Annotated in this window: 46 protein-coding genes and 1 riboswitch; of the genes, 25 read left to right on the plus strand and 21 right to left on the minus strand. The window is 65.3% G+C overall.

What is annotated here, in order from left to right:
• From E8E91_RS09275 to E8E91_RS09285, 3 genes are all read left to right on the plus strand, one after another.
• Nucleotides 1-5,910, plus strand: a 5,910-nt coding sequence (locus E8E91_RS09275; RefSeq protein WP_280375501.1) for an Hpt domain-containing protein, incomplete at its 5' end; no start/stop codon positions are given.
• Complete coding sequence (locus E8E91_RS09280; protein ID WP_280375502.1) at nt 5,907-6,926, plus strand: chemotaxis protein CheB; 1,020 nt, start codon at nt 5,907-5,909, stop codon at nt 6,924-6,926. The genes E8E91_RS09275 and E8E91_RS09280, both read left to right, overlap by 4 nt.
• Before the next feature lie 13 nt (nt 6,927-6,939).
• A complete protein-coding gene (locus E8E91_RS09285; RefSeq protein WP_280375503.1) occupies nt 6,940-7,410 on the plus strand; it encodes a chemotaxis protein CheW in 471 nt (156 codons plus the stop codon).
• A 93-nt stretch (nt 7,411-7,503) separates the two neighbouring features.
• Here E8E91_RS09285 and E8E91_RS09290 read toward each other — a convergent pair whose 3' ends face one another.
• Both E8E91_RS09290 and E8E91_RS09295 read right to left on the minus strand, forming a co-directional pair.
• Nucleotides 7,504-8,223, minus strand: a complete 720-nt coding sequence (locus tag E8E91_RS09290) for a 16S rRNA (uracil(1498)-N(3))-methyltransferase (RefSeq protein WP_280375504.1) — start codon at nt 8,221-8,223, stop codon at nt 7,504-7,506.
• A gap of 65 nt (nt 8,224-8,288) precedes the next feature.
• Complete coding sequence (locus E8E91_RS09295; RefSeq protein ID WP_280375505.1) at nt 8,289-9,695, minus strand: adenosylmethionine--8-amino-7-oxononanoate transaminase; 1,407 nt, start codon at nt 9,693-9,695, stop codon at nt 8,289-8,291.
• Nucleotides 9,696-9,857: 162 nt separating this feature from the next.
• Here E8E91_RS09295 and E8E91_RS09300 point away from each other — a divergent pair, with 162 nt between their 5' ends.
• The 3 genes from E8E91_RS09300 (at nt 9,858) to E8E91_RS09310 (ending at nt 12,728) form a co-directional block, all read left to right on the plus strand.
• Nucleotides 9,858-11,333: a flavin monoamine oxidase family protein gene (locus E8E91_RS09300; protein ID WP_280375506.1), complete on the plus strand. Its 1,476-nt coding sequence runs from the start codon at nt 9,858-9,860 to the stop codon at nt 11,331-11,333.
• A gap of 233 nt (nt 11,334-11,566) precedes the next feature.
• The gene (locus tag E8E91_RS09305; RefSeq protein WP_280370861.1) at nt 11,567-12,121 is read left to right on the plus strand and encodes a cytochrome b; all 555 of its coding nucleotides are present in this window, start codon (nt 11,567-11,569) and stop codon (nt 12,119-12,121) included.
• 31 nt (nt 12,122-12,152) lie between these two features.
• Nucleotides 12,153-12,728, plus strand: coding sequence for a YceI family protein (locus E8E91_RS09310; RefSeq protein WP_280375507.1), 576 nt, complete (start codon nt 12,153-12,155; stop codon nt 12,726-12,728).
• A gap of 235 nt (nt 12,729-12,963) precedes the next feature.
• Here the strand turns inward: E8E91_RS09310 and E8E91_RS09315 are convergent, their stop codons facing one another.
• The 4 genes from E8E91_RS09315 to ahcY form a co-directional block, all read right to left on the minus strand.
• Nucleotides 12,964-14,949, minus strand: a complete 1,986-nt coding sequence (locus E8E91_RS09315) for a DEAD/DEAH box helicase (RefSeq protein WP_280375508.1) — start codon at nt 14,947-14,949, stop codon at nt 12,964-12,966.
• 191 nt (nt 14,950-15,140) lie between these two features.
• Nucleotides 15,141-15,896: a transporter substrate-binding domain-containing protein gene (locus E8E91_RS09320; RefSeq protein WP_280375509.1), complete on the minus strand. Its 756-nt coding sequence runs from the start codon at nt 15,894-15,896 to the stop codon at nt 15,141-15,143.
• Between the two features lie 196 nt (nt 15,897-16,092).
• Complete coding sequence (gene metF / locus E8E91_RS09325) at nt 16,093-16,938, minus strand: methylenetetrahydrofolate reductase [NAD(P)H] (protein WP_178119259.1); 846 nt, start codon at nt 16,936-16,938, stop codon at nt 16,093-16,095.
• 94 nt (nt 16,939-17,032) lie between these two features.
• Nucleotides 17,033-18,442 (minus strand): adenosylhomocysteinase, encoded by a 1,410-nt coding sequence (gene ahcY / locus E8E91_RS09330; protein WP_280375510.1) that lies wholly within the window; start codon nt 18,440-18,442, stop codon nt 17,033-17,035.
• A 22-nt stretch (nt 18,443-18,464) separates the two neighbouring features.
• A riboswitch (S-adenosyl-L-homocysteine riboswitch) is annotated at nt 18,465-18,568 on the minus strand.
• A 185-nt stretch (nt 18,569-18,753) separates the two neighbouring features.
• Here ahcY and E8E91_RS09335 point away from each other — a divergent pair.
• The 3 genes from E8E91_RS09335 to E8E91_RS09345 all read left to right on the plus strand — a co-directional run bounded on the left by E8E91_RS09335 (nt 18,754) and on the right by E8E91_RS09345 (nt 21,435).
• Entirely contained in the window at nt 18,754-19,158 is a 405-nt protein-coding gene (locus E8E91_RS09335) for a hotdog domain-containing protein (RefSeq protein ID WP_280370871.1), read from the plus strand.
• Nucleotides 19,159-19,313: 155 nt separating this feature from the next.
• Nucleotides 19,314-20,888, plus strand: coding sequence for a methyl-accepting chemotaxis protein (locus E8E91_RS09340; RefSeq protein WP_280375511.1), 1,575 nt, complete (start codon nt 19,314-19,316; stop codon nt 20,886-20,888).
• Between the two features lie 94 nt (nt 20,889-20,982).
• The gene (locus tag E8E91_RS09345; protein WP_190833329.1) at nt 20,983-21,435 is read left to right on the plus strand and encodes a cytochrome c; all 453 of its coding nucleotides are present in this window, start codon (nt 20,983-20,985) and stop codon (nt 21,433-21,435) included.
• Here the strand turns inward: E8E91_RS09345 and ligB are convergent.
• The 4 genes from ligB to E8E91_RS09365 all read right to left on the minus strand — a co-directional run bounded on the left by ligB (nt 21,429) and on the right by E8E91_RS09365 (nt 26,593).
• The gene (ligB, locus tag E8E91_RS09350) at nt 21,429-23,093 is read right to left on the minus strand and encodes an NAD-dependent DNA ligase LigB (protein WP_280375512.1); all 1,665 of its coding nucleotides are present in this window, start codon (nt 23,091-23,093) and stop codon (nt 21,429-21,431) included. The genes E8E91_RS09345 and ligB overlap by 7 nt on opposite strands.
• A 329-nt stretch (nt 23,094-23,422) precedes the next feature.
• A complete protein-coding gene (metK, locus tag E8E91_RS09355; protein ID WP_280375513.1) occupies nt 23,423-24,613 on the minus strand; it encodes a methionine adenosyltransferase in 1,191 nt (396 codons plus the stop codon).
• A 19-nt stretch (nt 24,614-24,632) separates the two neighbouring features.
• Nucleotides 24,633-25,634, minus strand: a complete 1,002-nt coding sequence (locus E8E91_RS09360) for a metalloregulator ArsR/SmtB family transcription factor (RefSeq protein ID WP_280375514.1) — start codon at nt 25,632-25,634, stop codon at nt 24,633-24,635.
• 77 nt (nt 25,635-25,711) lie between these two features.
• Nucleotides 25,712-26,593, minus strand: a complete 882-nt coding sequence (locus tag E8E91_RS09365; RefSeq protein WP_280375515.1) for a LysR family transcriptional regulator — start codon at nt 26,591-26,593, stop codon at nt 25,712-25,714.
• A gap of 108 nt (nt 26,594-26,701) precedes the next feature.
• Here E8E91_RS09365 and E8E91_RS09370 point away from each other — a divergent pair, with 108 nt between their 5' ends.
• The 8 genes from E8E91_RS09370 to E8E91_RS09405 all read left to right on the plus strand — a co-directional run bounded on the left by E8E91_RS09370 (nt 26,702) and on the right by E8E91_RS09405 (nt 34,760).
• Nucleotides 26,702-27,835: a TDT family transporter gene (locus E8E91_RS09370; protein WP_280375516.1), complete on the plus strand. Its 1,134-nt coding sequence runs from the start codon at nt 26,702-26,704 to the stop codon at nt 27,833-27,835.
• 105 nt (nt 27,836-27,940) lie between these two features.
• Nucleotides 27,941-29,941, plus strand: coding sequence for a transketolase (tkt, locus tag E8E91_RS09375; protein ID WP_280375517.1), 2,001 nt, complete (start codon nt 27,941-27,943; stop codon nt 29,939-29,941).
• A gap of 96 nt (nt 29,942-30,037) precedes the next feature.
• Nucleotides 30,038-31,087, plus strand: a complete 1,050-nt coding sequence (epd, locus tag E8E91_RS09380; RefSeq protein WP_280370889.1) for an erythrose-4-phosphate dehydrogenase — start codon at nt 30,038-30,040, stop codon at nt 31,085-31,087.
• Nucleotides 31,088-31,115: 28 nt separating this feature from the next.
• Nucleotides 31,116-32,279, plus strand: coding sequence for a phosphoglycerate kinase (locus E8E91_RS09385; RefSeq protein ID WP_280375518.1), 1,164 nt, complete (start codon nt 31,116-31,118; stop codon nt 32,277-32,279).
• A 206-nt stretch (nt 32,280-32,485) separates the two neighbouring features.
• Complete coding sequence (locus E8E91_RS09390; protein WP_280375519.1) at nt 32,486-32,680, plus strand: hypothetical protein; 195 nt, start codon at nt 32,486-32,488, stop codon at nt 32,678-32,680.
• Between the two features lie 46 nt (nt 32,681-32,726).
• The gene (locus tag E8E91_RS09395; RefSeq protein ID WP_280375520.1) at nt 32,727-33,044 is read left to right on the plus strand and encodes an MliC family protein; all 318 of its coding nucleotides are present in this window, start codon (nt 32,727-32,729) and stop codon (nt 33,042-33,044) included.
• Nucleotides 33,045-33,166: 122 nt separating this feature from the next.
• Entirely contained in the window at nt 33,167-34,231 is a 1,065-nt protein-coding gene (gene fba, locus E8E91_RS09400) for a class II fructose-bisphosphate aldolase (RefSeq protein WP_280370897.1), read from the plus strand.
• A gap of 67 nt (nt 34,232-34,298) precedes the next feature.
• Nucleotides 34,299-34,760, plus strand: a complete 462-nt coding sequence (locus tag E8E91_RS09405; RefSeq protein ID WP_280375522.1) for a hypothetical protein — start codon at nt 34,299-34,301, stop codon at nt 34,758-34,760.
• 132 nt (nt 34,761-34,892) lie between these two features.
• Here E8E91_RS09405 and E8E91_RS09410 read toward each other — a convergent pair whose 3' ends face one another.
• Nucleotides 34,893-35,564, minus strand: coding sequence for a polysaccharide lyase family 7 protein (locus tag E8E91_RS09410; RefSeq protein WP_280375523.1), 672 nt, complete (start codon nt 35,562-35,564; stop codon nt 34,893-34,895).
• A gap of 528 nt (nt 35,565-36,092) precedes the next feature.
• On the opposite strand from E8E91_RS09410, the gene E8E91_RS09415 reads away from it, so the two are divergent.
• The 4 genes from E8E91_RS09415 to E8E91_RS09430 are packed head-to-tail and all read left to right on the plus strand — an operon-like array spanning nt 36,093 to nt 39,276.
• Complete coding sequence (locus E8E91_RS09415; RefSeq protein WP_280370903.1) at nt 36,093-36,587, plus strand: M48 family metallopeptidase; 495 nt, start codon at nt 36,093-36,095, stop codon at nt 36,585-36,587.
• Nucleotides 36,588-36,640: 53 nt separating this feature from the next.
• Complete coding sequence (locus E8E91_RS09420) at nt 36,641-37,396, plus strand: transporter substrate-binding domain-containing protein (protein WP_280375524.1); 756 nt, start codon at nt 36,641-36,643, stop codon at nt 37,394-37,396.
• A 47-nt stretch (nt 37,397-37,443) separates the two neighbouring features.
• Nucleotides 37,444-38,340 carry an HDOD domain-containing protein gene (locus tag E8E91_RS09425; protein WP_280375526.1) on the plus strand — a complete coding sequence of 299 codons (897 nt, stop codon included), beginning with the start codon at nt 37,444-37,446 and terminating at the stop codon, nt 38,338-38,340.
• 45 nt (nt 38,341-38,385) lie between these two features.
• Complete coding sequence (locus tag E8E91_RS09430) at nt 38,386-39,276, plus strand: hypothetical protein (protein WP_280375527.1); 891 nt, start codon at nt 38,386-38,388, stop codon at nt 39,274-39,276.
• Here E8E91_RS09430 and E8E91_RS09435 read toward each other — a convergent pair.
• Nucleotides 39,273-39,506 carry a DUF1127 domain-containing protein gene (locus tag E8E91_RS09435; protein ID WP_280375528.1) on the minus strand — a complete coding sequence of 78 codons (234 nt, stop codon included), beginning with the start codon at nt 39,504-39,506 and terminating at the stop codon, nt 39,273-39,275. The two genes, E8E91_RS09430 and E8E91_RS09435, sit on opposite strands and share 4 nt — an antisense overlap.
• A gap of 186 nt (nt 39,507-39,692) precedes the next feature.
• Here E8E91_RS09435 and E8E91_RS09440 point away from each other — a divergent pair, with 186 nt between their 5' ends.
• Nucleotides 39,693-41,108 (plus strand): PLP-dependent aminotransferase family protein, encoded by a 1,416-nt coding sequence (locus E8E91_RS09440; RefSeq protein ID WP_280375529.1) that lies wholly within the window; start codon nt 39,693-39,695, stop codon nt 41,106-41,108.
• Between the two features lie 127 nt (nt 41,109-41,235).
• Here the strand turns inward: E8E91_RS09440 and E8E91_RS09445 are convergent, their stop codons facing one another.
• Both E8E91_RS09445 and yccS read right to left on the minus strand, forming a co-directional pair.
• Nucleotides 41,236-41,685, minus strand: coding sequence for a transposase (locus E8E91_RS09445; protein WP_178119260.1), 450 nt, complete (start codon nt 41,683-41,685; stop codon nt 41,236-41,238).
• A 180-nt stretch (nt 41,686-41,865) separates the two neighbouring features.
• A complete protein-coding gene (yccS, locus tag E8E91_RS09450) occupies nt 41,866-44,043 on the minus strand; it encodes a YccS family putative transporter (RefSeq protein WP_280375530.1) in 2,178 nt (725 codons plus the stop codon).
• Nucleotides 44,044-44,274: 231 nt separating this feature from the next.
• Between yccS and E8E91_RS09455 the strand changes: the two genes are divergently transcribed.
• Nucleotides 44,275-45,042, plus strand: a complete 768-nt coding sequence (locus E8E91_RS09455; protein WP_280375531.1) for a transporter substrate-binding domain-containing protein — start codon at nt 44,275-44,277, stop codon at nt 45,040-45,042.
• A 29-nt stretch (nt 45,043-45,071) separates the two neighbouring features.
• Here the strand turns inward: E8E91_RS09455 and dbpA are convergent, their stop codons facing one another.
• Together dbpA and mdtD are read right to left on the minus strand one after the other, a co-directional pair.
• The gene (dbpA, locus tag E8E91_RS09460) at nt 45,072-46,451 is read right to left on the minus strand and encodes an ATP-dependent RNA helicase DbpA (RefSeq protein WP_280375532.1); all 1,380 of its coding nucleotides are present in this window, start codon (nt 46,449-46,451) and stop codon (nt 45,072-45,074) included.
• Nucleotides 46,452-46,511: 60 nt separating this feature from the next.
• Nucleotides 46,512-47,927 carry a multidrug transporter subunit MdtD gene (gene mdtD / locus E8E91_RS09465; protein ID WP_280375533.1) on the minus strand — a complete coding sequence of 472 codons (1,416 nt, stop codon included), beginning with the start codon at nt 47,925-47,927 and terminating at the stop codon, nt 46,512-46,514.
• 151 nt (nt 47,928-48,078) lie between these two features.
• Between mdtD and torT the strand changes: the two genes are divergently transcribed.
• Entirely contained in the window at nt 48,079-49,110 is a 1,032-nt protein-coding gene (gene torT / locus E8E91_RS09470; protein WP_280375534.1) for a TMAO reductase system periplasmic protein TorT, read from the plus strand.
• Nucleotides 49,111-49,327: 217 nt separating this feature from the next.
• Here torT and betA read toward each other — a convergent pair whose 3' ends face one another.
• From betA to betI (E8E91_RS09485), 3 genes are all read right to left on the minus strand, one after another.
• The gene (gene betA / locus E8E91_RS09475) at nt 49,328-51,016 is read right to left on the minus strand and encodes a choline dehydrogenase (RefSeq protein ID WP_280375535.1); all 1,689 of its coding nucleotides are present in this window, start codon (nt 51,014-51,016) and stop codon (nt 49,328-49,330) included.
• A 101-nt stretch (nt 51,017-51,117) separates the two neighbouring features.
• Nucleotides 51,118-52,590 carry a betaine-aldehyde dehydrogenase gene (betB, locus tag E8E91_RS09480; RefSeq protein ID WP_271471706.1) on the minus strand — a complete coding sequence of 491 codons (1,473 nt, stop codon included), beginning with the start codon at nt 52,588-52,590 and terminating at the stop codon, nt 51,118-51,120.
• 47 nt (nt 52,591-52,637) lie between these two features.
• Nucleotides 52,638-53,231 carry a transcriptional regulator BetI gene (gene betI, locus E8E91_RS09485; protein ID WP_280375536.1) on the minus strand — a complete coding sequence of 198 codons (594 nt, stop codon included), beginning with the start codon at nt 53,229-53,231 and terminating at the stop codon, nt 52,638-52,640.
• A 284-nt stretch (nt 53,232-53,515) separates the two neighbouring features.
• Here betI (E8E91_RS09485) and E8E91_RS09490 point away from each other — a divergent pair, with 284 nt between their 5' ends.
• Nucleotides 53,516-55,060 carry a BCCT family transporter gene (locus E8E91_RS09490; RefSeq protein ID WP_280375537.1) on the plus strand — a complete coding sequence of 515 codons (1,545 nt, stop codon included), beginning with the start codon at nt 53,516-53,518 and terminating at the stop codon, nt 55,058-55,060.
• A gap of 105 nt (nt 55,061-55,165) precedes the next feature.
• Here E8E91_RS09490 and betI (E8E91_RS09495) read toward each other — a convergent pair whose 3' ends face one another.
• Both betI (E8E91_RS09495) and E8E91_RS09500 read right to left on the minus strand, forming a co-directional pair.
• Nucleotides 55,166-55,759, minus strand: a complete 594-nt coding sequence (gene betI, locus E8E91_RS09495; RefSeq protein ID WP_280375538.1) for a transcriptional regulator BetI — start codon at nt 55,757-55,759, stop codon at nt 55,166-55,168.
• A gap of 262 nt (nt 55,760-56,021) precedes the next feature.
• Nucleotides 56,022-56,879, minus strand: coding sequence for a glycine betaine ABC transporter substrate-binding protein (locus tag E8E91_RS09500; protein WP_280375539.1), 858 nt, complete (start codon nt 56,877-56,879; stop codon nt 56,022-56,024).
• Nucleotides 56,880-56,977 lie beyond the last annotated feature (98 nt).

Below are 56,977 nucleotides of genomic sequence, written 5' to 3' on the forward strand. Positions count from 1 at the left end.
CCGGCTGCCGAGAGCATCGATCTCAGCCTGGATGCGCCGCTGGAGCTGGCCGAAGCCACTGTAGCCCCGGCCGCCGAAGGCGAGCTGCTGGTCTCCGACGACAATTGGAGCCTGGGTGAGCTGGAAGCCGAACCGGCTGCCGAGAGCATCGATCTCAGCCTGGATGCGCCGCTGGAGCTGGCCGAAGCCACCGTTGCCCCGGCCGCCGAAGGCGATCTGCTGGTCTCCGACGACAACTGGAGCTTGGGCGAGCTGGAAGCCGAGCCGGCTGCCGGAAGCATCGATCTCAGCCTGGACATGCCACTGGAGTTGACCGCAGCGGCTGCTCCCCTGGCTGACGACAACACCTGGAGTCTGGAGGACCTGACCGCCGACGCGGCGGACCTCGTTATCGTGCCCGCCCTGGATACACCGACCAAGCCCGAGGCCATTGCTTCCCTGGAGCTGGAGTCCGTGTTGCTGCCGGTAGGCGAAGCCCTGCCCAGCCTCGATCTGGACGAACTGGAAAGCCTGCCCGCCGAAACCGAAGTACCGGTCGCAGGCGATGGCGAACTGCTGAACCTCAGCCTCGACGAGCCGCTGGAGTTTGACGAAGGCCAGCCGTTGCCGAGCTTCGATCTGGCCGACCTGGAAGAGCTTCCGCCTGCCTTGCCGGGCGATCCGCCGGCACTGGAAATGTCGCTGGAGAACTTCGAAGCGCTGCCCAGCCTGGACTTCGACGAGCTGGACAGCCTGCCAGGCGCCGAGCCGGTGGCTGAACTGGACGCCTTGAATCTGGAAGACCTGCCGGCGCCCCTGGAGTGGGACGAAGCCGCTCTCGCCGAGCTTGGCCTGCCGGAAGTGGAACTGCCCAGCGCACCGCTGGAAGAACCTGTTGTGGCGCCCGCCGCCGAGCGGCCGCTGTCCCTCGCCGAGGTGATGGCAGCGCCGGTGCCGGCATTCAACCCGCCGGCCCGCGACGTGCCGCCGAGCCTGCTGCCGCCGCCCGCCGACGAAGAACCGATAGACGACGAACTACAGGAAGTCTTCATCGAAGAAGCCGGCGAAGTGCTGGAGACCCTGGCTGAATACCTGCCACGCTGGCGGGCCGACAGCAACGACCGCGACTCGCTGGGTGAAGTGCGTCGCGCCTTCCACACCCTCAAGGGCAGTGGACGCATGGTCCGTGCGTTGATCATCGGCGAGCTGTCCTGGTCGGTCGAGAACCTGCTGAACCGCGTGCTGGACCGCAGCATCGAAACCGATGAGCCGGTGTATCAGGTGGTCCAGGACGTGGTCGACCTGCTGCCCGCCCTGGTCGAGGAGTACGCTGCCAAGGCCCAGCGCCAGCGCGACGACGTCGACCTGCTGGCCGCCACGGCCCATGCCCTGGCCAAGGGGCAGATCCTCCCAAAATCTGAAGCCCCGGGTTCAGAGCAGGCCGTCGAGCCCGCGGGCGAGCTGCATGCTCCTGTCATCACCGAATCCGGTGAGGCCATGGACCCGCAGTTGCTGGAAATCTTCCGCAACGAGGCGGAGCTGCACCTGGAAACCCTCGCCGGCTTCATCAAGGCTTGCGACCAGGAGTTGCCCCAGGCGGTCAACGATGACCTCCAGCGTGCCCTGCACACCCTCAAGGGCAGTGCGCACATGGCCGGCATCATGCCCATCGCGGAAATCGCCACGCCCCTGGAAAAACTGGCCAAGGAATACAAGACCAACCTGCTCAGCATCGACCTGTCCGAGGCCGAGCTGCTGCATGAGGCGCTGAACCTGCTGCGTCAGGGCGTGGCCCAGCTGGACAGCACGCCGCTGGCGCCGGTCCCCGGCAGCGAGGCGCTGCTGGAACGCATCCGGAAGCTGCATCAGGACCGCCTGGATGCCGCCAACGCCGCGCGCCGAGACGACAAGGGTGAGACACGCGACCCGCAGATGATCTCCCTGTTCCTCGCCGAGGGCATGGACATCCTGCTGGACGCCGAAGACCTGCTGCGCCGCTGGCGTGAGCACCCGGCCGAGCGCCAGGAGCTGGGCGCACTGCTGGAAGAGCTGACCACCCTCGGCCGTGGCGCCGAGATGGCCGAGCTGCCGCAGATCGAAGAACTCTGCGAGGCCCTGCTGGATGTCTATGGCGCGGTCGATGAAGGCAGCCTGCCGGTCAGCGAGCGTTTCTTCGACGAAGCCGAAGCGGCCCACGAGGCCCTGATCAGCATGATGGATCAGGTGGCCGCTGCGCTGGAGGTCACGCCTCAGCCCGAGCGCGCCCAGGCCCTGCGCGACCTGTTGCAGGAAGTGGTGGACCCGGCGGCCCTGGCGCTGCTGGAGCCCGGCATCCCGGATCTGGAGATCGAAGAGCTGGACGCGGATACCGCCGACTGGGCGCGTGCCGGAGACAATCCGCCGTTGCCGGAACAGGCGGAAGAAGCCCAGGTACTGGAGGACGTCGCGCTTCCCGAGCTGGCTTCCTTCGAACCCGAGGAGCTGCCCGAGGCTGCACCGCTGGACCAGGTCCCGGCCACGCTGGACGAAGAAATGGTGTCCATCTTCCTCGAAGAGGCGGTGGATATCCTCGACAGCGCCGGCAAGGCCCTGGAACGCTGGCTGGGCGAGCCGGGCAACAACCCGGCACTGCTGGCCCTGCAACGTGATCTGCACACCCTCAAGGGCGGTGCACGCATGGCCGAGATCCGTCCCATCGGCGATCTCGCCCACGAGTTGGAGTCCCTTTACGAAGGGTTGGTGGATCGTCGCTACAGCCATTCGCCGCGTCTCGCCGGCCTGCTGCAGGCCAGCCATGACTGCCTGGCCTCGCTGCTGGAACAGCTCCAGGCGCGCCGCGCCCTGTCCGACCCGCTGCAACTGATCCAGGACATCCGTGGCTTCCGCCAGGGCGGTGCGCAGAGCCTGTCGGCCGCTGTGGTGCAGCCGCTGCCCGAATCCGAAGCCTTCGATGCGTTGGACTTCGAGTCGGAGGGAGGCGCTGACCTGGGCGAATCGCCGGAGGCCGCCAACGACGCGCAGGCGGAGGAAGACGACGAAGTCCTCACCGAGCTTGTCGCCGATGAGCCCGAGGCCGAGTTGCCGGCGCTTCGAGTTGCCGAAGAGCCGACCGCCTACGTCGTGCCCCAGGTCTTCGACAGCGACCAGGACCCGGAACTGGTGGAAATCTTCCTCGAGGAAGGTTTCGACATCCTCGACAGTGCCGGCGCCGCCCTGCAGCGCTGGATCGAGGATCCGGACAACAGCCTCGAAATCGAAGCCCTGCAGCGTGACCTGCACACCCTCAAGGGCGGTGCGCGGATGGCCGAGATCGGTCCCATCGGCGATCTCGCCCACGAACTGGAATTCCTTTACGAAGGCCTCTGCGGTGGTCGCCTGCGCGCCAGCCCGGCGCTGTTCGGCCTGCTGCAGTCCTGCCAGGACCGCCTGAGCGAAATGCTCGACGCAGTGCGTGTGCGCCGCCCGCTGCCGGATGGCCAGGCACTGATCGAAGCCATCAAGCACTGGCGCGCCAACCCCACCGAACAACTGAGCATGCCCACCGCGGTGCACTTGCAGCCGGTGGTCGAGGACGAACTGGAGACGGTGGCCGAGGCGGACATCCTCGATATCTTCCTGGAAGAGGCCGATGACCTGCTGGAGTCCATGGAAGCGGCCATCGGTCGCTGGGAAGAGGCTCGCGACGACGGCGTCCACGTGGACGAACTGCTGCGTGTACTGCACACCCTCAAGGGCGGTGCGCGCCTGGCCGGGCAGAAGCGCCTGGGCGACCTCACCCATGACCTGGAACAACACCTGATCGAGGCGCAGCAACAGGGCGCGCCCTGGCCGGAGAGCCTGTTCCTCGACGTGCAATCGGGCTACGAAGGCTTGCAGGCGGAACTGGAAGAGCTGCGCCAGCAACTCGACCGGAGCCTGGCCGAAGAACTGCCGGCGCCCACGCCGGCGCCGAGCCAGCCGGAACTGCCCCAACTGGCCGCGCCGATAGTCGCGGCCAGTGCTCAGCCCCTGGTGGTTGGCGAGGAGCGCGTGCTGCCCTTCGTCCAGCGGGCTCGTGAAGCCGCCCAGGAAGCCGCTGCCCGCCGTGCCCCGCAGGAACTGGTGAAAGTACCCGCGGAGCTGCTCGAAGGCCTGGTCAACCTGGCCGGTGAAACCTCCATCTTCCGTGGCCGCGTGGAACAGCAGGTCAGCGACTTCAGCTTCACCCTGAGCGAGATGGAAGCCACCATCGAGCGGGTGCGCGACCAGCTGCGTCGCCTCGATACCGAGACCCAGGCGCAGATCCTCAGCCGCTACCAGGCCGAGGCCGAGCGCGCCGGCTACGAGGACTTCGACCCGCTGGAAATGGACCGCCACTCGCAGCTGCAGCAGCTGTCGCGGGCGCTGTTCGAATCCGCGTCCGACTTGCTCGACCTCAAGGAAACCCTGGCGGCGAAGAACCGCGATGCGGAAACCCTGCTGCTGCAACAGGCACGGGTGAACACCGAGTTGCAGGAAGGCCTGATGCGTACCCGCATGGTGCCCTTCGACCGCCTGGTGCCGCGTCTGCGCCGGATCGTCCGGCAGGTGGCCAGCGAACTCGATAAACAGGTGGAATTCGTCGTCGGCAACGCCGAAGGCGAAATGGACCGTACCGTGCTGGAGCGCATGGTGGCGCCGCTGGAACACATGCTGCGCAACGCGGTCGACCACGGCATCGAGAATGCCGAGGCACGCCGTGCTGCCGGCAAGCCTTCGAGCGGCACCATTCGCCTGAATCTCGGTCGCGAGGGTGGGGATATCGTCCTGACCCTGGCCGACGACGGCGCCGGCATCAAGTTCGAAGCGGTGCGCCGCAAGGCCATCGAGCGCGGCATGATGGACGCCGAGTCCGACCTGTCGGACCACGAAGTGCTGCAGTTCATCCTCGAACCGGGCTTCTCCACCGCCGACAAGGTCACCCAGATTTCCGGCCGTGGCGTCGGCATGGACGTGGTGCATTCCGAGGTGAAACAGCTCGGCGGCACCATGAGCATCGACTCGACGCCGGGCGAGGGCAGCCGCTTCCTCATCCGCCTGCCGTTCACCGTGTCGGTGAACCGCGCGCTGATGGTGCTCTCCGGTGAGGATCTCTACGCCATCCCGCTGAACACCATCGAAGGTATCGTGCGGGTTTCGCCTTACGAGCTGGAAACCTATTACCAGCCGGACGCACCGCGCTTCGAGTACGCCGGGCAGAACTACGAGCTGAAGTACCTGGGCGACCTGCTGGACAATGGCCAGCAGCCCAAGCTGGTGGGCCAGAGCCTGCCGCTGCCGGTGATCCTGGTGCGCTCTTCCGAGCACGCCGTGGCCGTGCAGGTGGACGCCCTGGTGGGTTCCCGCGAAATCGTGGTGAAGAGCCTCGGCGCGCAGTTCGCCGGGGTCCACGGTATCTCCGGCGCCACCATCCTCGGTGACGGTCGCGTGGTGGTGATTCTCGACCTGCTGGCGACCATCCGTTCGCGTCACGCGCACCTGGTGCAGCCGCTGCCGCGTTCGGCCAACGTCAACCTGCTGCCTGCGGAGATGGACGTCGAACGTCCGCCGCTGGTGATGGTGGTGGACGACTCGGTGACCGTACGCAAGGTCACCAGCCGCCTGCTGGAGCGCAACGGCATGAACGTGCTCACCGCCAAGGACGGGGTAGATGCCATTGCCCTGCTGCAGGAACAACGTCCCGACATCATGTTGCTGGACATCGAGATGCCGCGCATGGACGGCTTCGAAGTGGCGACTCTGGTGCGCCACGACGAACGCCTGAAGGACCTGCCGATCATCATGATCACCTCGCGTACCGGCGAGAAACACCGCGAGCGCGCCATGGCTATCGGCGTCAATGACTACCTGGGCAAGCCCTATCAGGAGTCCTTGCTGCTCGAAACCATCCAGCATCTGGTCAAACGGACATGACAGAGAAGACTTCCGCACGCATCGCCGTGCTCGCCGATACCTCGTTGCAGCGCCATGTGCTGCAGCAGGCGCTAACCGGAAACGGCTACCAGGTGGTGCTCAACAGCGACCCCGCCCGCCTCGACGAGGAGGCCCTGGGCGCCTGCGAAACCGACCTCTGGCTGGTGGATCTGGCCCTGTCCGAAGACTCGCCCCTGGTGGACAACCTGCTGGAACACGCCAGCGCACCGGTGCTGTTCGGCGAAGGGCACGCACCCGAGCGCCATTCCGAGCACTACCCGCGCTGGGAACGGCGCCTGTTCGGCAAGCTGAAGAAGCTGGTGGGTGATCCGGCGGTGGCGGTCGGGCCGAGCCTGGAAACCCTGCTGGCCGAGGCGCAGCGCCCGTCCCGCCTGGAGCTGCCCAGGGCGCTTGCCGATACCCCGCTGGTGGCGGGCGAGCCCGCACGCCAGGTTTGGCTGCTGGCCGCTTCCCTCGGTGGTCCGGCGGCGGTCAAGGCGTTCCTCGACGCGCTGCCCGGCGGCCTGCCTATCGGGTTCATCTATGCCCAACACATCGACGCCAGCTTCGAGGGCGCACTGCCCCAGGCAGTCGGTCGCCACAGCCAGTGGCACGTCAACCAGGCCCGCCATGGCGACGCCGTGCGCTGCGGCGAAGTGGTGGTCGTGCCCATCAGCCGCGAGCTGAATTTCGCCGACGACGGCCGCATGCAGGTGGGCGAACGCCCCTGGCCGGAACCCTACAGCCCGTCCATCGACCAGGCCATGCTCAACCTTGCCCAGCACTTCGGTGCCCAGTGCGGCGTCATCGCCTTCAGCGGCATGGGTAGCGACGGCAGTGCCGCCGCCGCCTACCTGCGCCGCCAGGGCGGGCTGATTTGGACCCAGAGCGCCGAATCCTGCGCCTGTTCGAGCATGCCCGACAGCCTGCGTGAAGGGGGCTACAGCGGCTTCAGCGGCGACCCGCGCGAGCTGGCCGCCAAGCTGGTCGAACATCTGGCCGCGCAGTTCAGCTAACCCAGGATTTCCCATGAGCCAAGCCGTTACCACCCAGAACAGTGCCGCCAGCCTTACCGGGCTGCTGCTGCCGCTGTCCGACCGTACCCTGCTGGTGCCCAACGTGGCCCTGGCTGAACTCATTCCCTACCGTGCGCCCCAGGCGACTCCGGGTCTGCCCGCCTGGCTGCTGGGCCAGGTGGCCTGGCGCGACCTGCGCCTGCCGCTGCTGTCCTTCGAAGCTGCCGCAGGTGGTGAAGTGAAGGTGGGATCGGGTGCCCGGGTGGCGGTACTCAACGCCCTCGGCGGCCGTCCGCACGTGAAGTTCATCGCCTTGCTGCTGCAGGGCATTCCCCGCTCGCTGAAGCTGGAAAACGACCTGCGCCGCGCCAATGCACCGCTGTCGATCCTCGAGCTGGATTCGGTGCAGCTGGGGACCGACGTGGCGAAGATCCCGGACCTGATGGCCCTGGAGCAGATGCTGGCGGATGCCGGACTGATCTGAGCACCGTAGGTTGGTCCGAGCGTAGCGAGGCCCAACGTTTCTCCGGTTATGCCGGTCGTTGGGCTTCGCGTAGCCCAGACCAACCTACGTCAGCTAGAAATCGCCCCAGAGTTGCTGTGCCACGCTGAGCGCCACCACCGGCGCCGTTTCGGTGCGCAACACCCGTGGCCCCAACCGTGCAGCGTGGAACCCCGCCGCTTTCGCGGATTCGACCTCCGCTTCGGAGAGGCCGCCCTCGGGGCCGATCAGGAAGGCCAGGCTGCCCGGCCTGGCATGGCTCGCCAGGGGCTCGGCCACCGGATGCAGGACCAGCTTTAGATCCGCCTGAACGTCGCGCTGCCAATCGGCCAGCGTGACCGGCGCATGGATGACCGGCAGCACCGAGCGGCCGCATTGCTCACAGGCGCTGATGGCGACCTGGCGCCAGTGGGCGAGGCGCTTGTCGGCGCGTTCGTCCTTCAGGCGCACTTCACAGCGCTCGCTGACGATGGGGCTGATCTCGGTTGCGCCAAGTTCAGTGGCCTTCTGGATCGCCCAGTCCATGCGCTCGCCGCGCGACAGGCCCTGACCCAGGTGAACCCGCAGGGGCGACTCGGCCATCCCGGCAAAGGCTTCGCGCAGCTCCACCCTGGCGGCCTTCTTGCCCACCTCGATCAGTTCGCCGAGGTACTCCTGTCCGGAGCCGTCGAACAGCTGCACGGCATCGCCCGTGGCCAGGCGCAGGACGCGGCCGATGTAGTGGGCCTGGGCTTCGGGCAGCTCATGCTGGCCAAGGGAGAGCGGGGCATCGATGAAGAAGCGGGAAAGGCGCATGGGCGTTCGGGCAGAGGTGGGACAGGCGCGCAGTTTAAGGCCTGGCGCGCCGTCCGTGTTACTTGTCAGCCCGGGTCTCGGTGATTCGGATGCAGGTCCGTCGTCACCGACACGCTCACCGAGTCGCGGGTAGCGATGTCGATGCCTTCGCTGGCCACCTCGGCAAGGAAGTCGATCTGCTCTTCAGTGATCACATAGGGCGGCAGGAAATACACCACGTTGCCCAGCGGACGCAGCAGCGCACCGCGCTCCAGGGCGTGCTGGAAGACCTTCAGGCCGCGGCGCTCCTGCCAGGGGAAGGGCGTCTTGCTGGCCTTGTCCTGGACCATTTCGATGGCCAGCACCATGCCGGTCTGGCGCACTTCCGCCACGTTCGGGTGGTCCGCAAGATGGGCGGTTGCCGTCGCCATGCGCATGGCCAGCTTGCGGTTGGCTTCGATCACCTTGTCCTGCTCGAAGATGTCCAGGGTTGCCAGGGCGGCGGCGCAGGCCAGCGGGTTGCCGGTGTAGGTGTGCGAATGGAGGAAGGCGCGCAGGGTCTGGTAGTCGTCGTAGAAGCCCTGGTAGACGGTCTCTGAGGTGAGTACCGCAGCCATCGGCAGGTAACCGCCGGTGAGGGCCTTGGACAGCACCAGGAAGTCCGGGGCGATGCCGGCCTGCTCGCAGGCGAACATGGTGCCGGTGCGGCCGAAACCCACGGCGATCTCGTCGTGGATCAGATGCACGCCATAGCGGTCGCAGGCCTCGCGCAGCAGCTTGAGGTACACCGGGTGGTACATGCGCATGCCGCCGGCGCCCTGGATCAGCGGCTCGACGATGACAGCGGCGACCTCTTCATGGTGTTCGGCGAGGGTGCGTTCCATGTGGGCGAACATGGCGCGGGAGTGTTCTTCCCAGCACATGCCCTCGGGGCGCAGGAAGCAGTCCGGGCTCGGCACCTTGAGGGTGTCCAGCAGCAGCGACTTGTAGGTCTCGGTGAAGAGGGCGACGTCGCCCACCGACATCGCCGCAACGGTTTCGCCGTGGTAGCTATTGGTCAGGGTGACGAAGCGTTTTTTGCGTTCCAACCCCTGATTGCGCCAGAAGTGGTAGCTCATCTTCAGCGCCACTTCGATGCCGGAGGAGCCGTTGTCGGCATAGAACACCCGATCCAGCCCCTTGGGGGTGATCTTCACCAGGCGCTCGGACAGTTCGATCACCGGCTGGTGGCTGAAGCCGGCGAGGATGACGTGCTCCAGCTGGTCCACCTGATCCTTGATGCGCTGGTTGATGCGCGGGTTGGCGTGGCCGAAGACGTTGACCCACCAGGAGCTGACGGCATCCAGGTAGCGCTTGCCCTCGAAGTCTTCCAGCCACACGCCTTCACCTCGGCGGATCGGTACCACCGGCAGGCGTTCGTGATCTTTCATCTGGGTGCAAGGGTGCCAGAGCACAGCGAGGTCGCGTTGCATCCAGTCGGCATTGAGGCCCATGACTCGTTCTCCTGTAGCGATCGGCGAAGCCTATGCAATGAGGCTGGCCCGGACAAGCAGGACGCCATTCAACACGCGGAAGGCACTTCTGGCCGGGCCGTCGGGGCTGGCGTATCCTGCGCGCCAATTTCGAACGACGCTGCTTCACCGGGGGGATTCTTCATGCCTGCAGCCTGGCGCGCCTTGGCGCTGATCATCGTGGGAGGGCTCAGTGCGACGGCGCTGGCCAAGGACAAGCAGCCGACGGCTATCGTCATCGGCGGCGGCATGGCGGGCCTGACTTCGGCCTACGAGTTGCAGCAGAAGGGCTGGCAGGTCACCGTGCTGGAGGCCAAGCCGAGCATCGGTGGCCGCTCGGGCCTCGCTGCCAGCGAGTGGGTCGGCAGCGCCAAGCTGCAGCCGAGCCTGTATCGCTACCTGGACCAGTTCAAGCTGAAGGCCGTGTCCGCGCCGGAGTACGTGCGCAACCCGGGTTACCTGGTGAACGGCCGCTACTTCTCCGAAGCCGACCTGCTCAAGGAAGCGCCCAGCACCGTCGAAGGCCTGAAGCGCTTCGACAAGAGCCTGGACGACCTCGCGGCCTCGATCGACGATCCGATGAAGCCGCTGGCCAACCACACCCTGCAGACCCTCGATTCCATCTCCGTTGCCCGTTGGCTGGAGAAGCTGAACCTGGCGCCCACCGCCAAGGCCCTGGTGGATCAGCGCATCCGCTCGCGCTATGACGAGCCGTCGCGCCTGTCGCTGCTCTATCTGGCCCAGCAAGCTCGCGTCTACCGTGGCCTGCCGGATACCGAGATGCGTGCAGCACGCCTGCCTGGCGGTAGCCAGGTCCTGGCCCAGGCCATGGCCAAGCAGATCAAGACCATCAAGACCAACGCCCGCGTTTCCGCCATCGTGCAGGAGCAGGAGGGCGTCACCGTCAAGGTTGGCGGCACCGGCTACAAGGCCGATTACGTCGTGCTCGCGGTGCCGCTGCCGGCGCTGGGCAAGATCAGCATGACCCCGTCCCTTTCTGCGCTGCAGCTGCGTGCCCTGAAGGACATCAACTACGGCTGGCGCGACCAGATGCTGCTGCAGTTCAAGAAACCGGTCTGGGGCAAGAGCCGCCTTTCCGGCGAGGTCTATAGCGATCAGGGGCTGGGCATGCTCTGGGTCGAGCCGGCCCTCAAGGGCGGTGCCAACCTGCTGATCAACATTTCCGGCGACAACGCGCGCCTGCTGCAGGCCTTCGGCGACCGGCAGATGGTCGACCAGGTGCTGATCCGTTTCGACAAGCACTTCCCGGGCGCCCGCGAGCAGTTCAAGGGCTTCGAGCTGCGTCGCTACGGCAAGGACGCCCTGGCGGGCGGTGCCTACCTGGCCTACGGCCCGGGCGAGATCAGCCTCTACTGGCGCATGTGGGAGCAGCCCCTGGGTCGAGTGGTATTCGCGGGCGAACACACCGACGCGCTCTATCCGGGCACCCTGGAAGGCGCGCTGCGCAGCGGCCAGCGCGCCGCCGGCCAAGTCATCGACCTGAAAGCCGGCAAGACCGTCGGCCCGGTGGAAGCGGTGGCCGAAGCCAAGCCGCAAGCCGCGCCCAGGGCGTCCACCAAGGAAGAGAAGAAGGGCTTCTTCTCCCGCCTGTTCAACTGATTCCAGCCCCGGGCGGCGAGCCATCTCGCCGCCTGTCCCCCCTGGCGCACCGCTCGGCCGCGCCCTACGAACTTTCAGACATTTCCTTCGACAAAATCCTGCAAAGCTTCATTCGTTATAAAGATCGTATTACTCGATATTTCAAAGCGAAATTTTCCGCTTTAATTCGATAGATTTGCCGCTAGGCTAAATCACTCGCGTTTACCCAGCCTGTGTTTCCAAGGATTCATTTCATGCAATGGCGTAACTCCCCGTCCCGCTTCGGCCTGGTCAGTATCGTTCTGCATTGGGGGGTGGCCATCGTCTTCGTCGGCCTGTTCGCCCTGGGCCTGTGGATGGTCGGTCTGAACTACTACAGCAGCTGGTACAAGACCGCTCCGGATATCCACAAGGGCATCGGAATCCTGCTGTTCCTGGTGATGCTGGCGCGCCTGGCCTGGCGTTTCGTCAGCCCGCCGCCGCCCGCCCTGCCCAACCATGGACCTATGACCCGCCTGGGTTCCAAGGTCGGCCATCTGGTGCTCTACGTCGGTCTGTTCGCCCTGATGATTTCCGGCTACCTGATTTCCACCGCCGAAGGGCGCGGCATCGCCGTGTTCGGCCTGTTCGAGGTGCCCGCCACCCTGACCGCCATCCCCGACCAGGAGGATGTCGCCGGTGCGATTCACGAATACCTCGCCTGGGGCCTGCTGATCTTCGCCGGCATCCATGCCCTGGCCGCCCTCAAACACCACTTCATTGATCGCGACGCGACCCTGACCCGCATGCTCGGTCGTGCCGCCAAATAACGCCGCAACCTCTCAACAAGGAGATTCATCGATGCTGAAGAAAACCTTCGCCGCCCTGACCCTGGGTGCTGCGCTCTTCGCTGGCCAGGCGATGGCCGCTGACTACGTGATCGACAAGGAAGGCCAGCACGCCTTCGTCAACTTCAAGATCGGCCACCTGGGCTACAGCTACATCTACGGTACCTTCAAGGACTTCGACGGCAGCTTCAGCTTCGACGAGAAGAATCCGGAGGCCAGCAAGATCAAGGTCACCCTGAAGACCGCCAGCGTCGATACCAACCACGCTGAGCGTGACAAGCACATCAAGAGCGGCGACTTCCTGAACGTCAGCAAGAACCCCACCGCCACCTTCGAGTCCACCGCGGTCAAGTCCACTGGCCAGGGCACTGCCGACGTGACCGGCAACCTGACCCTGAACGGCGTGACCAAGCCGGTGGTGATCAAGGCCAAGTTCGTTGGCCAGGGCGACGACCCGTGGGGCGGCTACCGCGCCGGCTTCGAAGGCACTACCACCATCAAGCTGAAGGACTTCGCCATCCAGAAGGACCTCGGCCCGGCCTCCCAGGAAGCCGAGCTGATCATCTCCTTCGAGGGCGTGCGCTCCTAAGCGTGCCTTCCCGCCGTAGTAAAACGCCGGCCCAGTGCCGGCGTTTTGCTGTCCGGACCTGCATCACCCCGGAAATGAAAATGTCGACGCCGAGCCGGTGTTTTCATGGGCTCGTAGGATGGGTGGAGCGGAGCGATACCCATGCGGACAGGGCTGATGGGTATCGCGCAGGGACCGCATGATCCGAAAACGAAAACGCCGGCACTTGGCCGGCGTTTTCATGAGCGGGTGAAACTCAGCGATTGCGGGTCAGCAATGCCGGCTTCTCGCCGCGCGGGCGGTTGCTCTGTTGCAGTTCGTCCAGCTGCTCCGGCGTCGGGTAACGGTCGGCGCGGGACTCTTTCATGATGATCTTCGGTGCCGGCTTGTTGGCACGCGGATCCTGCACGGCAGGCTCGTCGCGACCACGGGACACCAGTTGATCGTCACCACGGCGCTGGCTGTTGCCACGACCCTTGGCCGCCTTGCCTTGGCCCTGACCCTGGCGCGGTTGGCCCTGCTTCTGGCCGCCCTGGCGTTGGCCCTGGTTGCTGCCACTGCCCTGGCCTTGGCCGCGGCCCTGACCACCGCCGCTACGACCTTGTCCCTGACCGCCACCACTACGGGCCTGACCTTGCTGGCCTTGTCCCTGCTGGCGCTGGCCCTGGCCTTGACCCTGGCCACCACGGCGCTGGTTGCGACCCTGGCTCTGGCCTTTGGGCGGATAGGGGCTGACGTAATCGGCGCGATTACCGAAGTTGTCCACGTCGTCGTCGAGGAATTCTTCCGGATCACGATCAGCTGCCGGCTGCGGCGGGCGCGCCTGCTTCGGCTGCTTGGGCTGCTGCTGGCGCTGGCCGGCTGCCTGTTGGCCTTGGCCCTGGCCTTGCTCCTGACCCTCGCCTTTGCCCTTGCCACGACGGCGATTACGGCTCTTGCGCGGCTTGCCTTCAGCGGCGCCTTCGGCACTGGCTTCCTTCCCTTCGGCAGGTGCCTGCGGTGCGGCGGCCTTGGCTTCGCGCTTGGGCTTGTCGGCGCGCGGCTGGCGCTCGGGGCGCGGCGGGCGTGCCTCGGGACGCTCGGCCTCGACGGTCGCCGGGTCGAAGCCCTGGGTATCGCCGTCCGGGATCTTCTGCTTGGTCAGCCGCTCGATGGCCTTCAGCAGCTTGTCTTCATCCGGCGCGACCAGGGAGATGGCTTCACCACTGCGACCGGCACGGCCGGTACGGCCAATGCGATGCACGTAGTCTTCCTCGACGTTGGGCAGCTCGAAGTTGACTACATGGGGCAACTGGTCGATGTCCAGGCCACGGGCCGCGATGTCGGTGGCCACCAGGATGCGCACGTCGTTGGCCTTGAAGTCGGCCAGGGCCTTGGTACGGGCATTCTGGCTCTTGTTGCCGTGGATCGCGGCGGCGGTCAGGCCGTGCTTGGTCAGGTACTCGGCCAGGCGGTTGGCGCCGTGCTTGGTACGGGTGAAGACCAGCACCTGCTCCCATGCGCCAATCGTGATCAGGTGCGCCAGCAGGGCGCGCTTGTGACTGGCGGGGAGACGGAACACGCGCTGCTCGATGCGCTCCACCGTGGTGTTCGGCGGGGTCACTTCGATGCGTTCGGGATCGTGCAGCAGCTTGTTGGCGAGGTCGACGATGTCTTTCGAGAAGGTTGCCGAGAACAGCAGGTTCTGGCGCTTGGGCGGGAGCTTGGCGAGGACCTTCTTCACATCGTGGATGAAGCCCATGTCGAGCATCCGGTCGGCTTCGTCGAGCACGAGGATTTCCACATGGGAGAGGTCGACGGCGCCCTGGCCGGCCAGGTCGAGCAGGCGGCCGGGGCAGGCCACCAGCAGGTCCACGCCCTTGGACAGGGCTTGCACCTGGGGATTCATGCCGACGCCGCCGAAGATGCAGGTACTGACCAGTTTCAGGTCACGGGCGTAGAGCTTGAAGCTGTCGTGGACCTGGGCCGCCAATTCGCGGGTCGGCGTCAGGACCAGCACGCGCGCCTGGCGTGGGCCATGGCGCTGGGACTTGTCGTGGTGACCGTTGGGGAACAGCAGTTCCAGAACAGGCAGGGCGAAACCGGCGGTCTTGCCGGTACCAGTCTGGGCGGCAACCATCAGGTCGCGACCTTGCAACACGGCGGGAATCGCCCGCTGTTGCACGGGAGTGGGCTGGGCGTAGCCGGCGGCTTCGACGGCGCCGACCAATGCCTCGGAGAGACCGAGGGAGGCAAAGGACATGGGAGATCCTGTGTGAGTTCTAAGGGGCTGGCCCAATAGGGTGATCGTGTCTGGCTCGAATCACGGCGATGGCTCGCGATCCCGACCGGTCCTGCTGGCTCTGGGGGTGGCTCAGCATCCGGGCGTATGCCTGACGGAGCGCCGAGTATAACAGCTCCGCGAGAATGTACAGCCCTCGTGGTGCTCAACGGTTACCGAAGGTTTCCCGCGCCCGGTTCACGGTAGCGATCCACCAGCTCCGCGTATGCGGGCTCCCGCTTGAAAAGCCTGAGCGCTTCGCTGAAGCGCCCGGCGAGACCGTCCAGGCGGGGCTCTCGGCGAAACGCCAGGTACAGGCGGTCGCGACTGATCACCCGCTCGTGCTGGCCGACTTCGTCCCCGAGCCCCATCTGGTGGATCAGGAAAAGACCGGCGCGGCGATCATTCACCACCAGGTCGACCCGGTCACGCACCAGCTTGCCGAGGTTCGCCTCGTGGGTGGGCGCCGGTTCGCGTATGAACAGCGGGGACGTACGGAAATCCTGATCGGCGTACCAGTAGCCGGGGGAAATCCCCACTTTCAGCCCCTGCAGATCGGCCAGGCGCTGGAACGGGTAAGGGCGTTGCCTGGCGTAAAACAGGACGAACTCCACTTCCGAAAGCGGCTCGCTGGGGAAGGCCATCCGGGCTTCGCGTTCCTGGATATGGAAGATATCCAGCACCGCGTCGGCTTGTCCGCTTTCCAGCTCCATCAGGCAGCGTTTCCAGGGCATCAGGCTCCACTGCACCTCGATGCCCAGGCGCTTGAGGACGACGCTGCTGGCCTCGTAGTCCAGCCCTCGGATCTCGCCGTCTTCCTCATAGATGTAGGGCGCCCAGGGCTCGCTGACGATACGCAGCGGTTCGGCCCCGGCGACTTGGCCAAGGCAGACGAACAGGATGATGAGGGCGATGCGGGGTAGTGGCATGTGGCCAGATTACGTGGCGACAAGCGCGCTGGAAAGTGAGCCGAAGCCCAAAGATTTCCAGGCTGTGATCGCCGTCGCCACTGCCGCCGATTATGGGGGCGAATTCATTCGCGATTGAAATCGCCCTCACAGGGTGTGGATGTGGAAAAGAAAAAGGCCGGGGCAATGCCCGGCCTCTTCGTCTTCTACGGCGAACTCAACGCGGCAGGTTGAGGTTCTTCCAGATCGCCAGGCTCGGTTCGGCCTGGTTCAGGGTGTAGAAGTGCAGGCCGGGAGCGCCGCCTTGCAGCAGTTGCTCGCACATCTCGGTGATCACCTGCTCGCCGAAGGCCTGGATGCTCTGCGCGTCATCGGCGTAAGCCTCCAGTTGCTTGCGGATCCAGCGCGGGATTTCCGCGCCGCAGGCGTCGGAGAAGCGGGCCAGCTTGCTGTAGTTGGTGATCGGCATGATGCCCGGTACTACCGGGATATCCACGCCCAGCTTGCGCACGCGCTCGACGAAGTAGAAGTAGCTGTCGGCGTTGAAGAAGTACTGGGTGATCGCACTGCTGGCGCCGGCCTTCACCTTGCGCACGAAGTTGGCGAGGTCGGACTCGTAGCTGCGTGCCTGGGGATGGACTTCCGGGTAGGCGGCGACTTCGATGTGGAAGTGATCGCCGGTTTCGGCGCGGATGAACTCCACCAGCTCGTTGGCGTAGCGCAGCTCGCCGCTGGCCATGCCCATGCCCGACGGCAGGTCGCCGCGCAGGGCGACGATGCGCTGGATGCCGGCATCCTTGTAGTAGGCCAGCAGGGCGCGCAGTTCGGCCTTGCTGTCACCGACGCAGGACAGGTGCGGCGCGGTGGGCACCTTCACTTCGCCGTCCAGCTGCAGGACGGTCTGCAGGGTGCGGTCGCGGGTGGAGCCGCCGGCACCGTAAGTGCAGGAGAAGAAATCCGGCTGGTAGGCGGCCAGGTTGCGGGCGGTGGCCATCAGTTTTTCGTGCCCGGCTTCGGTCTTGGCGGGGAAGAACTCGAAGCTGTAACGGCGTTCTTGGGACATGGGTCTTTCCAGGCTCGGGAGCAAGAGACGGAGGGCGCGCCCTCCGCCAGGCTGAAAACAGGGGTGAACGGGACGTGCCCGTTCACCCGGACCATCAGTAGCGGTAGGTGTCCGGCTTGAACGGGCCTTCCACGGTCACGCCGATGTACTCGGCCTGCTGCTTGGTCAGCTGGGTGACCACGCCACCGAAGCCTTTCACCATTTCCAGGGCCACTTCTTCGTCCAGTTTCTTCGGCAGTACTTCCACGGTCAGGCGCTCGGCTTTCTTCTCGGCGGAGAGGTCAGCGAACTTCTGCTCGAACAGGAAGATCTGCGCCAGCACCTGGTTGGCGAAGGAGCCGTCCATGATGCGGCTCGGGTGGCCAGTGGCGTTGCCCAGGTTCACCAGGCGGCCTTCGGCCAGCAGGATCAGGTAGTCGTCGTTGGCCGGGTCGAAGGCGCCAGCACCGGTGCGGTGGATCTTGTGCACCTGCGGCTTGACCTCTTCCCAGGCCCAGGTCTTGCGCATGAAGGCGGTGTCGATCTCGTTGTCGAAGTGGCCGATGTTGCACACCACGGCGCGCTTCTTCAGCGCTTTCAGCATGCCCGCGTCGCAGACGTTGACGTTGCCGGTGGTGGTGACGATCAGGTCGATCTTGCCCAGGAGAGCTGCGTCAACGCTGGCTTCGGTGCCGTCGTTCAGGCCGTTCTTGTACGGGGAAACCAGCTCGAAGCCGTCCATGCAGGCCTGCATGGCGCAGATCGGGTCGATTTCGGAAACCTTCACGATCATGCCTTCCTGACGCAGGGACTGGGCGGAGCCCTTGCCCACGTCGCCGTAGCCGATCACCAGGGCCTGCTTGCCCGACAGCAGGTGGTCGGTGCCGCGCTTGATGGCGTCGTTCAGGCTGTGGCGGCAGCCGTACTTGTTGTCGTTCTTGCTCTTGGTCACAGCGTCGTTGACGTTGATCGCCGGGACTTTCAGGGTGCCGGCCTTGAGCATGTCGAGCAGGCGGTGCACGCCAGTGGTGGTCTCTTCGGTGATGCCGTGAATGCGCTCGAGCATCTGCGGGTATTTCTTGTGCAGGATCTCGGTCAGGTCACCGCCGTCGTCCAGCACCATGTTGGCGTCCCACGGCTGGCCGTCCTTGAGGATGGTCTGCTCGATGCACCACTCGTACTCCTGCTCGGTCTCGCCCTTCCAGGCGAACACCGGGATGCCGGCGGCGGCGATGGCGGCAGCGGCCTGGTCCTGGGTGGAGAAGATGTTGCAGGACGACCAGCGCACTTCGGCGCCCAGGGCGGTCAGCGTCTCGATCAGTACGCCGGTCTGGATGGTCATGTGGATGCAACCGAGGATCTTCGCGCCTTTAAGCGGCTGCTGGCCGGCGTACTTGCGGCGCAGGCCCATCAGTGCCGGCATCTCGGACTCGGCGATGATCAGCTCGCGGCGGCCCCAGGCGGCCAGGGAAATGTCGGCGACTTTGAAGTCGGTGAAACCGGCAGGCGTCATGACAGCGCTCATGTAAGAGTCTCCATTCGTAGTATGCGAATGGGCGCCGTTGATGCGTTTTGGCAACGCCCCTTCCGAGCCTGACAGGTGGAGGCTGATTCGAATCAGACCCCACGTGCTGCAGCGCCCCTCGGAAGGGAGGCGGGAACGACCAGACTGTGCCGGCCGTTTGAAAAGCCTGCGGATTATAGCGGCGCTGGCGGGCAAGCCCAAGGTTTTCCGTCGCCCGGACGAGTCCCTATCGCAGCCATTGAAAGCCTTGTCAGGACAAGCCGCGCCGGGCCGGTCATGATGCGTCCCATCTCACACAAGGAGGACGCTGCATGAATTTCCATACGCGCAAATGGATCAAGCCCGAAGACCTCAACCCCAACGGCACGCTGTTCGGCGGCAGCCTGTTGAAGTGGATCGATGAGGAAGCGGCCATTTACGCCATCATCCAGCTCGGCAACCAGCGCGTGGTCACCAAGTTCATCTCCGAGATCAACTTCGTCAGTTCCGCGCGCCAGAGCGACATCATCGAGCTGGGCATCACCGCCACGGAGTTCGGGCGCACCTCGATCACCATGCGTTGCGAAGTGCGTAACAAGATCACCCGCAAGAGCATCCTGACCATCGACAAGATGGTGTTCGTCAACATCGGTGAGGACGGCCTGCCGGCACCCCACGGCAAGACGGAGATCACCTACATCAAGGACCGCTTCAGGGACGACGACCTGTCTGCCTGACTCTGGTGCGCCTGGTGCGTGAGTTCGCCCCGCAATGGGGCATTTCACGCTCGTTGCCAGTCGCCAGGCTCTCTGCGCCGGGGTTGGCCGCCTTCTTGCTGTGCAGCCGTCAGCCCCGCCTGAAGTTCCGGGGTGGGCTCGGCCAGGAGGCACCCATGTCCGCCACTTCCGCTTTCGACTCGCTGCTCCGCTCCGTGGGGCTGCGTACCCTCAACCAGCAATTTCTCTTTTCCTACGCGCTGATGTTCCTGCTGGCGGTTACCGCCTCGGTGGCGCTCTACCTGAGCATGTCGGTGTCACCGGAGACCATCAACATCGCCGGCGCACAGCGCATGCTCAGCCAGAAGATGACCAAGGAGGCGCTGCTCCTGCGCCAGGGCGCCATTGCCCGGCCCATCCTGGACGCCACCATCGCCCAGTTCGACCAGGCCCATCGCGACCTGCTGAACGGCAACCCGGCACGCAACATCAGCGCCATCCAGACTCCGGCTGTGGCCGAGCAGATGCGCCTGGTGGGCCAGCTCTGGGCGAGCTTCCGGCCGCAGCTGGAGCGCCCGGACAGCGACCTCGCGGCCCTGGAAGGTGCTTCGCTCAACCTGCTGAAGGAAATGAACAAGGCGGTCGGCCTGATGGCTGCCCACGCCGAGAACTCGCAGCGCCGGCAGATGTGGCTGGCCTTCGCCTGTGTGATCGGCATCCTCTTGCTGGTGGTGCTGGGGCGGCAATTCGGCCTGCGTCCGTTGATCCAGCGCCTGACGGAGCTGGAGGCCGTGCTGACCCGCGTGGGGCAGGGCGACTTCACCCAGTCCCTGGGCAATCGGCGGCAGGACAACGAAATCGGCCGGATCGTCGCCGGCTACAACCTCATGCGCGAGCAGGTACGCGGCCTGCTGGGGCAGGTCAAGGAGACCGGAGGCCATACCCGCCAGCATGTGGAGACCGTGGTGGCCGCTGCCCATGCGGCCAGTGACGGCGTGCGCCTGCAGCACGAGAACCTCGACCAGGTCGCCACCGCCATGAACGAGATGAGCGCCACCGTGGCCGAGGTGGCCCGCCATGCCGCCCATGCTGCTGAGTCGGCGCGCAATGCCGATAGCTGCGCCAAGTCCGGCCAGAGAGCTGTGCAACGCAGTGCCGAGCTGATCGGCGCGCTATCGGAGCAGATGGCGGCGAGCGCCGGGCAGATGAACGTCCTGCGCAATGAAACCGAAGGCGTGGGCAAGGTGCTGGAAGTCATCACCGGCATCGCCGAGCAGACCAACCTGCTGGCGCTCAATGCCGCCATCGAGGCCGCACGTGCCGGCGAAGCCGGGCGTGGATTCGCCGTGGTGGCGGATGAGGTGCGTACGCTGGCCAGCCGTACCCAGCAATCCACCGGTGAAATCCAGGCGATGATCCAGCGCTTGCAAGGCGGCGCCCAGCAGGCCGTCACCGCTTTGCAGGACAGCAACCACCTGGTGCGGGAAAACCTCAGTCACATCGAGGAAGCCAATGAAGTGCTCGGCAGCATCGTGGTCGCGGTGGACAGTATCAGTGCCATGAACACCCAGATCGCCACCGCCGCCGAGCAGCAGAGCCAGGTGGCTCAGGACATCGACCAGCGGGTGACGGAAATCTCCAGCCTGGCCGAGCGCAGCCGGGATGACGCCCGCAGCGTGATGCAGGCCAGCGAGCGTATCCGGGGAGAGGTGCAGGAGCTGAACGGGCACCTCGACCACTTCAGGACCTGACCGGTGGTGCGACAAACTGTCGCCTGGCTTGGAAATTGTCGGCCGGCTGGGAGTACCCTGTCGCCCGCCTTCAGCCTGACCCGTGATCCTGCCGATGAATGCCAAGAAGATTTTCATCCTTGCTGTCGCCTGCCTGAGCCTTGCTGCCTGCGGCGGCGTGGACCCTAATTCGCCGCTGGGCAAGCGCCAGGCGATCTTCAAGGAAATGCTGCGCACCAGCGAAGACCTCGGCGGCATGCTGCGTGGCCGCATCAGTTTCGACGAGCAGCGTTTCGCCACCGGCGCCACCAAGCTCGACCAGCTTTCCCGCGAGCCTTGGCAGCACTTCCCGCAGGCCCAGGAAGGCGACGCCGATAGCGCCGCGCGCGATGAAGTCTGGCAGCGCCAGGAGCGCTTCAAGGAACTGGTGCGCGAGCTCGAAGCCAGCACCGGCCAGCTCGCCAGCGCCGCTCAGGCCCGCCCGTTCACCGCCCAGGGCGTCGCGCCGCTGGTGCAGAAGGTGGAAGACAACTGCGAAGCCTGCCACAAGGAGTTCCGCGCCTACTGAGGCGAGGAAAATCCGTCCACCCCGGCCGCTCCAAGCTGTTTTGCCAGCATCCGGACTTCGGGATGCTGGAAGAACGCCACCAGTTGCCGCGCCTTCCCCGGCCCGATTCCCGCCTGCGTCCGCCATTGCGCGGACGTTCTGCCCGTCAGCGTTGCCCAGTCCCCTTCCGGTTCCATGGAGGGCGGTAATCCCAAGGCTCTCAGCCACTGGCCGAAAGGCCGACCCCGGGCTTCCTGAAAAGACCCTGCCAGTGAGACCGCGCGAGTCGTGCCGATGCCCGGCCTGGACTCCAATGCGGCGACATCCAGATCAAGCCAGTCCAGCAGCCCATCCAGCTCCAGGCGCGCCCAGGTTCCGCGCCCCAGCCCATTCAGGCCCAGGCCCTTGGGGCCACCCAGCCATTCGAGGCGCGAGAGGAACTGATCCCGGCAGCCGGGTTCTGCACGAAAGCAACTGAGGGCGTGATAGCGGCCGGGCTCTGGCGCTTCCACCCGCGGACGTTCCGTGGCGCGCAGGACGGCGGATTCCAATCGCGGAATGGTGAGTCCGGCCAGGGCAATGGCGACCTGGTCGCCGGGTCGGATGTCCAGTTCTCGCCAGCGTTTCACGGACCCGAGGCCGACGCGCTGGATGCGCCGACCATCGAGTTCGATTGGTTTCAGCTTGAGCAAGGGTGTAACCCGCCCGGTGCGGCCGACCTTGAATTCCACCGCGCGAACCTCTGCCAGCGCCTTGGCGAACGGGTACTTCCAGGCCACGGCCCAGTTCGGCGGCTGCGGTTTCCACTGCCGAGCGGCAGGTCGCGCGCCTTGGCGAATCACGATGCCGTCGCTGGCAAAAGGCAGGGGAGAGCGGTACCAGCGTTCGCGCCAGGCGGCGATGTCGTCAGCGTTGGCGACGGGCCGGGTGAGTGCGTGGGTGTCGGCGAAGCCCATGGCATCCAGGCCATGCAGGCGCTCCTCCATTGGTGCCGGCCCATCCGGCCAGTCCCAGATGAAGAGGCCGATGCCGGCGGCGTCGCGCTGGGTCAATTCATGGCGATTGAGCAACCCGGCCACTTTTCCTCGTGCTCCCTGGCCGCCCCGTTCAGCCTGCACGTGGTCTTCCAGGCGCCAGTAGAGCTCGCCTTGCAGCACGCCATCGCCGATGCCGGGCAAGTGCGCGGGAATCGCCGCGATGCGCCGGGCCTGATGGGTCCAGTCCTGGCCGTGGCCGCCGTCGCCCCGGCTGATGGCCTGCACCAGCCGGTCCTGGCGGTAAACCAGGGTGACGGCCACGCCATCCACCTTGGGCTGAACCCAGAGGTCGCGGCGCTGACCCATCCAGCGGCGCAGGTCGTCGGTGTCCCGCAGCTTGTCCAGGCCGGTCTGGGGCACTGGATGGCGGGCCTTGCCGCCGCTTGACGCCAGGGGATCGCGGAGCGGCACTGCCGCAGTGGGAAAGCACCCGTTCAGGCGTGCCAGGCGGGCGCGGGCCTGGTCGTAGAGTTCGTCGTCCACCATGGAGCGCCCCTCGCGGTGGTACGCGCGGTCCCATTCGGCGATGCGGTTGTCGAGGGCTGAGAGTTCGGCGCTGGCGCGGGTGGGTGGCCAGTCCGGACAGGCATTTGCCAGCGCGAGGCAGGGCAGGAGGAAGGGAAGGGGGATCCAGGTTTTCATGGCGAGCCTCCGTGCTCGTTGGGGAGGCGGCCAGTCTAGGAGCGGGATTTGTCAGCGGGCGCTGAATCCCTTGTCGGTTCGGGCGTGGTTGGTTGTGGGGATTCGGGATTGCAGCGGCGGCGAAACAAAACGCTGTGTCTGCATTAAGTGTCGCAAGTAGCTGCATTGCCCGTAGGAGCTGGCTTGCCAGCGAATGGTCCCCTTTTCGCTAGCAAGCTAGCTCCTACAAGTTTCCTGGACCGATGGGCGATCTCTGGCAACAGCTAACGCAGACATAGCCAAACAAAAAGCCCCGCACGAGGCGGGGCTTTTTGCAGAACGGTCGAGGCTTAGAGGCCGGCGGCGATGCGCAGGGCTTCGGCCTTGTCGGTCTTTTCCCAGGTGAATGCGGTGAAGGTGTCGTCACCGTAGGTCATTTCATAGGGGGTGCGACCGAAGTGGCCGTAGGCTGCGGTCGGCTGGTACATCGGGTGCAGCAGGTCGAGCATCTTGGTGATCGCGTACGGACGCAGGTCGAAGTGCTCGCGGACCAGCTGGACGATCTTGTCGTCGCTGATCTTGCCGGTGCCGAAGGTGTTGATCGAGATGGAGGTCGGCAGGGCCACGCCGATGGCGTAGGACACCTGGATCTCGCAGCGCTCGGCCAGGCCAGCGGCAACGATGTTCTTGGCTACGTAGCGGCCGGCGTAGGCAGCGGAACGGTCAACCTTGGACGGGTCCTTGCCGGAGAACGCGCCACCACCGTGACGGGCCATGCCGCCGTAGGAGTCGACGATGATCTTGCGACCGGTCAGGCCGCAGTCGCCCACCGGGCCGCCGATCACGAAGTTACCGGTCGGGTTGATGTGGAACTGGGTGTCCTTGTGCAGCAGTTCGGCCGGCAGCACGTGCTTGACGATCAGCTCCATCACGCCTTCGCGCAGGTCGGAGTACTTCACGTCGGGGTTGTGCTGGGTGGACAGCACGATGGCGTCGATGCCGACCACCTTGCCGTTCTCGTAGCGGCAGGTGACCTGGCTCTTGGCGTCCGGACGCAGCCACGGCAGCAGGCCGGACTTGCGGGCTTCGGCCTGACGCTCCACCAGACGGTGGGAGAAGCAGATCGGAGCGGGCATCAGCACGTCGGTTTCGTTGCTGGCGTAGCCGAACATCAGGCCCTGGTCACCGGCGCCCTGGTCTTCCGGCTTGGAGCGGTCGACGCCCTGGTTGATGTCCGGGGACTGCTTGCCAATGATGTTCAGGATGCCGCAGGTGGCGCCGTCGAAGCCGACGTCGGAGCTGTCGTAGCCGATGTCGATGATGACCTTGCGCACCAGCTCTTCCAGGTCGACCCAGGCGGAGGTGGTGACTTCACCGGCGATGATGGCTACACCGGTCTTGACCAGGGTTTCGCAGGCGACGCGGGCGTGCTTGTCCTGGGCGATGATGGCGTCGAGGACGGCATCGGAAATCTGGTCGGCGATCTTGTCCGGATGGCCTTCGGACACGGATTCGGAGGTAAACAGGGAGTATTCGCTCATCTATCGGTTTTCCTATTCGTTACCGGTGGGTGAGTTCGCTTCGTGAATCCGGTTTGGCGAAGTGCCTTACCTGAATCTGAAAGCCGTTTCGCAAGCCAATGTAGAGGCTCTCGCCGGGCGTGAGCCCCGCGGCATTGGCCCAACGGGCCAGGTCGTCCTGTTCGAAGCCCAACCATAGATCGCCGCAGGCCTCCCTGGCCCAACTCTGGTTGTGGCTGCACAACTCGGTCACCAGCAGCGCGCCGCCTGGCTGCACCCGCTGGGCCAATTGTTTCATCGCATCGGCCGGTGCCGCGAAATGGTGCAGGACCATGTTCAGCACCACGCAGTCGGCGGCCGCCTGCTCGTCATTCAGGGCATCAGTCAGTCGTAGTTCGACATTGCCGAGGCCTTCTTCGTTACAGCGCATTCGCGCCAGCTCCAGCATGGCCGGGCTGTTGTCCAGCGCCATGACCCGGCTGAAGCGCCGTGCCAGGTCCGGCAGGAATCCGCCGTCGCCGGGGCCGACTTCCAGCGCCGTGGCGCCGGGTTCGAAGCCCAGCGCATCGAGCAATGCCAGCACACTGTCACGGTATTGCGGCAGTCCTGCGATCAGGTCCTGCTGCGCCTGGAATTTTTCTGCTGCGCGGGTGAAGAAGTCGCGGCTGACGGCTTCACGCTGGGCATGCACTTCGGTGATGCGCCCGGCGATCTCGGCCGGCAACTCCAGATCGTCCACTTCGGCCAGCAGGGCCGTGTGCAGCATGCCGCCAACCCGCTCGTTCTGTGCCAGGGCGCGGCGGTAGAAGATCGCATTGCCTTCGCGGCGGGTGGCCACCAGATTTGCCTGGGCCAGCACCTTGAGGTGATGGCTCATGCCCGACTGGCCGGTGGCGAAGATCTGCGCCAGTTCCAGCACGCCGAACGAATCGTTGGCCAGCACCCGCAGCACGTTCAGGCGCAGCGGATCGCCGCCGGCCTTGCACAGGGCGGCCAGCTCGTCGCTGTCGTCATGACGGATCTGGGGTACGCGCAGGCTCATAGGGGGCGCAGTCTAGCCCCCGCTTTCGGGTGTCGCAATGCCAATATCAAAAAGTTTTGATATTGAGTGATCGACGGTCAGACGGGCGTTCGCACCCGTTCGAGGAAGGCGGCGGGCGCCGGGCTCAGGCTCTGGCCGGGGCGCCAGAGGGCATGAAATTCGCGTTCGATTGCCAGATCGCGCACGTCCAGGCTCGCCAGGCGGCCGCTGGCCAGTTCCTCACGGACCATATGGGGCGACAGCCAGGCGATGCCACGGCCGTCCTGCACCAGGCGCTTGAGGGCTTCGGTACTGCCGATGGACATGCGTACGCGCAGGTCGATGCCCCGTTCGCGGTACGCCTGCTCGACGCTGGCGCGGGTGGCCGAGCCCTGTTCGCGCAAGTAGTGGTCCTGCCCGGCGAGGTCGCGGGCGCTGAGTTCGCCGCGCCCGGCCAGTGGGTGCTCTGGACCGACCACCGGCAGCAGCCGGTCGCGGTCCAGCAGGTGGCTGGCGAAGGCCTGGTTGTCGAAGGCGCCTTCGACGAAGCCCAGGCTGATGCGGCCGTCCTCCAGCTGCGCAGCCACCTCGCGGGTATTGCTCACGGCCAGGTCCACCACCACGGTGGGATGCGACTGGTGGAATTGCTCGATCAGCTCCGGCAGCAGGTAGCTGCCCAGCGTGGCGCTGGCACCGAGGCGCAGTTCGCCGTCCCCCAGACTGGCGAAGCCGCGCAGGTCGCGCTCGGCGGCGGCTTCCAGGGCGAAGATGCGCTGGGCGTATTGCAGCAGGCGTTCACCGCCCTCGGTCAGGCTGACGCCGCGGGGCCGGCGGTCGAACAGGGGCAGGCCGATGCTGGCTTCCAGGTCACGGATTTCCCGGGTGACGGCCGGCTGGCTGATGAACAGGCGGGCAGCGCCGTTGCTGATGCTGCCGCTCTCGGCGACAGCGAGAAAGACTTTGAGGTGGTGCAGATTCATAAATAAAAGGCATGCGATAGATGCTGAATATGTATTTTTCATATAGCACAGCCTTCCCTAGTCTGGCTTCGTTCTTCCCGCCACGGGACCACCCGACCGGAGCCCTCCATGCCACGCCCCTTTACCCGCCTCGCCGAACCCTTCGCCTTCGTTCGCCAGTTCACGCCCAACTGGTTCGCCGTGACCATGGGCACCGGCGCGCTGGCCCTGGTGATTGTGGCACTGCCCTGGGGCGGAGCGCTGGAGGGGCGCCTGGCTGAAGGTTTCTGGCTGTTCAATGCCGTCCTCTTCGCTGGTTTCGCCCTGCTGTTCATGGCGCGGATCCTGCTGTTCCGCGACACCCTGCGGCCGATGCTGCTGCACCCGGTGCAGTCGATGTTCCTCGGTGCCATTCCCATGGGGCTGGCCACCCTGATCAACGGCCTGGTGCTGTTTGGTGTGCCGCATTGGGGCGAAGGAGCGCTCGCCCTGGCCCACGGGCTCTGGTGGCTGGATGTGGTGCTGGCCCTGGGCGTCGCCCTGCTGGTGCCCTTCCTGATGTTCACCCACCAGGATCACGCCCTGGAGAAGCTCACCGCCGTCTGGTTGCTGCCCATTGTCGCGCCCGAAGTGGCGGCGGCATCGGCCGGCGTGCTGGCGCCGCACCTGGCACCGGAGGCCGCACGGCTGGTGCTGGTGACGGGTTATCTGCTCTGGGGTGTGTCCCTGAGCCTGGCGTTCTCGCTGATCACCCTGGTGCTGCTGCGCCTGGCGCTGCACAAACTGCCGGGCAGCGAGTTCGCGGCCACCAGTTGGCTGCCGGTCGGCCCGCTGGCCACCGGTTGCCTCGGTCTGCTGAGCCTGGGCAAGGCGATGCCCGCGGCTTTCGCCGGTACTGCCCTGGCCGGCGTGGCGGAGCTAGCCCGTGATGTCGGCCTGATCGGCAGCCTGCTGCTCTGGGGTGCAGCGTTCTGGTGGCTGGTGATGGCGCTGTTCTGCACGCGCCGTCATCTGCGTCAGGACATGCGCTTCAACCTCGGCTGGTGGGGTTTCACCTTCCCGCTGGCGGTCTTCACCCTGGCGACCTTCGAGTTGCAGCGTCGCACCGGGATCGCCTTTTTCGGCCCCGTGGGCGGGGCGCTGGCCCTCGGACTGGCGTTGATCTGGCTCCAGGTGATGGCTCGTACGCTGGCCGGTCTCTGGCATGGCGAACTGTTCCAGGCGCCCTGTCTTGCGGCTGCCGCAGGGTTTTCCCGCACCTGACTGGTGAAACTGCGACCATCTGTGATTGCCCGCGACCTGCCGGCTGGGCGAAAATAGCGGCCTTTTTTCGATTAGCCGTCTATTCAGACCTGCAGGAGATAAGCGATGCCCAGCCGTCGTGAGCGTGCCAATGCCATTCGTGCCCTGAGCATGGATGCGGTGCAGAAAGCCAACAGCGGCCACCCCGGCGCCCCCATGGGGATGGCCGATATCGCCGAAGTGCTCTGGCGGGATTACCTGCAGCACAACCCGAACAACCCCGAATGGCCCAACCGCGACCGCTTCGTGCTGTCCAACGGCCACGGCTCGATGCTGAACTACTCGCTGCTGCACCTGACCGGCTACGACCTCACCATCGAAGACCTGAAGAACTTCCGCCAGCTCGGCAGCCGCACCCCGGGCCACCCGGAGTACGGCTACACCGCCGGTGTCGAGACCACCACCGGTCCGCTGGGCCAGGGCATCGCCAACGCCGTTGGCTTCGCCATTGCCGAAAAGACCCTGGCTGCCCAGTTCAACCGTGACGGCCACAACATCGTCGACCACAACACCTACGTGTTCCTCGGCGATGGCTGCATGATGGAAGGCATTTCCCACGAAGTCTGCGCATTGGCCGGCACCCTCGGCCTGGGCAAGCTGGTCGCCTTCTACGACGACAACGGCATCTCCATCGATGGCGAAGTCCACGGCTGGTTCACCGATGACACCCCGAAGCGCTTCGAAGCCTACGGCTGGCAGGTGATCCGCAACGTCGACGGCCATGACGCCGACGAGATCAAGACCGCCATCGAGACCGCGCGCAAATCCAGCGACCGTCCGACCCTGATCTGCTGCAAGACCGTGATCGGCTTCGGTTCGCCGAACAAGCAAGGCAAGGAAGAGTGCCACGGCGCTCCCCTGGGCAACGACGAAATCGCCCTGACCCGCGCCGCGCTGGGCTGGAACCACGCGCCCTTCGAAGTCCCGGCCGACATCTACGCCGAGTGGGACGCCAAGGCCGCCGGTGCCTCCCGCGAGGCCGAGTGGAACGAGCGCTTCGCCGCCTACGCCGCCGCCCATCCGGAACTGGCCGCTGAATTCCAGCGCCGCATCAAGGGCCAACTGCCGGCCGATTTCTCCGCCAAGGCCGATGCCTACATCGCGGAAGTGGCCGCCAAGGGCGAAACCATCGCCAGCCGCAAGGCCAGCCAGAACGCCCTGAACGCCTTCGGCCCGCTGCTGCCGGAATTCCTCGGCGGTTCGGCTGACCTGGCCGGCTCCAACCTGACCCTGTGGAAGGGCTGCAAGGGTGTGTCCGCCGAGGACGCTTCCGGCAACTACCTGTTCTACGGCGTGCGCGAGTTCGGCATGAGCGCCATCATGAACGGCATCGCCCTGCACGGCGGTTTCATTCCGTACGGCGCCACCTTCCTGGTGTTCATGGAATACGCCTGCAACGCCGTGCGCATGGCCGCCCTGATGAAGAAGCGCGTGCTCTTCGTCTACACCCACGACTCCATCGGCCTGGGTGAAGACGGTCCGACCCACCAGCCGGTCGAGCAACTGGCCAGCCTGCGCTGCACCCCGAACCTGAACACCTGGCGTCCGGCTGATGCGGTGGAATCCGCGGTGGCCTGGAAGGCTTCCATCGAGCGCAACGACGGCCCGAGCGCGCTGATCTTCTCCCGCCAGAACCTGCCCCACCAGGCTCGCGACGCTGCCCAGGTGGCGAACATCGCCCGTGGCGGCTACGTGCTGAAGGACAGCGACGGCGAACCGGAACTGATCCTGATTGCCACCGGCTCCGAAGTGGGCCTGGCCGTCCAGGCCTATGACGTGCTGACCGCCGCCGGCCGCAAGGTTCGCGTGGTGTCCATGCCGTCCACCAGCCTGTTCGACCAGCAGGACGCCGCCTACAAGCAGGCCGTGCTGCCGGTGCAGGTTGGCGCGCGCATTGCCATCGAAGCTGCCCATGCGGACTTCTGGTACAAGTACGTCGGCCTGGAAGGCCGCGTGATCGGCATGACCACCTTCGGTGAGTCGGCGCCGGCCGCTGCCCTGTTCGAGCACTTCGGCTTCACCGTCGACAACATCGTCGCCACCGCCGAAGAACTGCTGGACGTCTGACCCGTCCGTAGGAGCGAACTTGCTCGCGAGGCTTCTTGCTTCGCGAGCAAGCTCGCTCCTACAGGATTTCCTACCCCTCGGTCCTGCGAGCGCACCATGCCAAGCAACCGCCCCTTCAAAGTCGCCCTCAACGGCTACGGCCGCATTGGCCGTTGCGTGCTGCGCGCGCTCCATGAGCGCAGTGGCGGGGCGAGCTTCGAGATCGTCGCGCTGAACGACCTGGCCGACCAGGCCAGCATCGAGTACCTGACCCGCTTCGACTCCACCCACGGCCGCTTCCCCGGCGAAGTGCGAGTGGATGGCGATTGCCTGCACATCAACGGCGACTGCGTGAAGGTATTGCGTAGCGCCGAACCGGAAGGCATCGACTGGGCTGCCCTGGGCGTGGACCTGGTGCTGGAATGCTCCGGCCAGTACACCCATCGTCAGCAGGCCGAGCGCTTCCTGGCTGCCGGCGCACCCCGCGTGCTGCTGTCCCAGCCTATGTCCACCGAGTCGGACATCGACGCCACCATCGTCTATGGCGTCAACCAGGACAGCCTGACCGGTGCCGAGAAACTGGTATCCAACGCGTCCTGCACCACCAACTGCGGTGTGCCGCTGCTGAAACTTCTCAACGAGTCCGTGGGTCTGGAATACGTCTCCATTACCACCATCCACTCGGCGATGAACGACCAGCCCGTGATCGATGCCTACCACCACGAAGACCTGCGCCGCACCCGCTCCGCCTTCCAGTCGGTGATCCCGGTATCCACCGGCCTCGCCCGCGGTATCGAGCGCCTGCTGCCGGAACTGACCGGGCGCATCCAGGCCAAGGCGATCCGCGTGCCGACGGTGAACGTGTCCTGCCTGGACATCACCCTGCAGACCGCCCGTGACACCTCGGCCGCCGAGATCAACCGGGTGCTCCGCGAAGCCGCCGAAAGCGGCCCGCTGAAGGGGCTGCTGGCCTACACCGAGCTGCCCCACGCCAGCTGCGATTTCAACCACGATCCCCATTCCGCCATCGTCGATGGCAGCCAGACCCGTGTGTCCGGCCCGCGCCTGGTCAACCTGCTGGCCTGGTTCGACAACGAATGGGGCTTCGCCAATCGAATGCTCGACACCGCAGACCACTATCTGCGGGTTTCCGCTGCTTCTCGTTAACTACCAGCCCCCGTGAAGGACTGACCCCATGACCGTGTTGAAAATGACCGACCTCGACCTCCAGGGTAAGCGCGTGCTGATCCGTGAGGATCTCAACGTGCCGGTGAAGGACGGCGTCGTGAAGAGTGATGCGCGCATCCTCGCCTCCCTGCCGACCATCAAGCTGGCACTGGAGAAGGGCGCGGCGGTAATGGTCTGCTCCCACCTGGGCCGTCCCACCGAGGGCGAGTTCTCCGAAGAGAACAGCCTCAAGCCGGTGGCTGACTACCTGTCCAAGGCCCTGGGCCGCGAGGTTCCGCTGGTGGCCGACTACCTGGGTGGTGTCGACGTCGCCCCTGGCCAGGTGGTGCTGTTCGAGAACGTGCGTTTCAACAAGGGCGAGAAGAAGAACGCCGATGAGCTGGCCCAGCAGTACGCCGCCCTGTGCGACGTCTTCGTGATGGACGCCTTCGGCACTGCCCACCGCGCCGAGGGTTCCACCCACGGCGTGGCCAAGTTCTCCAAAGTCGCCGCTGCCGGCCCGCTGCTGGCTGCCGAGCTGGACGCGCTGGGCAAGGCCCTGGGCAGCCCGGCCCGTCCGATGGCCGCCATCGTTGCCGGCTCCAAGGTTTCGACCAAGCTCGACGTGCTGAACTCGCTGTCGCAGATCTGCGACCAGCTGATCGTCGGCGGCGGCATCGCCAACACCTTCCTCGCCGCTGCCGGCTACAAGGTGGGCAAGTCCCTGTACGAAGCCGACCTGGTGGACACCGCCAAGGCCATCGCCGCCAAGGTCAGCGTGCCGCTGCCGGTGGACGTGGTAGTCGCCAAGGAATTCGCTGAAAGCGCCGCTGCCACCGTCAAGGCCATCGCCGACGTGGCTGACGACGACATGATCCTGGACATCGGTCCGCAGACCGCCGCCCAGTTCGCCGAGCTGCTGAAGTCCTCCAAGACCATCCTCTGGAACGGTCCGGTAGGCGTGTTCGAGTTCGACCAGTTTGGCAACGGCACCAAGGTCCTGGCCCAGGCCATCGCCGAAAGCCCGGCCTTCTCGATTGCCGGTGGTGGCGACACCCTGGCGGCGATCGACAAGTACGGCGTGAACGAACAGATCTCCTACATCTCCACCGGCGGCGGTGCTTTCCTCGAATTCGTCGAGGGCAAGGTGCTGCCGGCAGTCGAGGTGCTGGAACAACGCGCCAAGGCGTAACGGCCTGCTGCGCGTCGGAATAGCTGCGTTGAAAATGGCTTCAGACTGCTCATTTACAGTCGTAAACTCCGCGTCTTCAGCCATTTTCGCCTTGCTCTTCTCTAGCTCGCGAGGCCGCGAGGATTGGTGCCTCGGCGTAAAACGGCCTAAACCATGGCAGGGCTCCGCGGTCCCTTGAACAGGGCTAGCGAAAAGGAGTACCTGCCATGCGCTACGCTGCGATTCTGCTGATTCTCTGTGCTGGACTCTGGGGCTGTGCCGGTGGCAAGCCCTCCAGCACTTGTGACGTGATGAGCCCGCCCCAGGTGATGGTCCCGAGCAATCAGGATGACCAGCGGGTAGAGGCGCAGGCCAGTGGTGACCCCACTGAGAGCAACGAAGGACAACAGCATTGCCCGTGACGGAGCGGTGCGCGGATGGCCGGAGCCGTCCCCCAAGGAGACGTGGATGAAAGGATGGTTCGCCCTCGCGGGCCTCGCGCTGCTGGCCGGTTGTGCCGGTCAACAGGCTCCCAGCGATGATTGGACCCGCTGGGTATGCGACAGCCAGACCGAAGTACTCTGGCGCTTCGCCGATGCGAGCCAGGAGAGCGTTGATCTGCGTCTGGGCGGCGGCGATATCGTCCACCGCCTCAAGCGGGAACCCTCGGGCTCCGGCGCGCTCTACACCGACGGCAACCTGGCTTTCCACACCAAGGGTGATGAAGGCCTGGTCTACTGGGTCGCTACCGACGACCTGATTGGTCGCGGCTGCAAAGCCCTCTGACCCGTTTTTGATTTTCCCCGGGGCGGGCGCATGACCGCTCCTCCCCGGGAACTTGAACCCGGCCTGCCCCTGCGGCAGGCTTTGCAATTTGACAGCCCACCCAATCGGGAGACTGAAACACCATGGCACTCATCAGCATGCGCCAGATGCTGGACCACGCCGCCGAATTCGGCTACGGCGTACCGGCTTTCAACGTCAACAACCTGGAACAGATGCGCGCCATCATGGAAGCGGCCGACAAGACCGATTCCCCGGTGATCGTGCAGGCCTCCGCCGGTGCCCGCAAATACGCTGGCGCCCCCTTCCTGCGCCACCTGATCCTGGCTGCCATCGAAGAATTCCCGCACATCCCGGTGTGCATGCACCAGGACCACGGCACCAGCCCTGACGTCTGCCAGCGCTCCATCCAGCTCGGCTTCTCCTCCGTGATGATGGACGGCTCCCTGCGCGAAGACGGCAAGACCCCGTCCGACTACGAATACAACGTGCGCGTCACCCAGCAGACCGTTGCCTTCGCCCACGCCTGCGGCGTGTCCGTGGAGGGTGAGCTGGGCTGCCTGGGATCCCTGGAAACCGGCCAGGCCGGTGAAGAAGACGGCGTTGGCGCCGAAGGCATCCTGGACCACAGCCAGATGCTGACCGACCCGGAAGAGGCAGCCGACTTCGTCAAGAAGACCCAGGTGGATGCCCTGGCCATCGCCATCGGCACCAGCCACGGCGCCTACAAGTTCACCAAGCCGCCGACCGGTGACATCCTCGCCATCGACCGCATCAAGGAAATCCACAAGCGCATCCCCAACACCCACCTGGTGATGCACGGTTCTTCCTCCGTTCCGCAGGACTGGCTGGCGATCATCAACGAGTTCGGCGGCGACATTAAGGAAACCTACGGCGTGCCGGTCGAGGAAATCGTCGAAGGCATCAAGTACGGCGTACGCAAGGTGAACATCGACACCGACCTGCGCCTGGCTTCCACCGGTGCCATCCGCAGCTTCCTGGCCAAGAACCCGGCCGAGTTCGATCCGCGCAAATACTTCGCCAAGACCGTCGAAGCCATGCGCGACATCTGCATCGCCCGTTACGAAGCTTTCGGCACCGCCGGCAACGCCTCCAAGATCAAGCCGATCTCCCTGGATGGCATGTTCGCGCGCTACGCCAAGGGCGAGCTGGCCGCCAAGGTCAACTGATCCCGTAGTGCTTCACGAGGAGCCCCGCAATGCGGGGCTCTTTCGTATCCGGCAAAAGGAGTTTCCGATGCGTCTGCCCCTGATGATGGGGTTCGCCCTGCTGGTCGCAGGCTGCGCCGGCCAGCCGCCGGTGGCCCCCGCGCCGCCGCCCGAGCCGGTATCCAGTGATCCGCAGCAGTGCCTGGACCGCACCGACTGCACCACCAAGACCTCGCGCACCCTGATGTTCGTCTTCGACTACGCAGAAGCCGGCGGCGCTCTGGTTCAACGCAAGGGCGTCTGGCTGTTCACCCCGACTGCGGCCAAACCGTCCGGCTGGCCGTCGCTGAAGATCCGTCTGGCTGACCCGCCCACCGGGCGCTTCGAGTTCGCCAGCCAGTGTCCGGCCGGGGATTGCCGGATCAGCGAGGGGGAACTGCTCCGGGTGTATCGCAGCTACCTTGGCGGTGAGCCCTGCTCGTTGCTCGATCCCAAGGCATTGGCGCGTTGCGTTGAGCCCGAAACCCTCACCCCCAGCCCCTCTCCCTGAAGGGAGAGGGGAGCTGTTTGTGCGAAGGCCGTCATTTGCGTTCGGCATCACTCCCGGTTGCCAGCGAGCTTCATTCATTCAGGCGCGAGTCACCCCTCTCCACGTTGGGGAGAGGGGCCGGGGGTGAGGGAGTCAAGGCACCCGATGCTCGATCTTCAGGCTGTAGAAGGTCGCCTTCCCCGCCTCGGTCTCGTATCCCGTGTTGTCCTGCGCATACACCCCCGCCTTGAAGTACAGCGGCTTCGGCGCCCAGGCCGTGGACAGCTGTTGGCTCCACAAGCTGCCATTGACCATCACGCTGAGCACGCCCTTCGGCGACAGGTCGATCACATAGCTGAAGCGCTGGTTCAGCGGGATGCCACTGAGCAGCGGGATCACGGTGCTGGTTTCCTCGGTGGGCGAGTTGCGCACCTTGGCGACGATGTTGGCCGTCTGGCTCGTGGTCTTGAACTGGTACTCCAGCTTGAGCAGCGGGCTGGAGCTGCCGAAGGCGTGGATCTGGCCGATCACCAGCTTGCCGGTGGAAGGCACCTGGCTGACGGCGAGGTTGGCGCTGAGCAGGTTGTCGGCGCTGGGATAGCTCCAGTTGCGCAGCTCGCCGTCGGCGTAGGTCTCGCGCAGTTCGCTGCGCGGGTACGCGGCGTTGGCAGTGGTGGTGCCGTTCACCGGAACCCAGAAGGTCACGCCCGTGGAGGTGCTCTGGAAATAGTGGTCCTGGTAGCCACCCACCAGCAGCGGGGTTTCGATGGTGACAGCGGGTACGCCTACGGGCAGGGTCAGGTTCCAGGTGGAGAGGTCAATCATGACGGAGTTCTCGAAAGGAACTTCCAGTCGGGCGCTGCTTATCCTCGTCACCCAGATACTGGGGCGGCGTTCCGGCCAATCGCGCTCGAACCAAAAGTGAGGTTGCTGGTGGCAGTTGCCTGCCGTGTCGTCCGAAGGCGTTGCGGCCGTCTCGCGAGCGCTTTATACGGATTCGCAGAGTGGCTTGTCAGTTACCGATTGTCGGCATGTTGACGTCAAAAAAATGCCTTATTTCCGATTGGCCAGCATTGCGATATTGCCTCCGGCGACCGAGGCGGATTCGGCCGGATATGACCGGCCTTGATGGATAAGGAAATTTTCCCAAGGGGTGCGCCGGTTTTTTGAAAGGCTCTGGCTCGGTGCTATCAGCGATGCGAGTGGCGCACTCGAGGGGGAATTTGCTCGAAAATTGAACTGCGTCGCAAAGCCCCAGGGAACTATTCGAGGTGCGGTCGACTGGTCCGGGAGGCGCTCGTAAAAGGCTGTGCTCGGGTAGACTGTCGCGCCCCCATTCCCACCAGCTTTGTCATGACCAGTCTCAAGTACCTCCGCGGCTACCCGGCCCACCTCCAGGAACAGGTGGCGCAGATGATGGCCGCCGGCCGCCTCGGCGAGTACCTGGAGCGCCGCTATCCGGGCCGCCACGAAGTGCAGAGCGACAAGGCGCTGTACAGCTACGCCATGACCCTGAAGCAGGAGCACCTGCGTAACGCGCCGGCCCCGGACAAGGTGCTCTACGACAACAAGCTCGATGTGGTGCACAAGGCCCTCGGCCTGAACACGGCCATCTCGCGGGTGCAGGGCGGCAAGCTCAAGGCGAAGAAGGAAATCCGCGTCGCGTCGCTGTTCAAGGAAGCCGCGCCGGAGTTCCTGCAGATGATCCTGGTCCATGAGCTGGCGCACCTGAAGGAACGCGACCACACCAAGGCCTTCTACCAGCTGTGCGAGCACATGCTGCCCGGCTACCACCAGCTGGAGTTCGATCTGCGCATCTACCTCACCTGGCGGGAGCTGCCGGGCTGAGCCGAACGCCTGCTGCTAGGCTCTGAGGTAGCAGCCGACCGAGGTTCGCGGACATGCGTCCCACTCTCCGCACCCTCTGTTTCGTCCTCTGGGTGCTGGGCCTGGTCCCCTTCGCCGATGGCCGGGAATTGCTCGCAGTCGGCACCGAATTCCCCGGTATCTATGTCCTCGACCGCAGCGGTGAGCCGCGCGGGCTCGGTGTTGATGCGTTGCGCGTGATCGCCCGCGAGCTGGGTTATCAGGTGCGTTTCGAGCACTACCCCTGGGCACGCGCGCAGAAGCTGGTGGAAGAGGGCCGCGCCGATGTGCTGATCGGCCCCTACCGGACCGCCGCGCGGGAGCGCCGTTTCCAGTTCGCCGAGCCCGGCTTCTACCGCGACAGCGTCGTCTTCTATGCCCGCACGGACTCTGCCAGCAGTTGGGACGGCACCCTGGAAAGCCTCCTGGGGAAACGCATCGCCATCATCCACGGCTGGATCTACGGCGAACGCTTCGAAGCCATGCGCGGCCAGCTCGACCAGCACGTCACGCCCTCGGTGGAGCATGCCTTCAAGCTGCTGATGGCCGGGCGCGCCGACCTGGCCGCCACCAACGTGCGGGATTCCCGGCCGCGCATCGAAGAGCTGGGTATCGCCGACAAGGTGCATCGCCTCAAGCCGGACATCGATACCCAGGTGGGCTATTTCGCCCTGCCAAGAGGCGAATCCCACCGCCAGCTCCGTGACGACATCGGCCGCACCCTGCGACAGATGCGTGCCGATGGTCGGCTGGCAAAGCTCGCAAAGCCTTATGGCGTGCCGCTTCCCTGAGCAGGTCGTCCGATTGCCCCAATCGACCGTGGGCGTTGGAGTGGCACATGGCTACACTGCCGCCACAGGAAGAAGGGGGAGCCGGATTGAACGCAGTCGAGTCGGATTATTCGATCTACCGCAAGGTGGTCACGCAGTTGATGAATGGCGAGGAGCAACTGCCCAGCCTGCCGATGATCACCCTGGATATCCGCCGCGCCCTGGCTGATCCGAACGTCTCGGTTGCCCGTCTGAAACAGGTCATCAGCAGGGACCCGGCCCTCAGCGCGCTGCTGATGAAGCACGCCTCCAGCATCGTGTTCCGCTCCACCCAGCCGCCTAGGACCCTGGAAGACGTCATCCGCATGCTCGGCCTGCAGGAGGTGGACCGCATCACCCTGGTGCACAGCCTGAAGAGCCTCTTCACCCTTCACAGCGTCGCCCACAAGCAACTGTTCGTTGGCGTCTGGGGAAGGCTGACGCGGCAGGCTGCCATCAGTGCCGTGCTCGCCCGCCCCCTGGGATTCACTTCGCCAGACCACGCACTGCTGGCCAGCCTGCTCTGCGATGTCGGCGAGCTGGCGGTGCTCTCTGCATTCAAGGACGCCAGTCAGGTACCAGGCCCCGAGGTTTATGCGCGGCTCTGTCGCGAATACGGCCAGTCCCTGAGCGTGATCGTGCTGCAGAAATGGGCCGTGGATCAGAGCTACATCGAGGTGGTGCGCGGCGCTCGGCGCTGGGACGTCGACAGTGGCGGCCGGCTCGGCCTGATCGATCTGGTCAACCTGGGCCTCTACCATGCCATGCGCGACGATGGCCGATTCGCACAGCTGCCGCCGCTCGACCAGCTCGCCGCGTTCCGCAAGCTGGTACCGCCATCGGACGTGCTGGACGCCGGGGGAGGGCTGGCCCTGGTTTCCGCCCATCAGGACGCCATCCAGCGCACGGCCAGCCTGCTGCGCTGAAGGGCGCACCTATACTCAGGCGTACCGCTCGCTCCTGGGTGATCCATGCGCCGACTACCGCTGCTCTGCCTCAGCCTGTGCCTGGCCTGGGCTCATGCGGTCACGGCTGCTGAGCAGTGGCGGGTAGCGGTGGCAGAGGTTCCGGGGCTGGCCGAGGCGAACGGTACCGGCCCCCTGCCGGACCTGCTCCGCGCGCTGGACGCGCAATTGCCGGACATCGACTTCGAGCTGCAGATCACCCCCTTCGCCCGCACCTTCCATCTGCTGCAGAACGGCCAGTGCGAGTTCCAGGTGCCCTTTCTTGGCAATCTGCCGCGCCTGCCGGCCGGATTGCGCTATGGCTCGGGCCGTCTCTGGCAGGTGCGCTTCGGCCTGTTCACCCAGCGTGGCAATGCCCTCAGCGTCGCCCAACTGCTCGACCCGGCCCACGTGCTCAGTGCCGAGCGTCTGGCCGCCAGCGGCATGGACGCCGCTCAGCAGGCACAGCTGAAGCCCCTGTTGGGGCGGAGTTGGCGACTGGACGAATTGCAGGAGCAGCTCGCCATGCCTACCGTGCCCACGGCCTTGCGGACCCTGGCCTATCCCTATCGGATTGAGACCGATCGCGCCCATGCGCCCTGGCTGGGGTTCCCGGCGCTCTCCGGCAACAGCATCGAGGGCAGCCTGCAAAAGCTGGTGCGCGGGCGACTCGACGGCTACGTGTTCGCGGTGAACCAGACGGAACACGAGATCGACCGCCTGGGCCTGCGTGAGCAGTTGCGGGCCCAGGATTTCGGTCTCTATCCGGTGCGCTGGCTGGTGCCGGACAACCTGCGTGGCGCCCAGGTGGACCGGCGCCTCATGGAAGCCCTGGGCAAGCTGCAGAAGCAGCCGGGCTTCGAGAAATTGCAGGCGCCGCTGAACAGGTTGTCCAGCGACTGGAAGCCCTGGCCCTAGCGCTTCCAGAAGGGCTTGAGGGCTTCCTCCAGCGCCTGCGCGCGGCTCAGGCCAACGTCCCTCAGGGCGTGATCGTCCAGCTCCAGGAGCTGGCGGCGGGTATGCAGGCGCATCCAGAAGCGGTACCAGCGATCGCCCAGCCGTGCCGGTGCCAGGGAAACAGTGGCGCGCTGCTCCTGTTCCAGTTCCCGTGCTTGGAGAGTCAGACGTACATCGCTCAGGCCGTTCATCATTGCGTTCCTCATGCCCTTGGTGGATCGGGGTGGAACCATGATGTCCGTCGGCGAAATCACAATACAGATTCACGATCTGTATATTTTTTTCATACAGATTGCGTGATTTCCTATCTGAATCCTCCGTTTCAGGATCATCTGTAATGGTTCTGCTGCGGATATGTGCCGATTCGGGAGACTGTCATGAAGCTCTACATCAAGCTGGCCGAGACCCTGGGCGAACGTATTGAGCACGGGTACTACCGCCCCGGCGACCGCCTGCCATCGGTACGAGCCCTGAGCCTGGAGCACGGCGTGAGCCTGAGTACGGTGCAGCAGGCCTACCGGATTCTCGAAGACAGCGGCCTGGCCGAGCCGCGGCCGAAGTCCGGTTACTTCGTGCCGCCGCGCCGCCAGACGCCGGCGCTGCCAGCGGTGAGCCGCGCACCGCAACGGCCGGTGGATGTCTCGCAGTGGAATGACGTACTCGACCTGATCAAGCGCAGCGCCAAGGACAATGTGCTCCAGCTTGGCCGAGGCATGCCGGACATCACCAGCCCGACCTTGAAGCCTTTGCTGCGCAGCCTCGGCCAGATAAGCCGGCGCCAGGACGGCAGCGGTCTGTACTACGACAGCATCTACGGCACCCAGGCCCTGCGTGAACAGGTGGCGCGCCTGGCGCTGGATTCCGGCTGCCAGATCCCCGCCAGCGACATCGTCATCACCACCGGTTGCCACGAGGCGCTGTCGGTGGCGATCCGCTCCACCTGCGAGCCGGGGGACATAGTCGCGGTGGATTCGCCGAGCTTCCACGGCGCCATGCAGACCTTGAAGGGCTTCGGCATGAAGGCCCTGGAACTGCCCACCGACCCGCTCAATGGCATCAGCCTGGAGGCGCTGGAAATGGCCCTGGAACAGTGGCCAATCAAACTGATCCAGCTCACCCCCAACTGCAACAACCCGCTCGGCTACATCATGCCGGAGGCACGCAAGCGCGCCCTGGTCACCCTGGCCCAGCGTTATGACGTGCCAATCCTGGAGGACGACGTCTACGGCGACCTCGCCTACCAGTACCCGCGCCCGCGCACCATCAAGTCCTTCGATGCCGATGGCCGCGTGCTGCTCTGCAGCTCCTTCTCCAAGACTGTGGCGCCGGGTATCCGCGTCGGCTGGATCGCCCCCGGCCGCTACCTCGACCGGGTGCTGCACATGAAGTACATCTCCACCGGCGCCACCGCCACCCAGCCGCAACTGGCGCTGGCCGACTTCATCGCCAACGGTCACTACGAACCGCACCTGCGGCGCATGCGCAGCCAGTACCAGAACAGCCGTGACCAGATGATCGACTGGGTGATGCGCTACTTCCCCGAAGGCACCCGCGCCAGCCGGCCCCAGGGCAGCTTCATGCTCTGGGTGGAACTGCCCGAGGATTTCGACACCCTGCTTCTCAACCGCGCCCTGTTGCCCAAAGGCGTACAGATCGCCGCCGGCAGCATCTTCTCCGCCTCCGGCAAATACCGGAACTGCCTGCGGATGAACTACTCCTCCAAGCCCACCCCAAGCATCGAAGCCGCCGTGCGGATGGTGGGGGAGACGATCAGGGAGTTGATGGGGGAGTAAAGGAGGAGGCGTTCAGACCCCCAACTTGTGGGAGCGAATTCATTCGCGATTCAGGCCGCAGGCCTGCGGGTCAGGAGCCGCTGTGCGGCTTTCGCGAAGGAATTCGCTCCTACAGGATCGAGATCAATCAGAGCCAGTGCGCGTCCCAGAACGGATAGTCGCCAATCTGCTCCACCAGCCCTGCCCGCAAAGGGTTGGACACGATATAGCGGGCGACTTTCAAGAGATCTTCATCCCGCCGCAAACCGTGGTCATGGAACCCTGCTTGCCAGACCACACCGTCGATGCTCGTCTGCATTCCGAGCTGTCTCGCAGATCGGCCCTTGAACACTTTCACGACGGTGGAAAGGGGAATTGGCCCCCTGAGTTGAAACAACCAATGCAAATGGTCCGGCATCAGTACCCAGGCCAGTGAGTCGATCACGTTCTGCTCATGCAGGCGACGTAGCTCGGCGACAGCGATACGAGCGTGGGTGAAGTCCCTGAACAGTGGCCGGCGGCCTTCCGTGCTGGTTGTGATGTGGTAGATCTGTCCGGGTAAAGATCGCCTGCCCACCCTGAGTTTCTTGCTTGGCATTTCCATTGCCTCCTGGTTACGAAGGCAAAGACTTTAAAAGCCTGCTATGGAAGCTGGTGCTTGCCCGGGCAGGGAATTCACTGAAGGTCGTGAGCGGCGGAGCCCATACTCCGTGTGGGAAAGCATTCGCGAATGAATTCGCTCCCACAAGAATTGCGCTGCAAGCCTGGGATTGCTCCCCTACACCACCTTCCCCTCATTCAACAAATGCGCCGCCAGCGTCCTCAGCGCCCCCAGCTGCCGGCAGATAAGCCCAAGCTCGGTCTGCACCAGACGGGGGCGGTCGTCCATGTCTTCGGGTAGCTGCTCCAGGGTCTTGGCGAGGGCATCCTCCTCATCGCGATGAATACTGATCGGACGGCGGTCGGTCAGGCCCTGGGCGATGCAGTCCAGGCTTTCGGCAATCTGTTCGGCGGCTTGGTTGATGGTCGGTGTCAGGGCTTCGCCCGGCGTTTCGCTGCGATGGGCGCCGAGTGCGGAGAGGTAGCTGAGCAGGGTGTGGGAGAGCACCAGGAAGCGGAAGCCGACATCGGCCTCCTTCCGGAAGTGGCCCGGCTCCATGAGCATGTTGGACAGCGTGGTGGACAGTGCCGCGTCGGCGTTGTGGGCGTTGCGCCGGGCCAGGCGGTAGGCCAGGTCGTCGCGTTTGCCGCTGGCGTACTGCTGCATGATCTGCCGCAGGTAGCGGCTGTTGCAGGCGAGGGTGTTGGCCACCACCTGGTTGAGCCGGCGGCCCTGCCAGTCGGGCAGGATGAAGATCACCGCGAGGCCGGCGATCAGGGCGCCGAGCAGGGTGTCCACGAAGCGCGGCAGGAACAGGCCGTAGCTGTTGCCGACCTGGTTGAAGCAGAACAGCACCATCAGGGTGATCGCGGCGGTGGCCAGGGTGTAGCGGGTCGCACGGTTGGCGAAGAAGATCACCCCGGCGATCACGGCGAATGCGGACTGCACCAGGGCGCTGGGGAACAGGTCGAACAACGCCCAGCCCAGTGCCAGGCCGAGTAGGGTACCGGCGATCCGCTGCACCAGCTTGCGCCGGGTGGCGCCGAAGTTGGGCTGGCAGACGAACACCGTGGTCAGCAGGATCCAGTAGCCCTGCTCGGGGTGGATCAGGTGCAGCACGCCATAGCCGGCGGTCAGTGCGACAGCCATGCGCAGGGCGTGGCGGAACACCAGGGACGTGGGCGTGAGGTTCTGTTTGAGGCGTTCCCAGACGTCCTTCGGGCCCTTGGGCGAGCGGTCCAGCAGGCTGGCATCCTGGGCTTCGGCGAGGGCGTCAGGGTTGCTGGCATCGATCAGCAGGCGGTCGAGGGTGGCGAGGTTGCGCGCCAGGGCGTTGAGCGAGCGCAGCAGGCCGCGCCAGGCCGGGTTGCTCTGGATGCGCAGGTGTTCCAGGGATTTGTTCAGGTCTTCCAGAGCCTGGGCGCCGTCCAGGTAGTCGAACGGCTGGCGCATTCGGATGGCTCGGCCCAGGGCCTGGCAGGCGCCGCCCTGCTGGCGCAGCAGGCGCTGGCAGCGGAACAGCACATCGCTGTGGAAGAAGGCTTCGGCCAGTTCGTTGTAGGCGTAGTGGGAGGAACTGGCGCGTTCGTGGATGTCCTGGGCGAGGAAATAGAGCTTGAGGTAGCGACTCACCTTGGGGCCCGGCCGGCCATTGCCGACGCGGTGCAGGATGATCTCCTTGGCCGCATTGAGCGCCGCCACCACCTTGCCGTTCTGCCGTGCCAGCTCCAGGCGTCGTGCTTCCACGTCGAGCTGGCGCACCGGCTCCAGCAACGCGGATTTCAGCTTGAGGTACTGCCCCAGTTCACGGAACAGCTTGGCCAGGCTCTGCTGCACCGGCTGGTGGGTGAAGACGGCCTGCCAGAGCACCGACAGCAGGCCGTACCAGGCGGCGCCGGCCACCAGCAGCACGGGTTCCTGCCAGAGATTGGTGGGCGCGCCATCGCGCTGGTCCACGCCGATCATGGTGTAGATGGAAAGGATCAGCGTCGCCGAGGCGATGGTGGCGTAGCGCTCACCGAGGGCGCCGAGCATGGTCAGGCCGAAACTGGCCAGGGCCAGGGCGCCGACGAAGACCCAGGGGTAGGGGAACAGCAGTTCCACCGAGAGCGAGGCGACGCTGAAGCAGCCGAGGGTCACCAGCAGTGCAGTGAGACGTCCCTGCCAGCTGTCGTCGGTTTCCGCCAGGGCGCTGGCGATGATGCCGAGAAATAGGGGGATGAGCAGGTCCATGCGGTCCTGCTGCCAGCACAGCGCCATGCTTCCGGTGAGGGCGACGAAGACGCGCAGGCTGTAGCTGAACTTGTCGAGCGCCCAGAGGCGGCGCAGCGTTTCATTGAATCGGGTCGGGGGCATAGGGGCCTTGTGGGCGAATGTCCGTTACGGCTGTGCTGCTGGCGACAGCCTAAGGTGAGCGGGAGGCGCTGTCAGCCACCCTGTCGCATTCGATGCCGGGCGACGGCGGGAGTCACATGGAAAGGAATGAAAAAATCAGGCACGGGAGTACCTGGGCGCGCTGGTGGCCACCCGTATTTTGGTGCAGTCTTGGCGAACCCGCTGGCCAAACCTGTTCTCGGATGCCCCTGCATGAGACGACGCTGTGGTTTTGCCCTGTTCGCCCTGCTGCTCGCTACCGCAAGCGCCTACGCTGAAACCTTGCGCATGGCCGCCGACGTCTGGCCCCCCTTCACCGATGCGAGACTGCCGGGTAACGGGCTGGCGGCCGAGCTGGTGAGCACCGCGTTGAAGCGCGCCGGACACCGCCCGGAATATGTCGAAGTGCCCTGGGCCCGTGCCTTGCGTGGAGTCCAGGTGGGGGATTACGACTTGATCGTCAACGCCTGGTACAGCGATGAACGCGCGCGCTTCGGCCAGTTCTCCCAGCCTTACCTGACCAATCGCATTCTCTTCCTCAAGCGCAAGGGCAGCGACGTCGACTTCCGGACGCCGGCCGACCTCAAGCGCTACAGCATCGCCGTGGTGCGCGGATACAGCTACCTGCCGAGTTTCGATGCCGACACCAGCCTGAACAAGGTGGCGGTGAAGGGCTTCCAGATGGCCGCGCGGATGCTGGCCGCCGGGCGAGTACAGCTGACCCTGGAAGACGATCTGGTGGCGCGCTACTACCTCGGCCGCGAGTTGGCGGGCGTTCGAGACCAGTTGGAGTTCCTGCCTCGGCCGCTCAGCGAGAACGGCCTGCACATCCTGGTACGCCGCAGCCACCCGCGTCATCAGCAACTGGTGGATGAGTTCAACCGGGCGATGCAGGCCATGCGCGACGACGGCACCTATCAGGCCATCTTCGCCCGCCACGGCCTACCTGCCCCCGAAAGGACCTGCTGCGCGTCGGAATGACTGCGTTCAGCCCGGCATGTCGAGTGCCGTCAGAGGATGCGGACCTTGTAGCTACGCCCCTTGATCTTCCCTTCGCTGAGACGCTTGAGCGCCTGCTTGGCGATGCCGCGTTCCACGGCGACGAAGGCCTGGAAGTCGAAGATGGCGATCTTGCCCACCTGGCTGCCCGGAATCCCGGCTTCGCCGGTGAGGGCGCCGACGATGTCGCCGGGGCGCAGCTTTTCCTTGCGACCGCCGTTGATGCACAGGGTGGCCATGGGCGGCAGCAGGGGATCGCGGTTCTTCACGATCAGCTCGTCGATGCGCTGCCAGTTCAACGGCGCCTGTTGCAGATCCTCGATGGCCTGGGCGCGGTTGGCTTCGGCTGGCGCCACCAGGCTCAGGGCCAGGCCCTTCTCGCCGGCGCGGCCACTGCGGCCGACGCGGTGGATATGCACCTCGGGGTCGCGGGACAGTTCGACGTTGATGACGGCTTCCAGGTTGGCGATGTCCAGGCCGCGGGCGGCGACGTCGGTGGCGACCAGCACGCTGCAGCTCTGGTTGGCGAACAGCGCCAGCACCTGGTCACGCTCGCGCTGTTCCAGGTCGCCATGCAGCGACTGCGCGGACACGCCGTTGTCGCGCAGGTGGGCTTCCAGCTCCTGGCACTGCTGGCGGGTGTGGCAGAAGGCGACGCAGGACTGCGGGCGATTGCTCTGCAGCAGGCGCAGCACGGCGTCCATGCGCTGGCGCGGATCGATCTCGTAGAAGCGCTGCTCGATCTGGCTGTCGTCGTGCAGGGCCTCGACCTTCACCTGCTGCGGATCGCGCATGAAGGTCTTGGCCAGTTGCGCGATGCCTGCCGGGTAGGTGGCGGAGAACAGCAGGGTCTGCCGGCGTGCCGGGAGCTGGCCGATGATGTCGGCGATGCTGTCGTAGAAGCCCATGTCGAGCATGCGGTCGGCTTCGTCCAGCACCAGGGTGTTGAGACCGTCGAGCACCAGGGTGGCCTTGCGCAGGTGCTCCTGGACCCGGCCTGGCGTGCCGACGATGACGTGGGCGCCGTGTTCCAGCGAGCCCACTTGCGGGCCGAAGGGCACGCCGCCGCAGAGGGTCAGCACCTTGATGTTGCCGTGGCCTCGGGCCAGGCGGCGGATTTCCTTGGCCACCTGGTCGGCCAGCTCGCGAGTCGGGCAGAGCACCAGCGCCTGGCAGCCGAAGTAGCGCGGATTGAGCGGCTCCAGCAGACCGATGCCGAAGGCTGCGGTCTTGCCGCTGCCAGTCTTGGCCTGGGCGATAAGGTCCTGGCCCTTGAGGATCAGCGGCAGGGCCTGGGCCTGGATCGGCGTCATGTCGCGGTAGCCCAGGGTTTCCAGGTTGGCCAGGGTGGCCTCGGAGAGGGGCAGGGAAGTAAAGGCGGTGGTGGTCACGGGGGGAGCCTGAAAGTCTAAATGGCGCGCAGTTTAGCAGGCCGTGGCACGCCACCCCCGTCACTCGTCGATATCGCGGCCCACATGGTGCACGGCGCGGCCGCTGTCCGGTGGTAACTGGAAGAAAATCGCCGCCGCCAGCAGGGTCAGTACGCCAACGCACAGATAGGTGGCCTGGAAGGCCTCCAGCACGCTCTCCGCATCCGGCTTGCCGAAGCCGCCGAGCAATGCCGCCGCCACCGCAACGCCCAGGCTCATGGCCAGCTGCATCACCACCGAGAGCAGGCTGTTGCCGCTGCTGGCCTGTTGGTCGTCGAGGTCGAGCAGGGTGACGGTGTTCATCGCGGTGAACTGCATCGAGTTCACCGCCCCCAGGGCGCCCAGGTGCAGGAGCAGCAGCGGGTAGGGTGTGTCGGTGTCGATCAGCGCCAGGCTGGCGATCATCCCGCCGAGCAACAAGGTGTTGCCGAGCAACAGGCGGCGGTAGCCGAGGCGGTCCAGCAACGGTTTGGCCAGGGGCTTGGCGAGCATCGCGGAGATAGCGAGGGGGATCATGGTCATGCCCGCCTTGGCCGGCGAGTAGTCCAGGGCCACTTGCAGCAGCAGCGGTGTGAGGAAGGGCAGCGCGCCGCTGCCCAGGCGTGAGAACAGGTTGCCCAGGATGCCGGCCGCGAAGGTGCGCGTGCGAAACAGCGAGGGCGCGAACAAGGGGCTTTCCACCTGCACCGCGTGCAGCCAGTACGCGGCCAGGCAAGCCAGGCCGCCGAGCAGCAGGAGCATCACCCGAACATGGGGCAGGTGCAGCTCGCCCAGGCCTTCCAGGGCGATGGTGATCAGCACCATCGCGGTGCCGAACAGCAGGAAGCCAACCAGATCCAGGCGCACCGGTCCGCTGCCGCGCAAGTCGGGCATGAACCGCCAGGCGGCCAGGCCGCCGAGCAGACCCACCGGAATGTTGATGAGGAAGATCCAGTGCCAGGAGACGTACTCCACCAGCCAGCCGCCCAGGGTCGGGCCGATGAGTGGGCCGAGCAGGCCGGGCAGGGTGATGAAGCTCATGATGCGCACCAGCTCCGAGCGCGGGTAGGCGCGCAGCACCACCAGGCGCCCCACCGGCATCATCAGTGCGCCGCCGAGTCCCTGCACCACCCGGGCGCCCACCAGTTGCGGCAAGGTGGATGACAGGGAGCAGAACAACGAACCGAGGCTGAACAGCAGCACCGCGCCGAAGAACACCCGGCGCGTGCCGAATCGGTCGGCGATCCAGCCGGAGGCCGGAATCAGCAGGGCCACGGTGAGCATGTAGGCGATGATCACCGACTGCATGCGCAGCGGGTCCTCCGCCAGGTCTCGGGCCATGGCCGGGAGGGCCGTGTTGAGGATGGTGCCGTCCAGTGCCTGCATGAAGAAGGCTACCGCCACCAGCCAGGGCAACAGGCGGGCGGTACGGGCATCGAGGGAGACGGGTTCGGCCATGACGATCCTTCAGTGGGCGACCCTGCGCACTTTAGGCTCAGGCCGGTCCGGTTGCCAGTTGGTCACATTTGGACCAAGGAGTGCTGGCGCCCGGCTGTCAGGCTTGCCACTATCCATACCCCACTGTTCCTGCCATGGAAGGAATGTCCCAATGCGGACCCTCTGTGCCCTGCTGTTGAGCTGGCTGAGCGCGACCTCCTGCGTCGCGGCGGAGTGGTTTCCGTTGCAGGTCGAGGTGGATGGCCGCCAGGCCAGCTACCAGCCGCTGACCGGGGCGAGCAAGCCCTGGCGCATCTGCGCCCTGCTGCCCCACGGCATGGACCGCTACTGGTGGGGCGTGGCCTGGGGCCTGGATGAGGAAGCACAGCGCCAGGGCGTGCAGCTTGGCATATACGAAGCCGGCGGCTACCAGTATCCCGATATGCAGCGTGCGCAACTCACCCGTTGCGGCCAGCTTGCCGCCGATGCCTATGTGATTGCCGCCATCAGCGCCAAGGGGCTCTGCGACGAGATCGCCCTGCTGCACCGCGACAAGGTGCCGGTGATCGACCTGATCAACCGCATCGACTGCCCCGGCATCACCGCCCGCAGCCAGGTGGACTTCGCCGACATGGCCAAGGCCGCCATGGCCTACATCATCGAACACAGCAAGGGGCGAACGGTGCGCGTGGGCTGGCTGCCAGGGCCCCAGGACGCCGGCTGGGTGGCCGATGCCGAACGTGGCCTGGCCGAGATGGATGTGAGCAGCAAGGTGGCGGTGATAAACGGCGGCTACGGCCCGGTGGACCGATCCACCCAGGCGGTGCTGGTGCGCCAGTTGCTGGCCCGCGAACCGGAGCTGGACTACATCCTCGGCAATGCAGAGGCGGCGGCCTTCGCCGGCCAGCTGGTGCGTGCCGGCGGCAGCCGCTACAAGGCCCAGGTGGTTTCGCTCTATGCCACCGAGCGGGTGCTGGAAGCCATCGCCGATGGCTCGGTCCTGGCTTCGCCTACGGATGCGCCAGTGATTCAGGCGCGGGTGGCTGTGGACCTGGCGATACGTGCGCTGGAAGGCAAACCGTCGCCGCAGCGGGTCAGTCCGCGAATCGAAGTGATCGACAAGGGCAACTTCAAGCGCTTCGACATCAGCCACCTGATGCCGCCCAGCGGACACTGGATGATCCGGCAGGAGTTGCCGGAGTAGGACGTCAACGTTGGTGCGCGCGGCGCACCCTACCCGGCAACTTCCCCGCTCCAGGCCGGACACTGTGCGCACCGATTACGGGATCGGTGTGGCTCGACGCCCAGGTGCAGGCAATTTCGCGAATGAATTCGCTCCCACAACGGCGGTGGCAGCGTCGCGGAAATGAAAAAGGCCCCAGGTGCATAGCACCAGGGGCCTTTTCCTTTTCGCAGGAGCCTTACAGCTTGCGCAGCGGCGCGCCACGTACCGGCTTGTCGCCGGCCACGTAGTAGCTGGCGGTGCTACGCGGCAGCGGTTTGCGGTTGCGGATCTTATCGGCGATTTTCTCGGCGATCATGATGGTGGTCGCGTTGAGGTTGCCGGTGATGATCTCCGGCATGATCGACGCGTCCACCACCCGCAGGCCTTCCATGCCGTGCACGCGGCCCTGGCCATCCACCACCGCCATGTCGTCGGTGCCCATCTTGCAGGAGCAGGACGGGTGGAAGGCGGTTTCCGCATGGGTACGGATGAACTCGTCCAGCTCGGCGTCGCTCTTGAGGTTCGCGCCCGGGCTCAGCTCGCGGCCGCGGTACGGGTCCAGCGCCGGCTGGCCCATGATTTCGCGGGTGATGCGGATGCCGTCGCGGAATTCCTGCCAGTCCTGTTCGTGGGACATGTAGTTGAACAGGATGCTCGGGTGCTTGCGCGGGTCCTTCGATTTCAGGTGGATACGGCCACGGCTCGGCGAACGCATGGAGCCCATGTGGGCCTGGAAGCCGTGTTCCTTCACCGCGTTGCTGCCGTTGTAGTTGATCGCCACCGGCAGGAAGTGGAACTGGATGTTCGGCCACTCGAATTGCTCGCGGGTGCGGATGAAACCGCCGGCCTCGAACTGGTTGCTGGCGCCGAGCCCGGTGCCGAGGAACAGCCACTCGGCACCGATGGCCGGCTGGTTCCACCATTGCAGGGCGGGGAACAGGGACACCGGCTCCTTGCAGGCGTACTGCAGGTAGAGCTCCAGGTGGTCCTGCAGGTTGGCGCCCACGCCCGGCAGGTCGTGCACCACCGGTACGTCGAGGTCGCGCAGCAGGGCGGCCGGGCCGACGCCGGAGCGCTGCAGCAGTTGCGGCGAGGCGATGGCGCCGCTGCACACCAGGACTTCACGACGGGCACGGACGGTGATGGGGTTGTCGTTGTTGCCCTGCAGGTAGGCAACACCGGTGGCCCGCTTGCCGCTGAACAGGATGCGGTCGGTCAGGGCGTGGGTGACGATGGTCAGGTTGGGGCGGCTGCGTGCCTGGTCCAGGTAGCCGCGACCGGTGGCGGCACGGCGGCCTTCCGGGGTCACGGTGCGGTCCATGGGACCGAAGCCTTCCTGCTGGTAGCCGTTGAGGTCTTCGGTGCGGGGGAAACCAGCCTGCACGCCGGCTTCGACCATGGCGTGGAACAGCGGGTTGTTGCCGGCCTTGGGCGTGGTCACGCTCACCGGGCCTTCGCCGCCGTGGAAGTCGTTCGGGCCGATGTCGCGGGTTTCCGCCTTGCGGAAGTAGGGCAGGCAGTCCAGGTAGGTCCAGTCTTCCAGGCCCGGCGTCTTGGCCCAGCCGTCGAAGTCCAGCGCGTTGCCGCGGATGTAGCACATGCCGTTGATCAGCGAGGAGCCACCCAGGCCCTTGCCACGGCCGCACTCCATGCGGCGGTTGTTCATGAAGGGCTCGGGATCGGTCTCGTACGCCCAGTTGTAGCGGCGGCCCTGCAGCGGATAGGCGAGGGCGGCGGGCATCTGGGTACGGAAATCCATGCGGTAGTCCGGGCCGCCGGCTTCCAGCAGCAGGACGCTGACATCGGAATCTTCGGTCAGGCGGGTGGCCAGCACGTTACCGGCCGAACCGGCTCCGACGATGATGTAATCGAATTCTTGGGACATGTGACTTACCTGCTAGATAACCCGGGGTCGCCCCCGGGGCACGGCATCTTGTTCTTGGGTGCGGCCCGGTATGCTCCGGGCCGCCTGGGCGCGGGCTCGGGTCAGAACACCGAGTAGTAGTCGCCCATCTCGACCTGTACGGACTTGATGCGGGTGTAGTGGGCCAGGGTGGTCAGGCCGTTCTCGCGGCCGACGCCGGACTGCTTGTAACCGCCCACCGGCATTTCGGCGGGGGACTCGCCCCAGGTGTTGATCCAGCAGATGCCGGCTTCCAGCTTGTGGATCACGCGGTGGGCGCGGGCCAGGTCGCGGGTGACGACGCCGGCGGCCAGGCCGTACTCGGTGTCGTTGGCGCGGCGGATGACTTCTTCTTCGGTGTCGTACACCAGGATGCTCATCACCGGGCCGAAGATTTCTTCGCGGACGATGGTCATGTCGTCGGTGCAGTCGCTGAATACGGTTGCGGCCACGTAGGCGCCTTTGGCGTATTCACCGTCGGTGACGCGCTCGCCGCCGATCAGCAGGCGGGCACCTTCCTTGCGGCCGGCTTCGATGTAGCCGAGCACGCTTTCCATGTGGGCGAAGCTGGTCAGCGGGCCGAAGTTGGTGTTGGCATCTTCCGGGTTGCCCAGGCGGATGCGCTTGACGCGCTCGATCACCTTGTCTTCGAAGCGGGCCTGCAGGGCGCGCGGTACGAACACGCGAGTGCCGTTGGTGCAGACCTGGCCGGAGCTGAAGAAGTTGGCCATGACGGCGATGTCGGCTGCGCGGTCGAGATCGGCGTCTTCGAAAATGATCAGCGGCGACTTGCCGCCCAGTTCCATGGTCACTTCCTTCAGCGAAGAGCTGGAGGCGCTGGCCATCACCTTCTTGCCGGTGGAGGTGCCGCCGGTGAAGGAAATCTTCTCGATCAGCGGGTGTTCGGTCAGCCACTGACCAACTTCACGGCCGCTGCCGGTGAGGACGTTGAACACGCCATCCGGTACGCCGGCTTCGGTGTAGATCTCGGCCAGTTTCAGGGCGGTCAGCGGGGTGACTTCGCTGGGCTTGAAGATCATCGCGTTGCCGGCGGCGAGCGCCGGGGCGGATTTCCACATGGCGATCTGCACCGGGTAGTTCCAGGCGCCGATACCGGCGACCACGCCCAGGGGTTCGCGGCGGGTGTAGACGAAGCTGGTTTCGCGCAGCGGGATCTGCTCGCCTTCGATGGCGGGGATCAGGCCGGCGTAGTACTCGATCACGTCGGCACCGGTGACGATGTCCACGGCTTTGGTTTCGGCCAGGGGCTTGCCGGTGTCCAGGGTTTCCAGTGCGGCCAGCTCGTCGTTGCGCTCACGGAGGATATCCACGGCGCGACGCAGGATGCGCGAGCGCTGCATGGCGGTCATCGCGGCCCAGACTTTCTGGCCTTCGACGGCAGCGGCGACGGCACGCTCGACGTCGTCCTTGCTGGCGCGCTGGACGTTGGCCAGGACTTCACCAGTGGCCGGGTTGACGGTCTCGAAGGTGGCGCCGCTGGTAGCGTCGACGTAGCGACCGCCAATGTAGAGCTTCTGTTCTTCGAATCGGGCCATGGTGGTTGTCCTCTCTAGGTCTTGTGTTCGCAAGGCTGCCGGGCGGTTCACGCCGCCTGCTTGGCCAGTTGTTGATCAAGGAATTCGTAGGCGAGCAGGCGGGCCTGCTCGGTTTCGAAGGATTCGCCGGAGAGCGCGCCGCGCAGCCAGAGGCCGTCGATCAGGGCGGCCAGGCCACGCGCGGCGGTACGCGCGCTTTCCACATCGAGTTCGCGGCGGAACTGCCAGCAGAGGTTCGAGTACAGGCGCAGGTCGTTGATGCGCTGCAAACGGCGCAGGGACGGCTGGTGCATGCTGCTGGCCCAGAACGCCAGCCAGGTCTTCATGGCCGGGCCGTTGACCTGGGTCTCGTCGAAGTTGCCGTCGATGATGGAGCGGATGTAGCCACGCGCACTGTCGTCGCGCATGGTCTCGCGGCGCTTGCGCACCGCGTCCTGCAGATCGTTCATGAGGAAGCGCATGGTGGCTTCCAGCAGGCCGTTCTTGTCCTGGAAGTAGTGGCTGATGATGCCGTTGGAAACCCCGGCGAGCCGCGCAATGTAGGAAATGCTGGCGTCGCCCATGCCGACCTGGTCCACCGCCTCGAGCGTGGCGTGGATCAGCTGGGTGCGCCGCAGGGGCTGCATTCCGACTTTTGGCATGGGGTTTCCTCCTCTTCCGGAACCATTCCGGACGGGTTGAAATCCAGCCTACTTTATTTTGATTGATCGTTCAAACAACAAAGAATACGATGCGCACCATGGAACGGGATGCGGCAGTTCGCCGCACCTGATTTCAGGCCTTCTGCCGGCGGAAACCACCCGTCGCCGGCCGCTGGCGCGGGTCTGTCGTTGCGTCCATGAGGCGCCTGCTTTCACTGCCCTGGTATTTCCAAATGAGTAAAGCTCCAACAACAAACCACGGGAAGGTGCGTCTGAATCCGGTTGTGTTCTACGGATCCACCGCGCTCATCATGCTTCTCACGGTTGCCTTGATTGCGTTCCCGGAAGGTGCCGGCAGTGTGCTCGGCAAGGCCCAGGCCTGGCTGTCGCGCAGCTTCGGCTGGTACTACATGCTGGCCATCGGCGCGTACCTGTTCTTCGTCCTCTACGTCGCCTTCTCCCGCTACGGCAATCTGCGCCTGGGCGCCGACGACAGCCGTCCGGACTTCAGCTACGGCGCCTGGGCCGGGATGCTGTTTTCCTCGGGCATCGGCATTTCGCTGCTGTACTTCGCGGCCTCTGAGCCCATCGACCATCTCTACAACCCGCCGGAAGGCCTGCCGGGCAGCCAGTTCGCCGCACGCCAGGCGTTGCAGCTGACCTTCCTTCACTGGGGTGTGCATGGCTGGGCCATCTACGCACTGGTGGGCCTGGCGGTGGGTTACTTCGCCTATCGCCACAACAAGCCGCTGGCGCTGCGTTCGGCGCTCTACCCGCTGTTCGGCGAACGCCGGATGAAAGGTTCGGTGGGTAACGCGGTGGACTGCTTCGGCATCTTCGTGACCCTGCTGGGCCTGGTGACCAACCTCGGCATCGGTTCGCTGCAGGTGTCTTCCGGCCTGGAATACCTGTTCGGCCTGCCCCACAGCCAGGGCGCATTGCTGACGGTGATCCTGGTGATGAGCGCGGTGGCTACCCTGGCCGCGGTGTCGGGCATCGAGAAGGGCATCCGTCGCCTGTCGAACCTGAACATCATCCTGTTCAGCGGCCTGCTGGTGTTCGTGCTGCTGGCCGGCCAGACCCTGCACCTGCTCAACGGTTTCGTGCAGAACCTGGGTGACTACCTCAACGGCCTGGTGCTGAAGACCTTCGACCTTTACGTCTACACCGGCCAGTCCGGCAAGAGCGAAGAGTGGATGGGCCTGTGGACCCTGTTCTACTGGGCCTGGTGGATTTCCTGGGCGCCCTTCGTCGGCATGTTCGTGGCCCGTATCTCCCGTGGCCGCACCGTGCGCGAACTGGTTAGCGGCGTGCTGCTGATTCCGCTGGGCTTCACCCTGGCCTGGCTGTCGGTGTTCGGCAACAGCGCCATCGACCTGGTGATGAACCAGAACGCGGCGGACCTCGGCAAGGCGGCGCTGGAGCAGCCGGCCATGTCCATCTACCTGCTGCTGGAGCATTACCCCTGGGCCAAGGCGGTGATCGGCCTGTCGATCTGCGTCGGCTTCGTGCTCTTCCTCACCCCGGCCGACTCCGGCTCGGTGATGCTGGCCAACCTGTCCCGCGAGGAAGGCGACCTGGACGAAGACGCGCCGAACTGGCTGCGCATCTTCTGGTCCGTGGTGGTGACCCTGGCGACCATCGGCCTGCTGTTCGCCGGCAACTTCACCGCGATGCAGACGGTGGTGGTGCTGGCTGGCCTGCCGTTCTCGGTGGTGTTGCTGCTGTACATGTTCGCCCTGCTCAAGCAGATGAAGGCGGATGTGGCGGCGATGGAGCAGGCGCCGAAGCAGCCGAAAGTCGTCCAGTTGCATGGCGAAGCGGCCTGATCGGCTAATCGCCTGGATTGAAAAAGCCCGGTCTTGGACCGGGCTTTTTTATTGGCCTGTGGGAGCGAATTCATTCGCGAATAAATTCGCTCCCACAAGAAAGCATTACCTTTCGGCCTTGGCCAGCTGCTGATCCAGGTACTCATAGGCGATGTGCAGCGCCTGCTCGATATTGAAGGCATCGCCCGAGAGGGCGCCGCGCAGCCACAGGCCGTCGATCAGCGCAGCCAGGCCACGGGCAGCGGAGCGCGCCTGGTCCACGGGCAGGGCACGGCGCAGTTCGCAGCAGAGGTTGGAATACAGGCGGTGATCGTTGATCCGCTGCAGGCGGCGCAGGGACGGCTGGTGCATGCTGGCAGCCCAGAAGGCCAGCCAGGTTTTCATGGCCGGGCCGCTGACCTGACTGTCGTCGAAGTTGCCGGCGACGATGGCCCGCAAGTGTTCGCGCGGGGTGTCGTCGTGCAAGGTGGAGCGACGCTCGCGCACAGCACCGCTGAGGGCGGCCATCAAGTGGCGCATGGTGGCTTCCAGCAGGCCGTTCTTGTCCTGGAAGTAATGGCTGATGATGCCGTTGGAGACCCCGGCAACACGGGCGATATAGGCGATGCTGGCATCGCTGAGGCCTACCTGGTCGACGGCTTCGAGGGTGGCCTGGATCAACTGCGAGCGGCGGATCGGCTGCATTCCGACCTTGGGCATCGGGTATTTCCACCATTTTGTGCGGGAATTGGGAGCGCGCAGTCTAGGGGGAAATTGATTGATCGATCAATCGATGGGATTGATCGGGGGAGGGGCGAAGTGCCAGCTGTAGGAGCGATTTCAATCGCGAAAGGGGCGCGCAGCGGCCCCAGCCTTTCCGGGGCAGGCCTTCGGCCTGCTTCGCGATTGAAATCGCTCCCACAAAAAACAGAACGCCCCCGCGGGCGATGGCCGGCGGGGGCGTCCAGGGCGAGCTAGCTGCTTACTTCAGCCACTCATCCACGCGTTGCGGGTTCTTGGCGATCCAGTCCTTGGCGGCAGCTTCCGGCTTGGCGCCTTCGCGGATGGCCAGCATCACCGCACCCACTTCCTCGCCGTTCCAGGAGAATTTCTTCAGGAACGCGGTGGCGTCGGCGGCTTTGGCTTCCAGGCCAGGGTTGACCACGGTGTCGACGTGCTCGTCATCGCCATAGACTTTTTTCGGGTCTTCCAGGAAGCGCAGTTTCCACTTGGCGAACATCCAGTGCGGAATCCAGCCGGTCACCACGATCGGCTTCTGGGCCTTCTCGGCGCGGGTCAGGGCGGTTGCCATGGCCGGGCCGGAGCTGGGCATCAGCTTGATGTCGAGGTTGTACTGCTTGATGGCGTCTTCGGTGCGGCGCATTACGCCCGCGCCGGCGTCGATACCGGTGATCTTGCCGTCGAAGTCCTTGCTGTACTTGCTCAGGTCCTCAATGGACTTGGCCTGGACGTAGTCCGGGACGATCAGGCCGATCTTGGCGCCGGTGTAGTTCGAGCCCAGCACCACGACCTTGTCCTTCAGCTTGGCGTAGTACTCGCCGTGGGTGGCCGGCAGCCAGGCGGAGAGGGTGGCGTCCAGGTCGCCACGGGCCACGCCTTGCCACATGATGGCCGGCTCGACGGGTTTCAGTTCGACGCCGTAACCGAGTTTCTCCTTGAGGATTTCGCCGGCGACGTAGGTGGCGGCGACGCTGTCGTCCCAGCCGTTCACGAAGCCGATCTTCAGGGTTGGTTTGTCAGCGGCGTTGGCCATGCCCATGCCGAGGGCAAGGGCGGCGACGCCGAGGGTCTTGAGGTACAGGGATTTCATCTTGCGCATACGTATTGCTCCATCAGGTGGGATTGGCAGCCAACTACGTGGTCGGTGACCCGTTCTCAGGCGGGGTTCGCGACAGTGCCCGTCGTGACCCGTTGCCG

The sequence above is a fragment of the Pseudomonas sp. BN515 genome, assembly GCF_029873155.1.
In the GTDB taxonomy this organism is placed as follows: Bacteria; Pseudomonadota; Gammaproteobacteria; order Pseudomonadales; family Pseudomonadaceae; genus Metapseudomonas.

Excerpts from the sequence above, each read along its gene's own strand:
- E8E91_RS09280 (WP_280375502.1), top strand. The coding sequence starts at position 5,907 with ATGACAGAGAAGACTTCCGCACGCATCGCCGTGCTCGCCGATACCTCG.
- E8E91_RS09285 (WP_280375503.1), top strand. The coding sequence starts at position 6,940 with ATGAGCCAAGCCGTTACCACCCAGAACAGTGCCGCCAGCCTTACCGGG.
- E8E91_RS09290 (WP_280375504.1), bottom strand. The coding sequence starts at position 8,223 with ATGCGCCTTTCCCGCTTCTTCATCGATGCCCCGCTCTCCCTTGGCCAG.
- E8E91_RS09295 (WP_280375505.1), bottom strand. The coding sequence starts at position 9,695 with ATGGGCCTCAATGCCGACTGGATGCAACGCGACCTCGCTGTGCTCTGG.
- E8E91_RS09300 (WP_280375506.1), top strand. The coding sequence starts at position 9,858 with ATGCCTGCAGCCTGGCGCGCCTTGGCGCTGATCATCGTGGGAGGGCTC.
- E8E91_RS09305 (WP_280370861.1), top strand. The coding sequence starts at position 11,567 with ATGCAATGGCGTAACTCCCCGTCCCGCTTCGGCCTGGTCAGTATCGTT.
- E8E91_RS09310 (WP_280375507.1), top strand. The coding sequence starts at position 12,153 with ATGCTGAAGAAAACCTTCGCCGCCCTGACCCTGGGTGCTGCGCTCTTC.
- E8E91_RS09315 (WP_280375508.1), bottom strand. The coding sequence starts at position 14,949 with ATGTCCTTTGCCTCCCTCGGTCTCTCCGAGGCATTGGTCGGCGCCGTC.
- E8E91_RS09320 (WP_280375509.1), bottom strand. The coding sequence starts at position 15,896 with ATGCCACTACCCCGCATCGCCCTCATCATCCTGTTCGTCTGCCTTGGC.
- metF (WP_178119259.1), bottom strand. The coding sequence starts at position 16,938 with ATGTCCCAAGAACGCCGTTACAGCTTCGAGTTCTTCCCCGCCAAGACC.
- ahcY (WP_280375510.1), bottom strand. The coding sequence starts at position 18,442 with ATGAGCGCTGTCATGACGCCTGCCGGTTTCACCGACTTCAAAGTCGCC.
- E8E91_RS09335 (WP_280370871.1), top strand. The coding sequence starts at position 18,754 with ATGAATTTCCATACGCGCAAATGGATCAAGCCCGAAGACCTCAACCCC.
- E8E91_RS09340 (WP_280375511.1), top strand. The coding sequence starts at position 19,314 with ATGTCCGCCACTTCCGCTTTCGACTCGCTGCTCCGCTCCGTGGGGCTG.
- E8E91_RS09345 (WP_190833329.1), top strand. The coding sequence starts at position 20,983 with ATGAATGCCAAGAAGATTTTCATCCTTGCTGTCGCCTGCCTGAGCCTT.
- ligB (WP_280375512.1), bottom strand. The coding sequence starts at position 23,093 with ATGAAAACCTGGATCCCCCTTCCCTTCCTCCTGCCCTGCCTCGCGCTG.
- metK (WP_280375513.1), bottom strand. The coding sequence starts at position 24,613 with ATGAGCGAATACTCCCTGTTTACCTCCGAATCCGTGTCCGAAGGCCAT.
- E8E91_RS09360 (WP_280375514.1), bottom strand. The coding sequence starts at position 25,634 with ATGAGCCTGCGCGTACCCCAGATCCGTCATGACGACAGCGACGAGCTG.
- E8E91_RS09365 (WP_280375515.1), bottom strand. The coding sequence starts at position 26,593 with ATGAATCTGCACCACCTCAAAGTCTTTCTCGCTGTCGCCGAGAGCGGC.
- E8E91_RS09370 (WP_280375516.1), top strand. The coding sequence starts at position 26,702 with ATGCCACGCCCCTTTACCCGCCTCGCCGAACCCTTCGCCTTCGTTCGC.
- tkt (WP_280375517.1), top strand. The coding sequence starts at position 27,941 with ATGCCCAGCCGTCGTGAGCGTGCCAATGCCATTCGTGCCCTGAGCATG.
- epd (WP_280370889.1), top strand. The coding sequence starts at position 30,038 with ATGCCAAGCAACCGCCCCTTCAAAGTCGCCCTCAACGGCTACGGCCGC.
- E8E91_RS09385 (WP_280375518.1), top strand. The coding sequence starts at position 31,116 with ATGACCGTGTTGAAAATGACCGACCTCGACCTCCAGGGTAAGCGCGTG.
- E8E91_RS09390 (WP_280375519.1), top strand. The coding sequence starts at position 32,486 with ATGCGCTACGCTGCGATTCTGCTGATTCTCTGTGCTGGACTCTGGGGC.
- E8E91_RS09395 (WP_280375520.1), top strand. The coding sequence starts at position 32,727 with ATGAAAGGATGGTTCGCCCTCGCGGGCCTCGCGCTGCTGGCCGGTTGT.
- fba (WP_280370897.1), top strand. The coding sequence starts at position 33,167 with ATGGCACTCATCAGCATGCGCCAGATGCTGGACCACGCCGCCGAATTC.
- E8E91_RS09405 (WP_280375522.1), top strand. The coding sequence starts at position 34,299 with ATGCGTCTGCCCCTGATGATGGGGTTCGCCCTGCTGGTCGCAGGCTGC.
- E8E91_RS09410 (WP_280375523.1), bottom strand. The coding sequence starts at position 35,564 with ATGATTGACCTCTCCACCTGGAACCTGACCCTGCCCGTAGGCGTACCC.
- E8E91_RS09415 (WP_280370903.1), top strand. The coding sequence starts at position 36,093 with ATGACCAGTCTCAAGTACCTCCGCGGCTACCCGGCCCACCTCCAGGAA.
- E8E91_RS09420 (WP_280375524.1), top strand. The coding sequence starts at position 36,641 with ATGCGTCCCACTCTCCGCACCCTCTGTTTCGTCCTCTGGGTGCTGGGC.
- E8E91_RS09425 (WP_280375526.1), top strand. The coding sequence starts at position 37,444 with ATGGCTACACTGCCGCCACAGGAAGAAGGGGGAGCCGGATTGAACGCA.
- E8E91_RS09430 (WP_280375527.1), top strand. The coding sequence starts at position 38,386 with ATGCGCCGACTACCGCTGCTCTGCCTCAGCCTGTGCCTGGCCTGGGCT.
- E8E91_RS09435 (WP_280375528.1), bottom strand. The coding sequence starts at position 39,506 with ATGAACGGCCTGAGCGATGTACGTCTGACTCTCCAAGCACGGGAACTG.
- E8E91_RS09440 (WP_280375529.1), top strand. The coding sequence starts at position 39,693 with ATGAAGCTCTACATCAAGCTGGCCGAGACCCTGGGCGAACGTATTGAG.
- E8E91_RS09445 (WP_178119260.1), bottom strand. The coding sequence starts at position 41,685 with ATGCCAAGCAAGAAACTCAGGGTGGGCAGGCGATCTTTACCCGGACAG.
- yccS (WP_280375530.1), bottom strand. The coding sequence starts at position 44,043 with ATGCCCCCGACCCGATTCAATGAAACGCTGCGCCGCCTCTGGGCGCTC.
- E8E91_RS09455 (WP_280375531.1), top strand. The coding sequence starts at position 44,275 with ATGAGACGACGCTGTGGTTTTGCCCTGTTCGCCCTGCTGCTCGCTACC.
- mdtD (WP_280375533.1), bottom strand. The coding sequence starts at position 47,927 with ATGGCCGAACCCGTCTCCCTCGATGCCCGTACCGCCCGCCTGTTGCCC.
- torT (WP_280375534.1), top strand. The coding sequence starts at position 48,079 with ATGCGGACCCTCTGTGCCCTGCTGTTGAGCTGGCTGAGCGCGACCTCC.
- betA (WP_280375535.1), bottom strand. The coding sequence starts at position 51,016 with ATGTCCCAAGAATTCGATTACATCATCGTCGGAGCCGGTTCGGCCGGT.
- betB (WP_271471706.1), bottom strand. The coding sequence starts at position 52,590 with ATGGCCCGATTCGAAGAACAGAAGCTCTACATTGGCGGTCGCTACGTC.
- betI (WP_280375536.1), bottom strand. The coding sequence starts at position 53,231 with ATGCCAAAAGTCGGAATGCAGCCCCTGCGGCGCACCCAGCTGATCCAC.
- betI (WP_280375538.1), bottom strand. The coding sequence starts at position 55,759 with ATGCCCAAGGTCGGAATGCAGCCGATCCGCCGCTCGCAGTTGATCCAG.
- E8E91_RS09500 (WP_280375539.1), bottom strand. The coding sequence starts at position 56,879 with ATGCGCAAGATGAAATCCCTGTACCTCAAGACCCTCGGCGTCGCCGCC.